The sequence below is a fragment of the Amycolatopsis sp. NPDC023774 genome (genome assembly GCF_040639695.1).
GTDB lineage: Bacteria > Actinomycetota > Actinomycetes > Mycobacteriales > Pseudonocardiaceae > Amycolatopsis.
On the sequence record NZ_JBFAAJ010000017.1, the window covers coordinates 116409 to 171451 of the forward strand.

The 55043-nt window shown below is 71.9% G+C and carries 62 protein-coding genes and 1 pseudogene (1 of these 63 only partly in view); 27 read left to right on the top strand and 36 right to left on the bottom strand.

Features of this window, described 5'->3' with window-relative positions; genetic code table 11:
* Positions 1-87 precede the first annotated feature (87 nt).
* Positions 88-1302, bottom strand: coding sequence for a crosslink repair DNA glycosylase YcaQ family protein (locus tag AB0F91_RS29490; RefSeq protein ID WP_360602612.1), 1215 nt, complete (start codon positions 1300-1302; stop codon positions 88-90).
* 64 nt (positions 1303-1366) lie between these two features.
* On the opposite strand from AB0F91_RS29490, the gene AB0F91_RS29495 reads away from it, so the two are divergent.
* On the top strand, positions 1367-1927 hold the full coding sequence (locus tag AB0F91_RS29495) for a GNAT family N-acetyltransferase (RefSeq protein ID WP_360602614.1): 561 nt from the start codon (positions 1367-1369) through the stop codon (positions 1925-1927).
* On the opposite strand, the gene AB0F91_RS29500 is transcribed toward AB0F91_RS29495, so the two are convergent.
* Positions 1917-2396 (bottom strand): GtrA family protein, encoded by a 480-nt coding sequence (locus AB0F91_RS29500; protein WP_360602616.1) that lies wholly within the window; start codon positions 2394-2396, stop codon positions 1917-1919. The two genes, AB0F91_RS29495 and AB0F91_RS29500, sit on opposite strands and share 11 nt — an antisense overlap.
* A gap of 167 nt (positions 2397-2563) precedes the next feature.
* On the opposite strand from AB0F91_RS29500, the gene AB0F91_RS29505 reads away from it, so the two are divergent.
* Positions 2564-3079 (top strand): hypothetical protein, encoded by a 516-nt coding sequence (locus tag AB0F91_RS29505; protein WP_360602618.1) that lies wholly within the window; start codon positions 2564-2566, stop codon positions 3077-3079.
* Positions 3080-3225: 146 nt separating this feature from the next.
* On the opposite strand, the gene AB0F91_RS29510 is transcribed toward AB0F91_RS29505, so the two are convergent.
* From AB0F91_RS29510 to AB0F91_RS29570, 13 genes are all read right to left on the bottom strand, one after another.
* Positions 3226-3672 (bottom strand): tetratricopeptide repeat protein, encoded by a 447-nt coding sequence (locus tag AB0F91_RS29510; RefSeq protein WP_360602620.1) that lies wholly within the window; start codon positions 3670-3672, stop codon positions 3226-3228.
* The gene (gene dapB, locus AB0F91_RS29515) at positions 3669-4418 is read right to left on the bottom strand and encodes a 4-hydroxy-tetrahydrodipicolinate reductase (protein WP_360602623.1); all 750 of its coding nucleotides are present in this window, start codon (positions 4416-4418) and stop codon (positions 3669-3671) included. The genes AB0F91_RS29510 and dapB overlap by 4 nt, the downstream gene beginning before the upstream one ends.
* The gene (locus tag AB0F91_RS29520; RefSeq protein ID WP_360602755.1) at positions 4415-5779 is read right to left on the bottom strand and encodes a pitrilysin family protein; all 1365 of its coding nucleotides are present in this window, start codon (positions 5777-5779) and stop codon (positions 4415-4417) included. Before AB0F91_RS29520 ends, dapB begins: the two co-directional genes overlap by 4 nt.
* Positions 5780-6046: 267 nt before the next feature.
* A complete protein-coding gene (locus AB0F91_RS29525) occupies positions 6047-8302 on the bottom strand; it encodes a polyribonucleotide nucleotidyltransferase (RefSeq protein ID WP_360602625.1) in 2256 nt (751 codons plus the stop codon).
* A gap of 233 nt (positions 8303-8535) precedes the next feature.
* Positions 8536-8805, bottom strand: a complete 270-nt coding sequence (rpsO, locus tag AB0F91_RS29530) for a 30S ribosomal protein S15 (protein ID WP_360602627.1) — start codon at positions 8803-8805, stop codon at positions 8536-8538.
* Positions 8806-8946: 141 nt separating this feature from the next.
* Positions 8947-9450, bottom strand: a complete 504-nt coding sequence (thpR, locus tag AB0F91_RS29535) for an RNA 2',3'-cyclic phosphodiesterase (protein WP_360602629.1) — start codon at positions 9448-9450, stop codon at positions 8947-8949.
* A gap of 4 nt (positions 9451-9454) precedes the next feature.
* Entirely contained in the window at positions 9455-10012 is a 558-nt protein-coding gene (locus tag AB0F91_RS29540) for a helix-turn-helix transcriptional regulator (RefSeq protein ID WP_360602631.1), read from the bottom strand.
* Between the two features lie 149 nt (positions 10013-10161).
* A complete protein-coding gene (locus tag AB0F91_RS29545; protein ID WP_360602757.1) occupies positions 10162-11127 on the bottom strand; it encodes a bifunctional riboflavin kinase/FAD synthetase in 966 nt (321 codons plus the stop codon).
* Between the two features lie 48 nt (positions 11128-11175).
* Positions 11176-12090, bottom strand: coding sequence for a tRNA pseudouridine(55) synthase TruB (gene truB / locus AB0F91_RS29550; protein ID WP_360602633.1), 915 nt, complete (start codon positions 12088-12090; stop codon positions 11176-11178).
* A gap of 46 nt (positions 12091-12136) precedes the next feature.
* Positions 12137-13546 (bottom strand): MFS transporter, encoded by a 1410-nt coding sequence (locus tag AB0F91_RS29555; RefSeq protein ID WP_360602635.1) that lies wholly within the window; start codon positions 13544-13546, stop codon positions 12137-12139.
* A gap of 36 nt (positions 13547-13582) precedes the next feature.
* Positions 13583-14401 carry a PhzF family phenazine biosynthesis protein gene (locus tag AB0F91_RS29560; protein ID WP_360602637.1) on the bottom strand — a complete coding sequence of 273 codons (819 nt, stop codon included), beginning with the start codon at positions 14399-14401 and terminating at the stop codon, positions 13583-13585.
* Between the two features lie 21 nt (positions 14402-14422).
* Complete coding sequence (locus AB0F91_RS29565) at positions 14423-15736, bottom strand: MATE family efflux transporter (RefSeq protein WP_360602759.1); 1314 nt, start codon at positions 15734-15736, stop codon at positions 14423-14425.
* Positions 15737-15817: 81 nt separating this feature from the next.
* A complete protein-coding gene (locus AB0F91_RS29570; RefSeq protein WP_360602639.1) occupies positions 15818-16111 on the bottom strand; it encodes a cytochrome P450 in 294 nt (97 codons plus the stop codon).
* Positions 16112-16128: 17 nt separating this feature from the next.
* Here AB0F91_RS29570 and AB0F91_RS29575 point away from each other — a divergent pair, with 17 nt between their 5' ends.
* Entirely contained in the window at positions 16129-16488 is a 360-nt protein-coding gene (locus AB0F91_RS29575) for a hypothetical protein (RefSeq protein WP_360602641.1), read from the top strand.
* A gap of 70 nt (positions 16489-16558) precedes the next feature.
* On the opposite strand, the gene AB0F91_RS29580 is transcribed toward AB0F91_RS29575, so the two are convergent.
* Together AB0F91_RS29580 and AB0F91_RS29585 are read right to left on the bottom strand one after the other, a co-directional pair.
* Positions 16559-16750 carry a hypothetical protein gene (locus AB0F91_RS29580; RefSeq protein WP_360602643.1) on the bottom strand — a complete coding sequence of 64 codons (192 nt, stop codon included), beginning with the start codon at positions 16748-16750 and terminating at the stop codon, positions 16559-16561.
* A gap of 128 nt (positions 16751-16878) precedes the next feature.
* On the bottom strand, positions 16879-17904 hold the full coding sequence (locus AB0F91_RS29585) for a bifunctional oligoribonuclease/PAP phosphatase NrnA (protein WP_360602645.1): 1026 nt from the start codon (positions 17902-17904) through the stop codon (positions 16879-16881).
* Between the two features lie 25 nt (positions 17905-17929).
* On the opposite strand from AB0F91_RS29585, the gene AB0F91_RS29590 reads away from it, so the two are divergent.
* The gene (locus AB0F91_RS29590) at positions 17930-18973 is read left to right on the top strand and encodes an SAM-dependent methyltransferase (RefSeq protein ID WP_360602647.1); all 1044 of its coding nucleotides are present in this window, start codon (positions 17930-17932) and stop codon (positions 18971-18973) included.
* Between the two features lie 13 nt (positions 18974-18986).
* Here the strand turns inward: AB0F91_RS29590 and AB0F91_RS29595 are convergent, their stop codons facing one another.
* Positions 18987-19355, bottom strand: coding sequence for an amidohydrolase family protein (locus AB0F91_RS29595; RefSeq protein ID WP_360602649.1), 369 nt, complete (start codon positions 19353-19355; stop codon positions 18987-18989).
* A gap of 166 nt (positions 19356-19521) precedes the next feature.
* Positions 19522-19959 (bottom strand): annotated as a pseudogene (locus AB0F91_RS29600) (amidohydrolase family protein); the annotation flags it as partial.
* A 74-nt stretch (positions 19960-20033) separates the two neighbouring features.
* Here AB0F91_RS29600 and AB0F91_RS29605 point away from each other — a divergent pair.
* Complete coding sequence (locus tag AB0F91_RS29605; protein WP_360602761.1) at positions 20034-20510, top strand: MarR family transcriptional regulator; 477 nt, start codon at positions 20034-20036, stop codon at positions 20508-20510.
* Between the two features lie 179 nt (positions 20511-20689).
* On the opposite strand, the gene rbfA is transcribed toward AB0F91_RS29605, so the two are convergent.
* The 6 genes from rbfA to rimP form a co-directional block, all read right to left on the bottom strand.
* The gene (gene rbfA, locus AB0F91_RS29610; RefSeq protein WP_360602651.1) at positions 20690-21166 is read right to left on the bottom strand and encodes a 30S ribosome-binding factor RbfA; all 477 of its coding nucleotides are present in this window, start codon (positions 21164-21166) and stop codon (positions 20690-20692) included.
* Between the two features lie 32 nt (positions 21167-21198).
* Entirely contained in the window at positions 21199-21492 is a 294-nt protein-coding gene (locus AB0F91_RS29615) for a DUF503 domain-containing protein (protein ID WP_220242307.1), read from the bottom strand.
* 69 nt (positions 21493-21561) lie between these two features.
* Positions 21562-24597, bottom strand: a complete 3036-nt coding sequence (gene infB / locus AB0F91_RS29620) for a translation initiation factor IF-2 (RefSeq protein ID WP_360602763.1) — start codon at positions 24595-24597, stop codon at positions 21562-21564.
* A 121-nt stretch (positions 24598-24718) separates the two neighbouring features.
* Complete coding sequence (locus tag AB0F91_RS29625) at positions 24719-25096, bottom strand: YlxR family protein (protein WP_360602653.1); 378 nt, start codon at positions 25094-25096, stop codon at positions 24719-24721.
* Positions 25093-26139, bottom strand: coding sequence for a transcription termination factor NusA (gene nusA, locus AB0F91_RS29630; RefSeq protein ID WP_360602655.1), 1047 nt, complete (start codon positions 26137-26139; stop codon positions 25093-25095). Before nusA ends, AB0F91_RS29625 begins: the two co-directional genes overlap by 4 nt.
* Positions 26136-26684, bottom strand: a complete 549-nt coding sequence (gene rimP, locus AB0F91_RS29635) for a ribosome maturation factor RimP (RefSeq protein ID WP_360602657.1) — start codon at positions 26682-26684, stop codon at positions 26136-26138. Before rimP ends, nusA begins: the two co-directional genes overlap by 4 nt.
* Positions 26685-26818: 134 nt before the next feature.
* Here rimP and AB0F91_RS29640 point away from each other — a divergent pair, with 134 nt between their 5' ends.
* The gene (locus tag AB0F91_RS29640) at positions 26819-27736 is read left to right on the top strand and encodes a ferritin-like domain-containing protein (protein ID WP_360602765.1); all 918 of its coding nucleotides are present in this window, start codon (positions 26819-26821) and stop codon (positions 27734-27736) included.
* 72 nt (positions 27737-27808) lie between these two features.
* Here the strand turns inward: AB0F91_RS29640 and AB0F91_RS29645 are convergent, their stop codons facing one another.
* The 5 genes from AB0F91_RS29645 to AB0F91_RS29665 all read right to left on the bottom strand — a co-directional run bounded on the left by AB0F91_RS29645 (position 27809) and on the right by AB0F91_RS29665 (position 32809).
* Positions 27809-28480 (bottom strand): hypothetical protein, encoded by a 672-nt coding sequence (locus AB0F91_RS29645; RefSeq protein ID WP_360602659.1) that lies wholly within the window; start codon positions 28478-28480, stop codon positions 27809-27811.
* 34 nt (positions 28481-28514) lie between these two features.
* Positions 28515-29528, bottom strand: coding sequence for an aminotransferase class V-fold PLP-dependent enzyme (locus AB0F91_RS29650; protein WP_360602661.1), 1014 nt, complete (start codon positions 29526-29528; stop codon positions 28515-28517).
* 319 nt (positions 29529-29847) lie between these two features.
* Positions 29848-30624 (bottom strand): isocitrate lyase/phosphoenolpyruvate mutase family protein, encoded by a 777-nt coding sequence (locus AB0F91_RS29655; RefSeq protein WP_360602663.1) that lies wholly within the window; start codon positions 30622-30624, stop codon positions 29848-29850.
* Between the two features lie 107 nt (positions 30625-30731).
* Entirely contained in the window at positions 30732-31346 is a 615-nt protein-coding gene (locus tag AB0F91_RS29660) for a GPP34 family phosphoprotein (RefSeq protein ID WP_360602665.1), read from the bottom strand.
* On the bottom strand, positions 31343-32809 hold the full coding sequence (locus tag AB0F91_RS29665) for a glycosyltransferase family 39 protein (RefSeq protein ID WP_360602667.1): 1467 nt from the start codon (positions 32807-32809) through the stop codon (positions 31343-31345). The genes AB0F91_RS29660 and AB0F91_RS29665 overlap by 4 nt, the downstream gene beginning before the upstream one ends.
* Positions 32810-32966: 157 nt before the next feature.
* Here AB0F91_RS29665 and AB0F91_RS29670 point away from each other — a divergent pair, with 157 nt between their 5' ends.
* Positions 32967-34178, top strand: a complete 1212-nt coding sequence (locus AB0F91_RS29670; protein ID WP_360602669.1) for a histidine kinase — start codon at positions 32967-32969, stop codon at positions 34176-34178.
* Positions 34175-34825: a response regulator transcription factor gene (locus AB0F91_RS29675; RefSeq protein WP_360602671.1), complete on the top strand. Its 651-nt coding sequence runs from the start codon at positions 34175-34177 to the stop codon at positions 34823-34825. The genes AB0F91_RS29670 and AB0F91_RS29675 overlap by 4 nt, the downstream gene beginning before the upstream one ends.
* Before the next feature lie 106 nt (positions 34826-34931).
* Here AB0F91_RS29675 and AB0F91_RS29680 read toward each other — a convergent pair whose 3' ends face one another.
* Together AB0F91_RS29680 and AB0F91_RS29685 are read right to left on the bottom strand one after the other, a co-directional pair.
* The gene (locus AB0F91_RS29680; RefSeq protein ID WP_360602673.1) at positions 34932-35303 is read right to left on the bottom strand and encodes a helix-turn-helix domain-containing protein; all 372 of its coding nucleotides are present in this window, start codon (positions 35301-35303) and stop codon (positions 34932-34934) included.
* A 129-nt stretch (positions 35304-35432) separates the two neighbouring features.
* Positions 35433-35867 carry an SRPBCC family protein gene (locus AB0F91_RS29685; protein ID WP_360602675.1) on the bottom strand — a complete coding sequence of 145 codons (435 nt, stop codon included), beginning with the start codon at positions 35865-35867 and terminating at the stop codon, positions 35433-35435.
* Between the two features lie 50 nt (positions 35868-35917).
* Between AB0F91_RS29685 and AB0F91_RS29690 the strand changes: the two genes are divergently transcribed.
* The 11 genes from AB0F91_RS29690 to AB0F91_RS29740 all read left to right on the top strand — a co-directional run bounded on the left by AB0F91_RS29690 (position 35918) and on the right by AB0F91_RS29740 (position 45732).
* Positions 35918-36475, top strand: a complete 558-nt coding sequence (locus AB0F91_RS29690) for a TetR/AcrR family transcriptional regulator (protein WP_360602677.1) — start codon at positions 35918-35920, stop codon at positions 36473-36475.
* 39 nt (positions 36476-36514) lie between these two features.
* Positions 36515-37525: an Lrp/AsnC family transcriptional regulator gene (locus AB0F91_RS29695; RefSeq protein ID WP_360602679.1), complete on the top strand. Its 1011-nt coding sequence runs from the start codon at positions 36515-36517 to the stop codon at positions 37523-37525.
* Complete coding sequence (locus AB0F91_RS29700; RefSeq protein WP_360602681.1) at positions 37522-38430, top strand: polysaccharide deacetylase; 909 nt, start codon at positions 37522-37524, stop codon at positions 38428-38430. The genes AB0F91_RS29695 and AB0F91_RS29700 overlap by 4 nt, the downstream gene beginning before the upstream one ends.
* Entirely contained in the window at positions 38427-39725 is a 1299-nt protein-coding gene (locus tag AB0F91_RS29705; protein ID WP_360602683.1) for an MFS transporter, read from the top strand. The genes AB0F91_RS29700 and AB0F91_RS29705 overlap by 4 nt, the downstream gene beginning before the upstream one ends.
* Complete coding sequence (locus tag AB0F91_RS29710) at positions 39726-40529, top strand: SDR family oxidoreductase (protein WP_360602685.1); 804 nt, start codon at positions 39726-39728, stop codon at positions 40527-40529.
* Positions 40522-41517 carry a 2-dehydropantoate 2-reductase gene (locus AB0F91_RS29715; RefSeq protein WP_360602687.1) on the top strand — a complete coding sequence of 332 codons (996 nt, stop codon included), beginning with the start codon at positions 40522-40524 and terminating at the stop codon, positions 41515-41517. The genes AB0F91_RS29710 and AB0F91_RS29715 overlap by 8 nt, the downstream gene beginning before the upstream one ends.
* On the top strand, positions 41514-42665 hold the full coding sequence (locus tag AB0F91_RS29720; RefSeq protein WP_360602689.1) for a M20 family metallopeptidase: 1152 nt from the start codon (positions 41514-41516) through the stop codon (positions 42663-42665). The genes AB0F91_RS29715 and AB0F91_RS29720 overlap by 4 nt, the downstream gene beginning before the upstream one ends.
* A gap of 115 nt (positions 42666-42780) precedes the next feature.
* Positions 42781-43233 (top strand): hypothetical protein, encoded by a 453-nt coding sequence (locus AB0F91_RS29725; protein ID WP_360602691.1) that lies wholly within the window; start codon positions 42781-42783, stop codon positions 43231-43233.
* A complete protein-coding gene (locus AB0F91_RS29730) occupies positions 43230-43418 on the top strand; it encodes a hypothetical protein (protein WP_360602693.1) in 189 nt (62 codons plus the stop codon). Before AB0F91_RS29725 ends, AB0F91_RS29730 begins: the two co-directional genes overlap by 4 nt.
* 248 nt (positions 43419-43666) lie before the next feature.
* Positions 43667-44353, top strand: a complete 687-nt coding sequence (locus tag AB0F91_RS29735) for a response regulator transcription factor (protein WP_360602696.1) — start codon at positions 43667-43669, stop codon at positions 44351-44353.
* On the top strand, positions 44350-45732 hold the full coding sequence (locus AB0F91_RS29740; RefSeq protein WP_360602698.1) for a HAMP domain-containing sensor histidine kinase: 1383 nt from the start codon (positions 44350-44352) through the stop codon (positions 45730-45732). The genes AB0F91_RS29735 and AB0F91_RS29740 overlap by 4 nt, the downstream gene beginning before the upstream one ends.
* Here the strand turns inward: AB0F91_RS29740 and AB0F91_RS29745 are convergent.
* Positions 45686-45946, bottom strand: coding sequence for an ester cyclase (locus tag AB0F91_RS29745; protein ID WP_360602700.1), 261 nt, complete (start codon positions 45944-45946; stop codon positions 45686-45688). The two genes, AB0F91_RS29740 and AB0F91_RS29745, sit on opposite strands and share 47 nt — an antisense overlap.
* Positions 45862-46086: a hypothetical protein gene (locus tag AB0F91_RS29750; RefSeq protein WP_360602702.1), complete on the bottom strand. Its 225-nt coding sequence runs from the start codon at positions 46084-46086 to the stop codon at positions 45862-45864. The genes AB0F91_RS29745 and AB0F91_RS29750 overlap by 85 nt, the downstream gene beginning before the upstream one ends.
* A 57-nt stretch (positions 46087-46143) precedes the next feature.
* Here AB0F91_RS29750 and AB0F91_RS29755 point away from each other — a divergent pair, with 57 nt between their 5' ends.
* The 7 genes from AB0F91_RS29755 to AB0F91_RS29785 all read left to right on the top strand — a co-directional run bounded on the left by AB0F91_RS29755 (position 46144) and on the right by AB0F91_RS29785 (position 52643).
* The gene (locus AB0F91_RS29755) at positions 46144-46710 is read left to right on the top strand and encodes a TetR/AcrR family transcriptional regulator (protein WP_360602704.1); all 567 of its coding nucleotides are present in this window, start codon (positions 46144-46146) and stop codon (positions 46708-46710) included.
* 9 nt (positions 46711-46719) lie between these two features.
* On the top strand, positions 46720-47628 hold the full coding sequence (locus AB0F91_RS29760; protein WP_360602706.1) for a LysR family transcriptional regulator: 909 nt from the start codon (positions 46720-46722) through the stop codon (positions 47626-47628).
* A 125-nt stretch (positions 47629-47753) separates the two neighbouring features.
* Positions 47754-48914: a CoA transferase gene (locus AB0F91_RS29765; RefSeq protein WP_360602708.1), complete on the top strand. Its 1161-nt coding sequence runs from the start codon at positions 47754-47756 to the stop codon at positions 48912-48914.
* A 22-nt stretch (positions 48915-48936) separates the two neighbouring features.
* Complete coding sequence (locus AB0F91_RS29770) at positions 48937-49701, top strand: crotonase/enoyl-CoA hydratase family protein (protein ID WP_360602710.1); 765 nt, start codon at positions 48937-48939, stop codon at positions 49699-49701.
* 5 nt (positions 49702-49706) lie between these two features.
* On the top strand, positions 49707-50453 hold the full coding sequence (locus AB0F91_RS29775; RefSeq protein WP_360602712.1) for an acetoacetate decarboxylase: 747 nt from the start codon (positions 49707-49709) through the stop codon (positions 50451-50453).
* Positions 50450-51433 (top strand): 3-hydroxyacyl-CoA dehydrogenase NAD-binding domain-containing protein, encoded by a 984-nt coding sequence (locus AB0F91_RS29780; protein ID WP_360602714.1) that lies wholly within the window; start codon positions 50450-50452, stop codon positions 51431-51433. Before AB0F91_RS29775 ends, AB0F91_RS29780 begins: the two co-directional genes overlap by 4 nt.
* Before the next feature lies 1 nt (position 51434).
* Positions 51435-52643, top strand: a complete 1209-nt coding sequence (locus tag AB0F91_RS29785; protein WP_360602716.1) for an acyl-CoA dehydrogenase family protein — start codon at positions 51435-51437, stop codon at positions 52641-52643.
* 20 nt (positions 52644-52663) lie between these two features.
* Here AB0F91_RS29785 and AB0F91_RS29790 read toward each other — a convergent pair whose 3' ends face one another.
* Both AB0F91_RS29790 and AB0F91_RS29795 read right to left on the bottom strand, forming a co-directional pair.
* Positions 52664-53902, bottom strand: a complete 1239-nt coding sequence (locus AB0F91_RS29790) for an LCP family protein (RefSeq protein WP_360602718.1) — start codon at positions 53900-53902, stop codon at positions 52664-52666.
* 193 nt (positions 53903-54095) lie between these two features.
* Positions 54096-54839 carry an SDR family NAD(P)-dependent oxidoreductase gene (locus tag AB0F91_RS29795; RefSeq protein WP_360602720.1) on the bottom strand — a complete coding sequence of 248 codons (744 nt, stop codon included), beginning with the start codon at positions 54837-54839 and terminating at the stop codon, positions 54096-54098.
* 101 nt (positions 54840-54940) lie between these two features.
* Between AB0F91_RS29795 and AB0F91_RS29800 the strand changes: the two genes are divergently transcribed.
* A protein-coding gene (locus AB0F91_RS29800; RefSeq protein ID WP_360602722.1) for a TetR family transcriptional regulator crosses the window boundary here: on the top strand, positions 54941-55043 show its beginning. 506 nt of this gene lie beyond the right edge of the window; 103 of the gene's 609 nt are visible here — the first part of the coding sequence; it begins with the start codon at positions 54941-54943; its stop codon lies off the right edge, out of view.

A 55043-nucleotide genomic window follows, 5' to 3' on the forward strand; every position in this document is an offset into this window, starting at 1 on the left:
CGCCCCAGGCAACCCCGACCCGCCGACTTCAGCCGGCCCCCGTGTTCCGCCACGAAACCCTTGCCCCGCAACGCGGTCATGCGTCAGTCACCGCACCGCGCGTGACAATGCCCCCGCGAGATCGCCGCGTGGGCCCACGGCCACGCCGTCCAGACCGAGCCACTGCGCCATGTGCTCCAGCTCCCCCGCCAGCTCGTCGGCGACCCGTGGTACGTCGGCGCCCTCCTCGGCGAACGAACCCTGCACGCGCAGCACGCCGGCGGCGCGGTCGGACTTGAGGTCCACGCGGGCGACCAGGGAGCCGTCCAGCAGGAACGGGAAAACGTAGTAGCCGTAGAGCCGTTTGGGTTCCGGCACGTAGATCTCGATGCGGTAGCGGAAGCCGAAAAGCCGCTCGGTGCGGGCGCGTTCCCAGATGAGCGGGTCGAACGGGCACAGCAGGGCCCGCCCGGTCACCGCGCGCGGGGTGCGGGCGGCCGTGTGCCGGTAGGCGATGCCGCGCCAGTCGCGGACCTGGACGGGTTCCAGAGTGCCCTCTTCGACCAGCTCGGCGACCGCCTGGCGCGCGACGTCCGGGCCCAGCCGGTAGTAGTCGCGCAGGTCGGTCTCCGTGGCGATGCCGAGAGCACGAGCGGAACGGTCGATCAAGCCGCGAGCGCCTTCCTCCGCCGACAGCTGCCGGGACAGAATCGCCTGCGGGACCACCCGCTCGGTCAGGTCGTAGAGCCGCTCGAACGACCGGCGCGTGCCCGTGGACAGGCGGCCGAGGCCGAACAGGTACTCGCACGCCTTCTTGATCACCGAGCGTTCCCACCACGCGCCGGGCCCACGCCCGGCGACCTCCGCTTCGAGCGCCTTCTCGATTGCGCCCGCGCCGATGGGGCCGTGTTCCTTGACGATGGCGAGCACGTCGTCGATCAGGCCCGGCACGGTTTCGACCACGCGGGTGTAGTTGCGCCACCAGCCGTCGCGTTTGGCGCCGGAGCGCAGGAGCGGCCAGTCTTCGACGGGCAGCAGGCTCGCTTCGTGGGCCCACGACTCGACGAGCATCCGCGGTTTGCGCGCGGTGTCGGTCCAGGCGGCGGCGTCGACGAGCGCCTGGTCGTAGGCCCCCATGCGGGAGAACACGGGCATGTAGTGCGCGCGCACAGCGACGTTCACGGAGTCCAGCTGCAGCAGCTGGACGCGCGAAAGCACCTTGGCGAGGTGCCGGCGGGTGGGCGGCGCGGCGGGGCGCGCGTCGGCGAACCCCTGGGCGGCCAGCGCGGTGCGGCGGGCCGCCTGAAGGCTGATCGTCTGCATGGTCCTGCCATCGTGCCAGCCGCCCCCGACAGTTTCCGCGAGGGCGGGCGGTAGATTCCCCCGCGTGAGTGCCGCCGAAGTCCGTCCCGCGCGCCTGTCCGACGCCGCGGAGATCGCCCGCATCCAGCGCCTCACCTGGCGGGCGGCCTACACCGACCTGCTGGGCGCCGAGGCCATCGACGCGCTCGACGCCGCCGACCTCGAAGGCACGTGGGCCGAGACCATCGAGTTCCCTGGCACGCGCGTGTACCTCGCGGTGGAAGGCGAGTTCACCGTCGGCTACTGCGTGGCCGGCCCCGCGCCAGCCGACGAGATCGCCACCGCGGACGGCACCGCCCCGCCCGACGCGGACAAAACCGCGCTCATCGCGACGCTCGTCGTCGAGCCGCGCTGGGGCCGCCGCGGGCACGCCGGCCGGCTCCTCGGCACGGCCGCCGCCGACCTTCGGTCAGACGGGCTCGACCGCGGCGTCACGTGGGTCGCGCAGTCGGACCATCCGACGCTCGGCTTCTACCGGCGCGCGGGCTGGGCGCCCGACGGAACCGTCCGCACCCTCGACACCGGCCGCGGCACGCTGCGCGAGGTGCGCCTCACCGGCACGTTGCGGCTGCAGCTCACGCACTGACTGCGGGCTCTTCGCGCTTCGTGAAGACAACCCAGCGCATCACCGAGTACATGAACACGCCCTCGCACGCCCCGGCGAGCAGCCGCGACAGGTGGTACTCCACGCCCAGCGCGGCGAGCCCGGCGCCGACGCCCAGCAGGAACGCCGCGTAGTTCACCCCGATCGCCACCACGTACAGCACCGCCTGCCGCCCGACGGGCGCGTGCGAGCGGAAGTTCAGCGCGCGGTTGAGCACGAAGCTGAGCGCGAACGCGATCACGTAGGACGCGCTGATCGCCAGCCAGACCGGCCAGCCGAGGCTGCCGTGGAACACCGTCAGCAGCCCGAGGTCGACGCCGAAGGTGCACCCGTTGATGATCACGAACCCGAGGAAGCTCGGCGCGAGGAGGCGTGAAAGCCCGAAGGGCAGGACCCGGACGACGACCGCGCAGAACCCGGCGAAGCGATCGGCGAAGGGCACGTCGGTCACGCCCGAATAGTGGCAGGCCGAGGTGTCCTGAACCGAACGTCCAGGTGATCTTCTGGGGTCAGCACCGCCGAAATAGGGGGGGTTAGCCCCCGTGACCTTTTCGTGACGACTGCTAGCCTCGAATGACGAGGATCACTTCGGGGGTTCACTTCAGGGGGGGAGGCACGATGGGCTGGTTGCTCGTGACGCTCGGCGTCGCGTTCGGCTCGGCGATCGTGCCGGTCGTGAACGCGGAACTGTTCGTGGTCGGCCTCTGTGCCAGCCAGCACGACGTGCACTGGCTGTGGCTCGGCGCGGCCGTCGCGGTCGGTCAGATCGCCGGCAAGCTGCTGTACTACCTGGCGGCGCGCGGCTCCATCCGCCTCCCGCGCTTCCTCCACGACCGCCTCCACCGCGAACGCGTGCCCAGCGCCCGCCGCGACCGCTGGCACCGGCGCACCAAGGTGCTGCGCTCCAAGATCGAAGCCCTGCGCGAACGCTGCCAGCGCCACCCGCACTGGATGGCGGGCACCTACGGAGTCAGCTCGCTCATCGGCCTCCCGCCCTTCATGGCGACGAGCGTGCTCGCCGGCATGGTGCGGATGCGGCTGGTGACGTTCCTGGCCGCGGGGCTCGCGGGCCGCTGGGTGCGGTTCAGCCTGCTCGCGGCGTCACCGGCGCTGCTCGCGGGCTGGATGCACTGAGCCGGATGCGCTGGTCTGGATGCACTGAGGCCGCAGGCGTACCCGCCGCGGGTGGGCCACCGCTGTTCCGCGGCGCCCCCTGCTTTTCAGCGGCCGGCGGCAGCCGACGCACCCGGCACAACCCCCGCCGGACACCGCGCAACCCCTCAGCGGTCGGCGGCTTCCAGTTCCACAGCCTTGCGCATCGTCGCCCGGGCGCGGCGGCGGTCGCCCGCGATGTCGTAGGCGTAGGCGAGGCGGTACCACGCGCGCCAGTCCTCGGAGTTGGCCTGGAGTTCCTCGCGGCGGGCATCGAACCAGGCGTCGGCGGCGGTGCGGTCGACACGGCCGGACGGGCGGCGCGGGAGGTCGGACACGTCGGGCAGCGCGCCCTCCGCGTCGAGGCGGCGGGAGAGGCGCTGGATCTGCAGCCCGGAACGCCAGGTGGCCACCACGATCCACACGCCCAGCACCGGCAGCACGAACACGCCCACCCCGAGCGCGATGCCCGCCGGAGAACCGGTGGCGAACAGCTCCACGGCCCGGTCCGCCAGCAGGACCAGGTACACGACCAGCGCCGCGGTCAGCAGCAGCGCGACGTTGCGGGCCCTCACAGGTCGAGCACGTTCTCCAGGCCGACCGTGAGGCCGGGGCGCGACACCACCGAACGCACGCCCAGCAGCACCCCGGGCATGAACGACGTGCGGTCCAGCGAGTCGTGCCGGATGGTCAGGGTCTCCCCCTCGCCGCCGAACAGGATCTCCTCGTGCGCCACCAATCCCGGCAACCGCACGGAGTGCACGGGGACCTCGGCGACGCGAGCGCCGCGGGCACCGTCCAGTTCGGACGTCGTGGCGTCCGGCCCCGGTTCCAGGCCGGCCGCCGCGCGCGCCTCGCCGATCATGCGCGCGGTGTGCGAAGCGGTGCCCGACGGGGCGTCGGCCTTGCGGTTGTGGTGCAGCTCGATGATCTCGGCCGACGCGTAGAACCGCGCCGCCTGAGCCGCGAAGCGCATCGCCAGCACCGCGCCCAGTGCGAAGTTCGGCGCGACCAGCACGCCCAGCGAAGGCTTCCCGGCCAGCAGCGAACGCACCTCCGCGAGCCGCTCTTCGCTGAACCCGGTCGTGCCGACCACGGCGTGCAGGTCGTGCTCGATCAAGTACCGCAGGTTTCCCATCACGGCGTCGGGGTGGGTGAAGTCCACCACCACCTGGGCCTCGCCCAGCGGCGCGAAGTCGTCTCCCGCGTCGAGCGCGGCCACCAGCTTCAGGTCGGCGGCGCCCTCGACGGCGTTCACCACCGTCGCACCCATGCGGCCGCGCGCGCCCAGCACACCGACGCGGATCGGGGAGTCGGTCATGACGCGATCACCTCGTGCAGATCGTCCGGCAAGTCGTCGGCGTGAGCGTACGGCCCCACGACCGCCGCCGCCGACACCCCACCGGGGCGGCGCAGCAGAGTGCGAGCCAGCGCACACACCTCTTCGGTCGTCACCGCGTCCACGCGGGCCACGGTCTCGTCGACACCCAGGTAACGGCCGTAGTTCAGCTCGTTCTTGCCGATGCGCGACATGCGCGACGACGTGTCCTCCAGCCCCAGCACGAGCCCACCGCGCAGCTGCCCCTTGGCGCGCGCCACCTCGGCGTCGGTCAACCCGTCGGCGGCGACGCTGTCGAGCACCTCGCGGATCACGCCGGCGACCTGCCCGAGCCGCTCGGGCTGGCAGCCGGCGTACACGGCCAGGTGCCCGGTGTCGGCGTAGCTCGCCACCGACGAGTACACCTGGTATGCGAGCCCGCGCCGCTCCCGGATCTCCTGGAACAGCCGCGAGCTCATGCCGCCGCCCAGCGCCGCGTTGAGCACCGACAGCGCGAAGCGGCGCTCGTCGTGACGCGGCAGCGACCGCATCCCGAGCATCACGTGCGCCTGCTCGGTGTCGTCGGTGTGCAGCGCCAGCTTCGGCAGGGTCTGGATGCGCGCGCGGCCGGCGCGCGGCGGCACCGGGACGCCCGCACCGTTGAGCCGATCACCCAAAGCCTTGCGCACCAGGCGAAGCACCTGGTTGTGCTCGATGTTCCCGGCGACCGCGAGCACCATCCGCGGCATCGTGTAGCGGCGCTTGTAGAAGCCGCGCAACGCCGCGGGCGACATCTCCGTGATGGACTTCTCGGTGCCCAGCACCGGCCGGCCCAGCGGGTGCTCGCCGAGGATCGCGCCCACGAACGTCTCGTGCAGCAGATCCTCGGGGTCGTCGTCGCGCATCGCGATCTCTTCGAGCACCACGCTGCGCTCGGTGTCCATGTCGCGGTCGGTGCACAGCGCCTCGAACACCACGTCGGTCACGAGGTCCATGGCCAGCGGCAGGTCGGCGTCGAGCACCTGCGCGTAGTAGCAGGTGTGTTCCTTGGCCGTGAACGCGTTGAACTCGCCACCGACGGCGTCGATCTCCTCGGCGATCTGCGTGGCGTCCCGGTTGGCGGTTCCCTTGAACAGCAGGTGTTCCAAGTAGTGCGCGGCCCCCGCGACGGCGAGCGGCTCGTCGCGCGAACCGACGCCGACCCACAGGCCGACCGTGGCCGAGCGCGACGCCGGGACGTGCTCGGTGATCACCCGCAGGCCGCCGGGGAGCACGCTCCGCCTGACGATCGCACCGTCCGGAGTGGACTCGAGCGTGCGGGTGCTGCCGACGGGCTGCTCGTGCCCGGAAACCTGCCGTGCCATGCGTTCCTTACTCACGATGCCGCGAAGGCCTCCTCGCGCGGGTTCCGCGAGGAGGCCTTCGACGGGACTGTGCTGATGGGTCCCGATCCGGCCACAGCCACGGCGGGAACGGTCACCGGACGGGGCAATGTCCGGTTGGTGCCCGCCTACTTCCGGCCGGATCGGAACTGTGCTGATGGGTCCCGATCCGGCCACAGCCACGGCGGGAACGGTCACCGGACGGGGCAATGTCCGGTTGGTGCCCGCCTGCTTCCGGCCGGATCGGTCCTAGGCTTCGGCCTTCTCGGCGTCGGCCTTGTCGGCGCCCTCGGCCGGCTTGGCGTCGGCGGCGTCGTCCTCCTTGACCACGATCAGGCTGATCTTGCCGCGGTTGTCGATGTCGGCGATCTCGACGCGGAGCTTGTCGCCCACGTTGACCACGTCCTCGACCTTGGCGATCCGCTTGCCGTTGCCCAGCTTCGAGATGTGGACGAGGCCGTCCTTGCCCGGCAGCAGCGAGACGAACGCGCCGAACGCGGCCGTCTTCACCACGGTGCCCAGGAAGCGCTCGCCGACCTTCGGCAGCTGCGGGTTGGCGATCGCGTTGATCAGGTCGATCGCCGACTCCGCCGACGGGCCGTCGGCCGCGCCCACGTAGATCGTGCCGTCGTCCTCGATGGAGATGTCGGCACCGGTCTGCTCGGTGATCGAGTTGATCATCTTGCCCTTCGGGCCGATGACCTCGCCGATCTTGTCGACCGGGATCTTCACGGAGGTGACGCGCGGGGCGTACGGGCTCATCTCGTCCGGGCCGTCGATCGCCTCGGCGATGACCTCCAGGATGGTGAGGCGAGCGTCCTTCGCCTGCTTCAGCGCGGCCGCGAGGACCTCCGACGGGATGCCGTCGAGCTTCGTGTCGAGCTGGAGCGCGGTGATGATGTCCTTGGTGCCGGCGACCTTGAAGTCCATGTCGCCCAGTGCGTCCTCGGCGCCGAGGATGTCGGTCAGCGCGACGTAGCGCGTCTCGCCGTCGACCTCGTCGGACACCAGGCCCATCGCGATGCCCGCGACCGGCGCCTTCAGCGGCACGCCGGCGTTGAACAGACCCATCGTGGACGCGCAGACCGAGCCCATCGACGTCGAGCCGTTGGAGCCCAGCGCCTCCGAGACCTGGCGGATCGCGTACGGGAACTCGTCGCGCTTCGGCAGCACCGGGACCAGGGCGCGCTCGGCGAGCATGCCGTGGCCGATCTCGCGCCGCTTCGGCGAGCCGACGCGGCCGGTCTCGCCGGTGGAGAACGGCGGGAAGTTGTAGTGATGCAGGTAGCGCTTCGTCGTCTCCGGGGAGAGCGAGTCGATCTGCTGCTCCATGCGGAGCATGTTCAGCGTGGTGACGCCCAGGATCTGGGTTTCGCCGCGCTCGAACAGGGCCGAGCCGTGCGCCCGCGGGATCACGGCGACCTCGGCCGAGAGCGACCGGATGTCGGTCAGGCCGCGGCCGTCCATGCGGATCTTCTCGGTGAGCACGCGCTTGCGCATGATCTTCTTGGTCAGCGCCTTGAACGCGCCGCCGACCTCGCCGTCGCGACCCTCGAAGGCCTCGCCCTCGCCCAGGCCGACCTTGTCCAGGACCGTCGCCTTCACGGCGTCGGTCGCGGCGTCGCGGTCCTGCTTGCCGGCGATGGTCAGCGCCTTCGCCAGGTCGTCGGTCGCGATCGCGGCGACGGCCTCGTAAAGGTCCGGCTGGTAGGCCGGGTACAGCGGGAAGTCGCCGGTCGGCTTCGCGGCGTCGGCGGCCAGGCGCTGCTGCGCCTCGCACAGCACGCGGATGAACGGCTTTGCGGCCTCGAGGCCCTGGGCCACGGCGGCCTCGTCGGGCGCCTTGCCGCCGGCGGCGATCAGGTCGAGCGTGTGCTCGGTGCCCTCGGCCTCGACCATCATGATCGCGACGTCGTCGCCGACGATGCGGCCGGCCACGACCATGTTGAAGGTCGCCTTCTCCAGCTGCGACCAGGTCGGGAACGCGACCCACTGGTCCTCGATCAGCGCGACGCGCACGCCGCCGACCGGGCCGGAGAACGGCAGGCCCGCGATCTGCGTGGACGCCGACGCGGCGTTGATCGCCAGCACGTCGTACGGGTCGTCCGGGTTCAGGCTCTGGACGGTGATGACGACCTGGATCTCGTTGCGGAGACCGTCGGTGAACGACGGGCGCAGCGGGCGGTCGATCAGGCGGGCGGTGAGGATCGCGTCGGTCGACGGGCGGCCCTCACGGCGGAAGAACGCGCCGGGGATGCGGCCCACGGCGTACATGCGCTCCTCGACGTCCACGGTCAGCGGGAAGAAGTCGAAGTGCTCCTTCGGGTGCTTCGACGCCGTGGTGGCCGAGAGCAGCATGGTCTCTTCGTCGAGGTACGCGACGACGGAGCCGGCGGCCTGCTTGGCCAGGCGGCCCGTCTCGAAACGCACGGTGCGGGTGCCGAACCGGCCGTTGTCGATCACGGCTTCGGTCTCGTGCACGGTGACTCCGGTGGAGTCGGTCATAGGGTGTATCTCCTCTTTTGTGCTTCGTCCGGCGCGAGTCTCCCACCCTGGGACCCGGTTCGCCCGCGGACGCTCGAGGAATGAGGCCGGTCTTCGATCGAAGCTCCCGGGTCTTCTCACCCGGGAACCACTACCGAGGACCGGCGGACGGATCCTCCAGCGCGCTCGCGCCGTTTCTTCTCTTCTGGCACCGAGGGGGAGCGACCGGACCGGTCACTCCCCCTCGGGTCACGCTATCGGCGCAGGCCGAGCCGCTGGATCAGCGACCGGTACCGCTCGATGTCCACCTTCATCACGTAGTTCAGCAGCCGGCGGCGACGGCCGACCAGCAGCAGGAGCCCGCGACGCGAGTGGTGGTCGTGCTTGTGAGCCTTGAGGTGCTCGGTGAGGCCGACGATGCGCTTGGTCAGCAGCGCGACCTGGGCCTCGGGAGATCCGGTGTCCGAGTCGTGCACGCCGTACTCGGCCAGGATCGACTTCTTCTCATCGGTGGACAGCGCCACTGGTGTTGCTCCTCGTGAAATCGGTGCCGTGGGGCCCGTACCGCGCTGCGCGGCCGGGTAGTCGGTCTCGGCCGCCACGGACTGCAGCCGGACCCGATTGTCGAGGTTACCAGCCGTGTGATCAGTGCCTTCAGGCGCGGTTCACCTTCCGGCGCGGCCCAGCGGGAATTTCCGCAGCTCCCGGTAGCGCGGGCCCGCCGTGCCGTCACTGCCCATGAGCACCACCTCGCCGGCGGTCCATTCACGACTGGAGAACCCGGCCAGCCGCCGCGTCCACGATTCCGCCGCGCCCCGGCGGTCACGCGCGTACCGCGCCAGCGTGAGGTGCGCCCGGTAGGGCCGCTCTTCCTGGTCCGCGCCGGCGGCTTCCGCGAGCCGCGTCAGCCCATTCCCCGTGACGCCCAACCACAGCACGCCGGGAAATGTTCCCGGGCCGGTCAACCGGACGTCGACAGCCGGGCGGCCGGCCAGCGCGGGGACGAGCTCGGCGGCCCGTTCGTCCGGGTCGGCTTCGCCGTAGTACGCGAGCGTGACGTGCCAGTCCTCCGGCGGCGACCAGCGCAGGCTGGAGCCGGGTTCGCCGAGGGACAGCGCCACCGCGGCCACGACGTCGGGCGGCGGGCGCAGGGCCGTGAACAGCCGCACGGAGCTAGTGGCTGGCCCCGGCGCGGCGCAGGAGCTCGGCGAGGATCGGGAAGTCGTCGTCGAGGCGCTTCGCGGCCTCGGTGAGGTCCTCCTCCTCGGCGACCTCGCGCAGCGCGGCGAGCACGAGCCGCTCGTCGGAGCCCACCGGGATGTTTTCGCGGCCGACGGTGGGCCGCGAGTCGCGTACGTCCTCCAGCGCGGCGAGCACGAGCCGCTCGTCGGAGCCCACCGGAATGTTGTCCCGGCCCACGGTCGGGCGCGAGTCGCGCACGTCCTCCAGCGCAGCCTGCATCGCGTCGCGGTTGCCCGCCGCGACCTCGGGCACGAGGATCTTGCGCTCGAGCATGATCATGCGGGCGAGCACCACCGGGTTGCCGATCTTGGCCCGCCGGCCGCTCATCACCTGGCTGAGCATCGGGGCGCTGATGCCGAGCACCTCCGCGAGGAACGCCTGCGAGATGTCGAAAGCCACGACCAGCCTGCGCACCCGATCACCCAGTGGTTCGCCGTACCACTCCCGCTGCAGCGCGACGTTCCGCTGCACGATCTTGTGGTCCTCCACCAGCTCCGCTCTCCTTGGTCCCCTGGTCCGGCCGGACCGGCGTGCCCGGACCGTTTCACCCGCCCGGGAGCATTTTGCCATCGGACCCGCACCCGGGCGCCGGAACCGCCCATTCCGCCCCCGGGCGAAGCCCGTCCGGGGGAACGTCGTCAGTCTTCGGCGCCCAGCGCCTCGCGGGTGCGCGCCACGTCTTCGTCGATCCGCTCCACCAGCTGCTCGGACCGGTTGAACCGCTCCTGGTCGCGCAGCCGAGTGACGAAGTCCAGCGCCACATGCTGGCCGTAGAAATCCTCGTCGACGTCGAGCACGAACGCCTCGACGGTGCGCTCACGGCCCGAGAACGTCGGGTTCGTGCCCACCGACACCGCGGCGCGCAGCCGCCGACCAGGGTCCGACAGTCGGGTGAACCACGCCGTGTAGACGCCGTCGGCGGGCACCGCGGCGAACCGCGGCGTCGACAGGTTCGCGGTCGGGTAGCCGAGGTCGTGGCCCCGGCCGTCGCCGCGCACGACGATGCCCTCGAGCCGGTGCGGGCGCCCGAGCGCGTCGGCCGCCGCCACCACGTCGCCGGCGTCGATGCACGAGCGCACGTACGTGGAGGAGAAGGTGATGTCGTTGGCGACGCGGTCGTCGGCGAGCGAACGGCCCTGCAGTTCCGCGCCGTAGGCCACGAAGCCGAAGCGGCTGCCGAGCTTGCGCAGCAGCCCGACATCGCCTGCCGCCTTGGCGCCGAAGGTGAAGTTGTCGCCCACCAGCACCGCGGCGGCGTGCAACCGGTCCACCAGCACCTCGTGCACGAACTCGTGCGGCGACAGGCGCGAGAGCTCGAGGGTGAACGGCAGCACGGCGAACACGTCGACGCCCAGTTCCTCCACGAGCTCGGCCTTGCGCCGCAGCGTGGTCAGCTGCGCCGGGTGGCTGCCGGGGCGCAGGACCTCCGACGGGTGCGGGTCGAACGTGAGCACCACGCTCGGCACGCCGCGCTCGGCCGCCGCCCGCACCGTGCGCGAGATGAGCACCTGGTGCCCGCGGTGCACGCCGTCGAACACACCGATGGTGACCACGCACCGTCCCCAGCCGCCCGGGAGGTCCCCGAGGCCACGCCACCGCTGCACTGTCGTCAACTCTCCCCGCGCCGGTCTCTCGCCCAACCGCGACCCACCCTATGCGGGCAGCAGGACCACCACCGACCGGGCCACACCCTCGGTGTCGGAGGCCAGGGCGAGCACGCGGCCGTCGGGCGCGAACAGGCCGTAGGTCCCGTCGATGCCGGCCGCCGGGATGGCCCGGCCGTGGCGCACGGCCCGCGCTTCGGCGGCGTCGACGTCGCGGCGCGGGAAAGCCGCGGCGACGGCGGCGTCGAGGTCCAGCGACAGCTCGGGTGTCTCCTCGAGCTGGTCGAGCGTGCGCGCGCGGGCGAGCGTGAAGGGCCCGACTGTGGTGCGCCGCAACGCGAGCAGGTGCCCGCCGACGCCGAGCCCGGCGCCGAGGTCGCGGGCCAGCGCGCGCACGTACGTGCCCGACGAGCACTCGACCACGGCGTCGAGCTCGATCCGGTCGTCCTCGCGGCGCGTGGCCAGCACGTCGAAGCGGTAGACGGTGACGGGCCGCGGCGGGAGCACCACGTCCTCCCCCGCGCGCACCCGCGCGTAGGCGCGCTTGCCGTCGATCTTCACGGCGCTGACGGCGCTGGGCACCTGCTGGATGTCACCGGTGAGCTCGGCGACGCCGGCGGCGAGCTGTTCGTCCGTGATCTTCGCGAGCGCGGCCGGGTCGCCCTCGGTGAGCACCTCACCCTCGGCGTCGTCGGTGGTGGTGGAGCAGCCCAGCGACAGCGTCGCGAGATAGGTCTTGCGGTCGAGCGCCAGGTGGCCCAGCAGCTTGGTGGCGCGCTCGATGCCGAGCACCAGCACGCCGGTGGCCATCGGGTCGAGCGTGCCGGCGTGGCCGACCTTGCGGGTGCCCATGATCCGGCGCGCCCTGGCGACGACGTCGTGCGACGTCATTCCGGCCGGTTTGTCGACGATGAGCAGACCGGGCGGCGGAGCGGGGCGGCGCGGTTCTTTCGGGCGAGACACGGGGCGAACCCTATCGAGACGTCCGGTTCGCACCGGCGAGCACCTGTCAGGCGGCGACGGCCGCCGCTTCGGCCGGCACCTCGCCGTCCCAGCGCCGGCGCGTGAGCCGCACCGGCACGTCCTCGCCACGTGCTTCGGCGGCGAACACGTGCGCCCTGGCGCGGCGCCACCACACGAGCATCCGCCACGTGCCGAGCGCGAGCACGACCACGATGCTCAGCAGCGACAAGCGGAAGTTCCCGCCTGTCCATTGCAGCAGCACGCCGACCACGAGCGAGGTGACCGTGGTCGCCACGAACCCGGCGACGTTCACGAGGCCGGTCGCCGTGCCGACGCGCTCGATCGGGTTGTAGTCCCGCGCCAGCGCGAAGCCGATCATCGACACCGGGCCGCCGAGCGACAGCAGCGCGAACGCGGGGCCGAGCACCCCGAGCGGGACGTGCCCGTTCCAGCCGAGCAGCACGGCCCACGTGAGGGCGGCGGCGCCGAGGTACCCGCCGACGATCGGCATCCGCAGCTCCGGGTGGCGGCTGATCACCGTGCCGAGCACCGGGCCGCCGGCCAGCGAGCCGAACACGAACACGGTCAGCATCGCGCTCGCCGTGGCGGCCGGGATTCCTTGGCCCTGCACGAGAAAGGGGACGCCCCAGAGCAGCGTGAGCACGTTGGGCGCGAACATCGTGCTGAAGTGCGTCCAGAACCCGAGCCGGGTGCCGGGCACGCGCCACGCGGCGCGGATCTGGCGCGCGAGCAGCGCCGGGTTCACCGGCTTGCGCTCGGGCTCGGGGACGCCGAGCGGGGTGTCGCGCACGCGCAGCACCACCGGCACCGAGACCAGGAGCGTGAGCGCGCCGACCGAGACGAACGTGACCGTCCACCCGGGGCCGGCGAGCAGCAGCGTGAGCGGCACGGTGGCGGCGAGGTTGCCGATGTAGCCGACGGCGGAGGTGAAGGACGTGATCAACGCGTACTGCCGCGCCGGGAAGTGGGCTGCGATCAGGCGCAGCACGCTGACGAACGTAAGCGCGTCGCCCAGGCCGAGCACGCCGCGGGCGAGCAGGCCGACGCCGTAGCTCTCGGCGAGACCGAGCAGCAGCTGCCCGGTCCCCAGGATGAGCACGGCGGCGGTGAGGACACGGCGCGGGCCGTAGCGGTCGACGAGCACGCCGGTGGGGATCTGCATGGCGGCGTAGACCCCGACCTGCAGCACGGTGAACGTGCCGAGCGCCGCGGCGCCGACGCCGAACCGGTCCGCCGCTTCCAGGCCCGCGACCCCGAACGACGTGCGGTGGAACACGGCGAGCAGGTACACGAAGACGGCGGTGAGCCAGATGAGCCAGGACCGGACAGTGGCGCGGCCGGGCGACAAGGTTTCCTCCTGCGGGTAGCGGTCGTCGGGGAAGGACGACGACGCTGCCGCCTCGATGGTTGTATCGCCCCGGCAAGCTCGAAACATAGCCGTTACCTCGGTGGGGTTCGCCACATCACCCGTTCACCGCAGCGCCACTTGACCTGCGATTCCCACCACTGTGTCGCCGCCCACCCAGACCTCGCCGTCCGCGCGCTCTACGTGCACGCGCCCGCGCCGGCCCAGCCGAGTGCCCTGTGCGGCCACGTAGGACTCCGGCGCGCGGCCCGAGCCGATGAGCCACTGACCGATCGCGGCGTTGAGGCTGCCGGTCACCGGGTCCTCGACCAGGCCCGTGAAGGCCCGGACCTCGAACGCCGTGGGCGATCCGGCCGGGTGCGGTCCGACGACCCCGACCTTGTGTTTCCCGAGCGCCACGACGTCGCGCTCGACCGCGAGGACGGCCTCGGCGTCGGTGAGGAGCACGGCGAGCCAGCCGGGGCCGTTGTCGGCCCACTGCGCGTCGACGACGCCGCTCTCGGCCAGGTGCAGGGCCTTCCGGACGGCGGCGAGGTCCTCGGGCGCGACGGGGCCGCCCCGCGTGAGCGGCGGTGCGGCGAAGGCGAGCCGGTCGCCGGTGCGCCGCACGCGGACCAGGCCGGCGCCGCACTCCTGCACGAGGTCTCCGCCCTTCGGCGTGCCGCCCGCTTCGAGCCACGCGCGGGCCGAGCCCAGCGTGGGGTGCCCGGCGAAGGGCAGCTCGCGCTCGACGGTGAAGATCCGCACGCGGTAGTCGGCCTCGGCGTGCGTCGGCGGGAGCAGGAACGTGGTCTCGCTGAGGTTGGTCCACCGCGCGAAGGCGGCCATCGTGTCGTCGGAGAGGCCTTCGGCGGCGTGCACCACGGCGAGTGCGTTGCCGCGGGTGAGCTCGTCGGTGAAGACGTCGACCTGGCTGAAGCGCATGGTTCAACCTTGGCACGGGGCTCACGCGCCGCGAACGGCCCCGACCACCGCCCAGCGGCCGGAGCGCCAGCGGATCAGCACGGCGGCCAGGCGGAACACCATGAACAGCGACAGGCCCGTCCAGATGCCCGAGAGCCCCCAGCCGAACGCGAGCGACAGCCAGATCAGCGGCAGGAACCCCAGGCCCGCGCTGACGAGCGTGGCGGTGCGCAGGAACGCGGCGTCGCCGGCGCCCAGCAGCACACCGTCGAGCGCGAACACCACGCCCGCGATCGGTTGCAGCGCCACGAAGAACCACCACGCGTGCGGGATCTGGGCGAGCACCCCCGGATCGGACGTGAACGCGTGCGGCAGCGTGCTCCACAACGCGCCGAAGAGCACGCACAGGACGCAGCCGAGCACCAGCCCGTACGCGACGATCTGGTTCGCGACGCCGCGCGCCTGCCGCTCGGCTCCCCCGCCCAGGGCCGCGCCGACGAGCGACTGCGCCGCGATCGCGACGGAGTCGAGCACGAGCGAGAGGAACGTCCACAGCTGCAGCACGACCTGGTGCGCGCCGACGGCCTCCGTCGACGTCCGCGCCGCCACGGCCGCCGCCGAGACGAAGCACGCCTGGAACGCCAGGCTGCGCAGCACGAGGTCGCGGCCCAGGCTCAGCTGCGCGCGCATCACACCGAAGTCCGGTCGCAGCGGCACGCGCTCGCGCACCAGCGCCGCGAAGAACAGCGACGCCGACACCACCTGCGCCACCACGTTGGCGATCGCCGAGCCCTCCAGGCCCAGCCCGGCGACGTAGACGAGCACCGGGCACAGGACGGCCGAGATGCCGTTGCCCGCCAGCACGTACCGCAGCGGGCGCGCCGCGTCCTGCACGCCGCGCATCCAGCCGTTGCCGGCCATGGTGACCAGGATCAGCGGCGCCCCGAACAGCGCGATCCGCAGCCACGACACGGCCGCCGCCGCGATCTCGTCACTGCCCGACAGCGCCCGGGCGATCGGCCCGGCCAGCAGCTGGCCCGCCACCAGCAGCACCAGCCCCACCAGCACCGCGAGCCACGTGGCCTGGACGCCTTCGCTCACCGCGTCCCGCCGCCGCCCGGCACCGTGCAGCCGCGCGGTGCGCGAGGTCGTGCCGTAGGAGAGGAACGTGAGCTGCGTGGAGATCTGCGACAGCACCACCCCGCCCAGCGCCAGCCCGGCCAGCGGCAGCGCGCCGAGGTGCCCCACCACCGCGGTGTCCACCAGCACGTACAACGGCTCCGCCGCCAGCACCCCGAGCGCGGGCACGGCAAGCCCGAGGACGCGGCGCGCGGGGATCCGGTCTTCGGAGCTCAGGGGCGGGGCAGGCGGGGCTTCGTCAGGCACCCGGGGAGCGTAACGACCGCCGCCGACATTCCGGACGTCCAGCGGGCAGGATCACCGGCCGGGTGGCCGGCCCGCCGCTGCGGAACGACGTGCGCCGCACCGGGACCGTCGGCGGGTAGCGGCGCAGCAGGGCGTCGAAGCCGAGCTCCAGCTCGAGGCGGGCCAGGGGTGCGCCGAGGCAGAAATGGGGCCGTGGTCGACGGTGAGGTGCGGGTTGTCCGGACGATCGGCGTCGAAGGCGTCCGGGTCTTCGAACACCGTGCGGTCGCGATGGGTGGAGGCGAGCGCGAGCACGACGGCGTCGCCGGCCGGGATGGCGGTGTCGCCGAATTCGAGGTTCCGCAAGGGAAAGCGGCGGCGGCGTGGCGCACGATCTCGTCTACAAAGGACACCACTGGCGCCGGGCGCGTGAGCAGCTCGTGCGGGCCGTTGCCCAGCACCACGTTCTCGTACCCCGCGAGCAGCGGCAGGATCGCGGTGTTGAGCAGCTCGTCGCCGGTGAGCTGCGGGGCGACGGCGCTGAGCAGGTCCTCCCCCGGCTCCGCGCGCTCGGCCGCGATGAGCTCGGTGACGAACGCGTACCGCGACCGCATGGCGTGGCGCACGACCTCGGCGCCCGTCGGCATCAGGACGGCGTCGGTCCAGGCGCGGACGACGGTGACGTCGGCGCGGCGACGCCGAGCAGCACGCAGGTCACCGCGATCGGCACCGGCACGGCGTAGCCGGCCACCAGAACGGCCTCGGGTCGGAGCGCGTCGGCGAGATCCTGCGCGATGCGCGTGACCGCCGGCCTCAGCAACTCGACTTGACGTGGCGTGGCGTGAAGGCGCGCCCCCGCAGCCGGCGCAGGCAGGCGTGCACAGGGGCGTCGGCGTTGAGCGGGCTCTTGTCGAGCGCCGGCGCCACCGCAAGGCCGCGGTAGCCGCCCGACGAGTGCGTCTCGTGCGGCGAGAACCGGGAGTCGTCGAGGCCGACCTTGACCACGGCGTAGCGCGTGACCAGTCAGATCGGTGCGCCGTCGGGCGACTTCGCGCGGTGCACGAGGCCGGCGGCGCGCAGCCGGGCGTACGCGCGCCGGGCCGGCCAGGAACTCCTCGTCGAACCTGACGGGTTCATCCGCTGCGGTCCCCGAGCAGCGGCGCCCGTCCCAGCGCGTCCCGCAGCCGCGCCAGCACGTCGTCCGACGTGCCCTCCATCGTGCAGCCCGCGGCCATCCGGTGTCCGCCACCGCCGAACTCCGAGGCCACCGCCGAGACGTCGACCCGGCCCGCGGACCGCAGTGAGACCGTCCACACGGAACCCCGGGAGGCGGGCGCGAACTCCTTCAGCACCCCCGCGACACCGGCTTCGCGCGTCGCGCGAACCACGTCGATCACCGACTCCACCTCTTCCGGCCGCACGCTCGCGGCCACGGCCGAGCGCACCACCGCGTGCACGAACCCGAAGCCCTGCGCGGCATCCGGCTCCAGCTCCGCTTCGGACAGCACCGCCGAGAGCATCGGCAGCCACGCGAACGGGTGGTCGTCCACGATCCGGCGCGCGACCTCCGTCGGGTCGACGCCGGCCTCCAGCAGGCGCGCGGCGATCCGGTGCGTTTCGGGGCGGGCACGGCGGAAACCACTGGTGTCCGTGACGATCCCCGCGTACAGGCAGCGCGCGGCCGGCTCGTCCAGCTCGACGCCCATGGCCTCGATGATCTGCGCGACGAGCACCGCCGTCGCCTCTGTGGCTTCGTCGACCACGTGGTGCGTGCCGTAGAACGCGTTGGTGGCGTGGTGGTCGACCACCAGCACGGCGCCACCGGCGGCGCGGACGACGTCGACGCGCCCGGCGAGCCGGCCCAGCCGCGCCGGCACCGGGGTGTCGAGCGCGACCAGCAACTGCTCCGACGCGGGCAGGTCGTCGGGGCGGGTCAGGAGCCCGTCGACGTCGAGCCAGGTCAGGGTCTCGGGGGCTTCGTCGGGCTCGCCGAAGGACACGCGCACGCGGGCGCCGCGCTGGTGCAGCACGTGGCCGAGGGCCAGTGCGCTGCCGAGTGCGTCGGCGTCCGGGCGCACGTGGCCCAGCAGCGTCACGTCGGTGGCCCCGGCGACCAGGGCGGCGGCGGCTTCGATGTCCTGCGCCAAAGTAGCTGTCACAGTGCGTCACGCTACGCTTTGCGGGATGCCTGAGTACGCGATCCTCGTTCACCCGTCCGCCAACCGGGTCTACGCCGCCTCGTCGCCAGCGCTTCTGCGGGCCGAGCTGGCGGTGTTCGGCGCGACCGGGCTTTCCGCCGAGCTGTCGGAGGCCGAGGAGGTGGAGCTCGGCGGCGTGGGCTACGTCAAGTTCGCGACGCCGGTGCCGCTGACCGAGCCGGACGTCGCGCTGCTGTCCAACCTGTCCTCGCTCTACGCCCTGTTCGAGCTCGGCGACGGCGTGCTGCGCCCCGTCCTGGTGCGGCCGCTGGCGAAGACGGACTCGGATCTGCTGACGATCCAGAAGTACGCGGGCAAGACCAATGAGCAGTTCACGAAGCTGCTGCTCAACGTCACCCTGCTCGCCACCGCCGACCCGACCGGGTGGCTCGAGCGCCCCCGAACGTTGCTCGACCCGCTGTGCGGGCGCGGCACCACGCTCAACCAGGCCGTGATGTACGGCTTCGACGCCACCGGCCTCGATGTGGACGGCAAGGACTTCGAGGCCTACGAGCAGTTCCTCAAGACCTGGCTGCGTACCAAGCGCGTGAAGCACACCGCCGACTCCGGCCAGCTGCGGCGCAACAAGGTCCGCCTCGGGCGCCGCCTCGACGTCGAGTACGCGTTCGACAAGGACGACTACAAGGGCGGCCAGACGCGCCGGCTCACCTACTTCAACGCCGACACCCTCACCACCGACGAGTTGCTGCGCGCCAACTCCGTGGACGTGATCGTGACCGACGCCCCGTACGGGGTGCAGCACGGCAGCCACCGCACGCAGGACGCCGGCCTCGCGCGCAGCCCGCGCGACCTGCTGGCGGCAGCCGTTCCTGTGTGGACGCGAGTGCTCCGCCCGGGCGGGGCGCTCGGGATCTCCTGGAACCTCAACGTTCTCCCGCGCGAGGAGCTCGTCGCGGTGCTCGCGCGGGCCGGCCTCGACGTGCGCGAAGGCGGGCCGTACGAGGAGTTCGCCCACCGCGTGGACCAGGCGATCGAGCGCGACCTCGTAGTGGCGGCGAAGCCCGCGTGACCGTCCTTTGCGGTCAGAGCCCGAGGAGCTTGCGCGCGTTGCCTTCCGCGATCTTCTCGTGCACCTCGCGGTCGAGGGCGAGCGCGTCGAACCATGCGGCGGCCTCGGCCATCGACTCGAACGGGTAGTCCGCGGAGAACAGCACGCGGTCGGCCCCGACCTCGTCGATCGTGAACAGCAGCTCGGGCGTGGCGAAGTTGCCGCTCGTGGTGACGTGGAAGTTCTCGCGCAGGTAGTCGCGTAAGGGTTTGCGCGCGGGGATGCCCGCGGGCTTGACTTCGAGCCGGTGGTCGGTGCGCCAGATGTTGAACGGCAGCAGTTCCCCCAGGTGCCCGAGAATCACCTGCACGCCCGGGTGCTCGTCGAACAGACCGCCGGCCATGAGCCGCAACGCGTGCGTGCCGGTTTTCGATCGAGAAACTCCACGCCGAGCAGTAGAGCCACGGGTGGCCTTCGAGCATCCGGCTGTCCCGCGGCAGCGGATCGCGCGGGTGCAGGTACACCGGCACGCCCAGATCTTCGACGGCCGCCCAGAACGGCCGGTACCGCGGCTCGTCCAGGTAGGCGATCCGGTCACCGTCCACTTCGGAGAACCCGTTCACCAGCGCGCCCTTGAACCCCAGCTCGGTCACCGCGCGGCGCAGCTCGACGACGGCTTCTTCAGGGTCCGGCAACGGAAGCGCGGCGAACGCGGCGAAGCGATCCGGCCTCAGCTTCACGTGCCGCGCGGCGACGTCGTTGGCACGACGGGCCCAGTCCACGGCCTGCGCGCGGTCGGGCAGGCCCTGGATTCCGGGTGCCAGCAGGGAAAGCACGACGATTTCGATGCCGGCCTCGTCCATCAGCCTCAGGCGCTCGTCCTGCACGTCCAGCAACTGGCGACGGTGCGGCGGCCACGTCTGTTCGGTGAAGTGCTCGCGCGACTGTTCGACGATGTCGGGGTCGGCGGTGCCGAAGTGCTCTTCGAGGGCGATCTTGCGGACCATGCTGCGTCTCCTCCCGGTTCGTGGACAAACATAGCATGCTATTGACTTCGGTGATCTAATCTTTCCGAGTGACCATGCCCTCCGGGTCTTCCGAGCCCGCCGACACCGACGTCGACCGCTTCGCCGACGCCTGCAACGCGCTCTACTCGGCCATGCGCACCAACCGCGCCCGCCTCGACGCGCAGGCCGCGGCCGCCTCCGCGCTCAGTGACTCGCAGGCCCAGCTCGTGACTCCCCTGGCCCGTCTCGGCGCCATGACCATCGGCGAGCTCGCGTGGGAGGCGAAGCTCGCCCAGCCCACCGTCACGCGGTCGGTGAAGGCGCTGGAGTCCGCCGGTCTCGTCCGCCGCACCCCGCACGCCCACGACGACCGCCGTGTCGTCGTCGACCTCACCGATCGCGGCCGCGCCCACTGGGACCGCGCCCGCACCCGCCTGCGCGACAACCAGCGCGCGGCGTGGGGCCTGCTGCCGGCCGAGCTGCGACCCCAGGCGCTGGAGCTGCTGAACGCGCTGACCGACGCCGTGACCGCCACTCGGCCGGCGGACTGACCGGACAAAAAACCGCCGGCCCCGAACGTCGTGCGTTCAGGGCCGGCGGCCTGGTGGTCGGGGCAGCCGCGGGCGGCGTAGCCAGCGGGGCGGAGCGCCCGGAGGAGGTGGCGACGAACGACGCGGCGCCACCGAACAGCGCGCCGCGTCGTGGGACGTCGGGGATCCTCCGGAGCGGTTCAGCCTCGGGTCTCCTCTTCGGCTTCGGCGAGGTCGTCCTCGTCTTCGCGCGGGGCCTTGTACGGGTCCGCGTCGCCGGCGTGCTGGGCGCCCGTGGCCCGGCGGGCCACCTCGGCGTCGGCCTCGCGGGCCTTGGCGAGCAGTTCTTCGATACGGCGCGCGTCGTCGGGGATGCTGTCGGCGACGAAAGTGAGGGTCGGGGTGTAGCGGACCCCGGTGCCCTGCCCGACCTTGGTGCGCAGGACGCCCCGGGCGGACTCCAGGGCCGCCGCGGCGCCCGCGAAGTCCGGCGCCGAGTCGAGGCTCTCGCCCAGCACCGTGTAGTACACCGTGGCGTCGTGCAGGTCCGCGGTGATCTTCGTGTCCGTGATGGTCACGGCACCGAGCCGCGGATCCTTGACGTCGTGCTCGATCGCCGACGCCACGATCTGCGAGATCCGCTTGGCGAGCTTGCGAGCCCGAGCAGGATCGGCCATGGGAGGTGTCTCCTTCTGAAATGTTCTCCGGTCTAGTCGTCCGGACCCAGCAGCCGGCGGTGTGCCGACAGCAGCACGAACTCCGGTCGCGAGGCCACGAACCGCTCGCACGAGTCGAGCACGTCCCGGACGTGTTCGCCACCCGCGGCGACCACGGCGACCCCGATGAGGGCTCGCCGATGCAGGTCGAGGTGCCCGGCTTCGGACACCGAGACGGCGAAGCGCTTGCGCACCTCCGCCACCACCGGCTTGATCACGGATCGCTTCTGCTTCAACGAGTGAATGTCGTCGAGCAGGATGTCGAGCTCGAGAGCTCCGACGTACATAGGCAGTGAAGTTGTGCCGCGAGGCACGGTCTGGGGTGCGCCGTGAGCAGCGCACCCCAGACCGGTCACTCACGCACGGGGCTTCTCCCGCTGTTCATAGGTCTCGATCACGTCGTCGACCTTGATGTCACTGTACGAACCCAGCGTCAGACCGCATTCGTACCCTTCACGGACCTCGACCACGTCCTCCTTGAACCGCCGCAGCGAGCTGACGGGCAGGTTCTCGGCCACGACGGTGCCGTCGCGGAGCAGGCGCGCCTTGGCGTTGCGCCGGATCTCGCCGGACATGACCAGGCAACCCGCGATCGTGCCGATCTTGGAGGACTTGAAGACCTCGCGAACCTCCGCGCGGCCCAGCTCGACCTCTTCGTACTCCGGCTTGAGCATGCCCTTCAGGGCCTGCTCGATCTCGTCGATCGCCTGGTAGATGACCGTGTAGTACCGGACGTCGACGCCCTCGCGGGTGGCCCGCTCGGTCGCCTTGCCCTGTGCTCGGACGTTGAACCCGAGCACGATCGCGTCGGACGCGGTCGCCAGGTCGATGTCCGACTCGGTCACGCCACCGACACCGCGGTGCACCACGTTCAGCTCGACGTCGTCGCCGACGTCCAGCTGCAGCAGTGCCGCCTCGAGCGCCTCGACGGTACCCGAGTTGTCGCCCTTGATGATCAGATTGAGGCTGCTCGTCTCCTTCAAGGCGGAGTCGAGGTCCTCGAGGCTGACCCGCTTGCGGCGCGACGCGTTGAGCGCGTTGCGGGTGCGAGCGGAGCGGCGCTCGGCGATCTGCCGGGCGACGCGGTCCTCGTCGACCACCAGGAAGGTGTCGCCCGCGCCCGGTACCGAGGTGAACCCGATGACCTGGACGGGGCGCGAGGGCAGCGCCTCGGTGACGTCCACGTTGTGCTCGTCCACCATGCGGCGGACGCGGCCGTAGGCGTCGCCCGCGACGACGGAGTCGCCGACGCGCAGCGTGCCTCGCTGCACCAGCACCGTGGCCACCGGGCCGCGGCCGCGGTCGAGGTGCGCCTCGATCGCGACACCCTGGGCCTCCATGTCCGGGTTGGCCCGGAGGTCCAGTGCGGCGTCCGCGGTCAGCAGGATCGCCTCGAGCAGCCCGTCGATGTTGATGTTCTCCCGCGCGGAGATGTCCACGAACATCGTGTCGCCGCCGTACTCCTCGGCGACCAGGTTGTACTCGGTGAGCTGCTGGCGGATCTTCTGCGGGTTGGCGCCTTCCTTGTCGATCTTGTTGACCGCGACCACGATCGGCGCCTTGGCGGCCTGCGCGTGGTTGATCGCCTCGACCGTCTGCGGCATGACCCCGTCGTCGGCGGCCACCACGATCACCGCGATGTCCGTCGAGTTCGCACCACGGGCACGCATGGCGGTGAACGCCTCGTGACCCGGGGTGTCGATGAAGGTGATCAGCCGCGGCGTGCCCTCGAGCTCGGTCTCGATCTGGTAGGCGCCGATGTGCTGGGTGATGCCACCGGCTTCACTCTCGCGCACCTTCGTCTTCCGGATCGTGTCCAGCAGGCGGGTCTTACCGTGGTCGACGTGACCCATGATGGTCACGACCGGCGGCCGGACCTGCAGGTCCTCCTCGCCACCCTCGTCCTCACCGTAGGTGATGTCGAAGGTCTCGAGGAGCTCGCGGTCCTCCTCCTCGGGGCTGACGACCTGAACGTTGTAGTTCATCTCGCCGCCGAGCAGTTCCAGGATGTCGTCGGACACCGACTGCGTCGCCGTGACCATCTCGCCGAGGTGGAAGAGCACCTGCACCAGCGAAGCCGGGTTGGCGTCGATCTTCTCGGCGAAGTCGGTCAGCGAGGCACCACGCGGCAGCCGGATCGTCTCGCCACTGCCCTTGGGCAGGCGGACGCCGCCGACGCTGGGCGCCTGCATGTTGTCCATGTACTCCTGGCGCTTCTGCCGCTTCGACTTGCGGCCCTTGCGCGAGGGACCACCGGGACGCCCGAAGGCACCCGCGGTACCGCCACGGCCACCGGGGCCGCCACGACCGCCGCCGCCACCGCGGAAGCCACCGCCACCGCCGGCAGGAGCACCGGTGCCGCCACCAGGACGGAAGCCGCCACCGCCGCCACCGCCACCGGGACCGCCGCGGAAGCCACCGCCACCGCCGCCGCCACCGGGACGGAAACCGCCGCCACCGCCGCCGCCGGGACGACCGCCGCCACCGGGGCCGCCACGAGCGCCACCGCCGGGACCGCCACGAGCGCCACCGCCCGGGCCGGCCGGCCGCGGAGTGCGGCCCGGCATCATGCCGGGGTTCGGCCGCGGGGGCATGTTGCCCGGGCTCGGCCGGTTGCCACCGGCGCCACCGCCGGGACGCGGCGCGGGCCGGTCACCGCCGCCACCGGCACCGCCGGGACGCGGCGGACGGTTGTCGCCACCCTGACCCGGACCGGGGCGCTGGGCCGGCGGACGCGGGGCCGGGGCGCCGGAACCGACGCCGAACGGGTTGTTGCCGACGCGCGGGGTGCGCGGGCCGGGCTTGGGACCGCCGGGCTTGGGGCCCTGCGGCTTCGGCGGCACGACCGAGCCGGACGAAGAGGACGCAGCGGCGTCCTGCTTCGGTGCGGGCTTCGGTGCCGCGGTGCTGCCACCGGACGGCTCGGCCTTGGCCGCGGGGGCCTGCACCTGGGGCTGCGGCTGCGCCGGAGCCGGAGTCGCCGGACGCGGGCCGGGACGCGGGCCGGGTCCCGGACGGCTGCCCGGGGTGGCCGGACGCGGGCCGGACTGCTGCGGAGCGGCGGGCGGAGCGGCCTTGGCCGCCGGCGCCTGCTGCTGGGTCGGCTGCGGAGCGGGCGTGGCCGCGGGCCGGGGGGCCTGCGGAGCGGGCGCGGCAGCGTTCGAGTTGCCCGAATTGGCGGCGGGCGGCGTGGGCCGCGGGCCGGGCGTCGGGCCGGACTTCTTCCCGCCCTTGGCGGGGTACGCGTCACGCAGGCGGCGGGCGACGGGCGCCTCGACCGTGGATGACGCGGACTTGACGAACTCGCCCTGCTCCTTGAGCTTGGCGAGAACTTCCTTGCTGGTGATGCCGAGCTCTTTCGCGAGCTCGTGTACACGGGCCTTGCCTGGCACAGCTCTCCTCATCTAGGGGAGGCCAGGCGGTGAAGAGACCCGCTGACCTCGTCCTTATTGTCGCGCGTTCATGGCGTCGGCTTCACGGCTGACTCATGACGGGTCGACCTGCTTCCTTGTTTCACTGCGGTTCCGGGTGAGTCCCGGAACCGATCTCCGTAGTGGGCGCCGCGAATGCCGCATGCTCGCGCAGCTCCGCGGCGTCGAGCGTGCCCTGGGCTCGAAGTGCCCGGGGGAATGCCCGCTTCCGCTCGGCCTTGGCCAGACAACCCGGTGTGGGGTGCAGCCACGCGCCCCGCCCCGGCAACCGCCGACGTTCGTCGACGACCAGCCGTCCGGCCACCGCGACCACTCGCAGCAGCTCACCGATCAGGACCCGCTGCCGGCAACCGACACACGTGCGAACCGGGAAGTGCCGGTGGCGCTGGAGGTCGGTCGTGTCGCCACATCCCCGCGGCGGACCCTGAACCAATGATGAGTCTAGCGCTTCGACCTTCACTCAGCCGAACCGGTTGTCGCGGCGGGCCGCGCCTGTCCGGCGTGGTCTTGATCACCCACCGGATCGGCGGGTGCGGCGTCGCTGCGGATGTCGATGCGCCAGCCCGTGAGCCGGGCCGCGAGCCGCGCGTTCTGGCCCTCCTTGCCGATGGCGAGGGAGAGCTGGAAATCGGGCACGACGACGCGGGCCGTCTTCGCCCGCTCGTCCACGACACGCACCGAAACAACCTTCGCCGGGGACAATGCATTCCCCACGAAGCGGGCCGGATCCTCCGAGTAGTCGATGATGTCGATCTTCTCGCCGGCCAGCTCGCTCATCACGTTGCGCACGCGCGCGCCCATCGGGCCGATGCAGGCGCCCTTGGCGTTCACCCCGGGCACGGTGGAGCGCACCGCGATCTTGGTGCGGTGTCCCGATTCGCGCGCCACGGCGGCGATCTCGACCGTGCCGTCGGCGATCTCGGGCACCTCGAGCGCGAAGAGCTTGCGCACCAGGTTCGGGTGCGTGCGCGAAAGCATGATCTGCGGCCCGCGGTTGCTTCGGGAGACGCCGACCACGAACGCCTTGAGGCGCGTGCCGTGCTCGTAGGACTCCCCCGCGACCTGCTCGCCCGAGGGCAGGATCCCCTCCGTGTCGCCGACCTGGACCACGACCATGCCGCGGGCGTTGGCGCGCGCGTCGCGCTGCACCACGCCGGCCACGATCTCGCCCTCCTTGGCGGAGAACTCGCCGAAGGTCTTCTCGTGCTCGGCGTCGCGCAGCCGCTGCAGGATGACCTGGCGGGCGGTCGTCGCGGCGATCCGGCCGAAGCCCTCCGGCGTGTCGTCCCACTCCTCGTCGACCTCGCCCTCGGGGGTGAGGGTGTGCGCGAGGACGCGGACGAGGCCGGTCTTCTTGTCGATGTCGATGCGCGCGTGGGGCTGGTGCCCCTCGGTGTGCTTGTAGGCGGTGAGCAGGGCCGTCTCGATGGCCTCGATCACCGTGTCGAAGGGGATGTCCTTGTCCCGTTCGATCGCCCGCAGCGCGGCGATGTCCACGTTCACTTCGGCTCCTCCTTCGCTTCGGTCTGGCCGGCAGGGGCGCTGCTCTTGCCGGACGCGTCTTCTTCCAACAGTTTGAGCTCGTCGGCGGGTGGCTGCTTGAACTCGATCTCCACCACGGCCTTCGCCACCGACTTGTAGTGCACTTCCTTCAGCCTGCCCTCGACGAGCACGGTCACGCGCTCCTCGCCGGCGTGGCCCACCCGCGCGACGAACTCCGCGCCCTCCGCGGGCGTGATGCGGACCAGGCGGAACTTCGCGCGGCGCCAGTGACGCGGCTGCGCGAGCGGCCGGTCCAGCCCCGGCGAGGTGACCTCGAGGGTGTAGGCGCTCGCGAGCACATGCTCGTTCTCGTCGAGCGCCGCCGACACCTTGCGGCTGATCTCGGCGACCTCGTCCAGCCCGACCCCGTCGTCGGAGTCGACGACGACCTTGACCAGCTGCTTGCGGCCGGCCTGCTGCACCTCGAACGAGTCGAGGTCGAAACCCGCGGCGGTGACGGCTTCGGCCACTATCGGCTGAAGCCGGCTGGCGAGTTCGTTGGGCACGTGGAGCACTCCTGTTCGGCCGAGGTGACGCGGGCGGGTCACGACAGTGGTCGGTGGTGGACCAGCTTATCCTGCGCCCCCGCGAGGACGCGCGAGCGGCGGTGCCGGTGCCGGGCCTGGCAGGATGGGCCGACGTGACCGCAAGACCGACCGACCTTTCCCGGCGCGGCGTTCTGCGCCTGGGCGCCGTCGCCACTTTGGCCCTCCCGCTGGCGGCCTGTTCCGGGGGGTACGACGAGAGCCCCGACCCGCTCGCCCCCCTGCTGTCCGCCGCCGACGCGGACGCCGCCGCGGCCAGAGCCCTCGGCGGCGCGGTCGCCGGGCAGGTCGCCGACGCGCGCGCCGCCCAGGCCGCCGCCCTGAAACCCGAGGTGGACCGGCTGAACCGGCCGAAGCCGGCCACGCCGCCCCCGGCCGCGCCCGCCGACCTGGGCGCGTTCAAGGAGCGCCTGGCGACGGCCCGCAAGCAGGCCGAGGACCTCGTGCCCACACTCCCGGCCTACCGCGCAGGCCTGGTCGCGGGCGTCGCGGCGGGCTGCGCGAGCCTGCAACGGCTCGCCTCCACCATCGGGCCCGGCGAGGACGCCCAGGCCGTGGTCGCTCCCGCCGGCACCGCCGTGTCCGACGCCGTCGACCCCCTGCAGAAGGCGCTCGCCTCGGAGCACGCCGCGCTGTGGGTGTACGGGCTGGTCACGGCCTTCCTGCCCGGCGAGTTCGGCGACGCCCTGAAGGCCGGGCGCGCCGAGCACACTGCGCGCCGCGACGTCGTCACCCAGATGATCGAGGCCGCGGGCGGCACGCCGGTGGCCCCGGAAGCGGCGTATGTGCCGCCGAAGCCGGTCGACGACACCGCTTCGGCCGCCGCGCTGGTGGCGAGCGCCGAGGAGGACTCGGCGGCCGCGTGGCTCGGCGTCGTGACCCACACCGACGACGCGGGGCTGCGGAAGATGGCTTTGCAGGCGTTGATCGCCGCGGCCCGGCGGGGCACGCCGTGGCGCCAGGAGGCGAACGAGAAGCCGACGGCGCTGGCGATGCCGGGTCAGCCGGCATGAGCGTGCTCCGGCTGTGAAAAAAGGGCCGTTCCCGGTGTCTTCCGGGAACGGCCCTTCGCTTTGCCGGAGGGGTCAGTGCAGGTCGGCGCCGAGATCCAGCGCGCTGGTGGCGATGCGCTTGAGCAGCACGTCGTCGCGGTGCTTGGCGTAGAAGTCGGCCAGGACGATGGTGACGTCGGTGCCCGTGACCTGGGACTCGTACTCCGCCTGGTCACCGCTCACCTTGGGTGCGCCCGCGGCCTTGTACGTGCCGTCGCGCACCAAGTCGCTCACGTTGCCGGTGCCGTCCCGGTCGGTCAGGGCCTTGAGCTGCGCGGCCTGCGCCGCGGTCGGCATGCTGACCTTGACGACGGAGACGAGCGCCTTCGCGTCCCCGTATTCGACCGTGTAGAGCCCGCGCGCGAGCGCCGAGCACGGGTTGACCTGGAAGAACTTCTTGGTGTCGTCGTAGGCCTTCGCCGCGCAGTCAGTGGACTTGTTCGGGCCTTCCACCAGCTGGTAGTCGAAGGAGTTTGTCTTCACCGGCTCCTGCGCCACCGGTTCGGGCGTGCTGTCGTGCCGGATGAGGAACCAGACCAGCCCAGCCACGACGGCGATCACGACGAGCCCCGCGCCGCGCAGCAGCAGCGTCTTGGTGTCCCGCGGCGGGGTTCGGCCGCCACCGGGCGGCGAACCGGGCTGCGCGGGCACCGCAGCGAGCGGTGCGGTGTCCGAGGGACCGGGGGTGTAGGGGGGACCGACCACGGGCACATACCGTAGTTCACCGCGCTGAGCGCCTTCAGCCGAATGCGGTGAGAAGGCGTTTGACGTCGTCAGGGGTGTTGTAGAGGTGGAACCCGACGCGGACGCGTCCGGCGCGTTCGCTCGCGACGAGGCCCGCCGCGGCGAGCCGTTCGGGGTCCGCGTCCAACGACACGATGGCGGTGCCGCGCGCGGGGAGCTCCAAGGCGGCGAGCAGGGAGTCTGCGAGGGCGACGTTGTGGTCGCGGACCGCGGTGAGGTCGAGGCCGGCGACGTACTCCAGCGCCTCCGCCGCGCCGGTGTGGGCGAGCCAGACCGGGGAGAGGTCGAACGCGCGGGCGTCGCGGGCCAGGCGCAGGGGTAGTCCGTAGACGGTGGTCCAGGGGTCGTCACCCGCGTACCACCCGGCGGCGACCGGCCGCGTGCGCTCGTGGGCGCGCGGGTGCACGGCCAGCCAAGCGCACCCACGCGGTGAGAACAGCCACTTGTAGCCCGCGCACACCACCCAGTCGGCCCACGCCACGTCGAGCGGCAACCAGCCGGCGGCCTGCGTCACGTCGAGCAGCACGGCCGCGCCCCCGGCTTCGGCGGCTTCGTGCAGGCTCTCGGTGTCCAGGACGGTGCCGTCGGCGGACTGCACCAGGCTGACCGCCACGAGGTCGTGGCCCCCGACGTGCTCGGCCAGCTCCGCCGGCGGCCGCTCGGTCACTTCCAGGTCGGGCCGCGCGGCGAACGGGAAGGTGACACTCGTGAAGTCTCCGGCCGCGGTGAGGACGCGCGCCCCGTCCGGCAGGCCGAGCGCGACGTTGGCGATCAGCTGGGACACGGACGCGCCGATGGCCACCCGGTCCGCCGCCACGCCGGCCAGCCGCGCGAAGGCGCGGCGCGAGCGCGCCACGGCCTCGTCGAACCCACCCGGCAGGTCCGCGCCGACCCGCCAGCGCTGCACGGCCGCCGCCACCGCGCCCGCGACCGGCTCCGGCGGGATCCCGATGCTCGGCGTGTTGAGATACCCGGCGGGAACAGCGAACTCGGCTCCGAAGGCGCGCATGCCCTCGACGCTACTGAACCGGCGGCGGCAATTCGGCGACGTCGGCACAGGAGGGCGAAGGCAGCGGCACCCGAGGCGCACCTGCCGGCAGTGCCGCTGAGCCGCTGGAGGGCCGCCCGCCACGTCGGTCCGGAAGGGGCCCGCCTGCGGGGAAACTCCCCAAGCGCTACCGAACCTGCACCACGGCGGAGCACGGCGGAGCCCGCGACAGCCGCGCCCAAGCGCGCAAACCCCCAACCCACCCGAGCAGGGCTGCCCGCCGCACCGCCGCGGTAGCGCGCAGGAGGCGCCGTCCCCAGCGAACCGCGCATCACCCGCGCTACAGGGCCGGAGGCAGCAACCCGGCCACCTCGGCGTAGGACGGCGGAGGCAGTGGCAGCGCAGTCCCTTCGCGGGCGGCGTCCACGGTCGCCAAGGCGGCGGCCAGCGCGACGCGGTAGGGCGTCGAACCCAGGCTCACCCTCGCCACCCCCAGCTCGGCGAGGCCGGCCAGTGTGACGCGACCGGGCAGGAACAGGACGTTGAGCGGCAGGTCCACCGCCGCCACCACCTCCGCGACCTCGCCCGGGTCGGCGAGGCCCGGCACGAACACCCCGTCGGCGCCGGCGTCGCGGTAGGCGCGGGCCCGTTCGGCCGCGAGCGAAACCGGGCCGGCGCCGAGCCAGTGGGTGTCGGTGCGGGCGTTCAGGAAAACGCCGGGCGACGAAGAGCGGACGGCCGCGATCACAACGCTCTGGACCTCCGCCGGCGCCAGGGTGCCGTCGGCGCGGCCGTCTTCGAGGTTCACGCCCACAGCGCCCGCGTCGGCGAGTTCCGCGACCAGGTCGGCGACCTCGGCCGGGTCCGCGCTGAAGCCGTCGGCGATGTCCACGCTCACCAGCACGTCCAGCGGCGCCAGCGCGCGGGCCAGCGCCACCGTCGCCGCGCGCGACGCGGGGGCGCCGTCGGCCAGGCCCGCGGCGGCCGACACGCCGAGGCTCGTCGTGCCGACTGCCGGGTGCCCCGCGGCGGCGAGCGCGGCCGCGAAGCCGAACTCCCACACATTGGGCAGCAGCAACGGTTTTCCGGGCACGTGCAGGGCGGCGAACGAAGTCATGCCCGCAACCTACGCGCGCGACACTTCGGTGGCAGCCGAACCAATCCACCCGCGGCACCGAGGCCACTGAACTGAGCGCTCACCCGCCGGAACCGGCCGCCGCCCACTCAGCTGCCGCCCGCCATGATCGCCGCCCGGCGAGCGCGGAGCAGTCCGCGCAGCTCGGGCACCGCCGAGCCCGCGACCTCGTCCAGCTCCGCGAGGCGTTCGGCGTGGCGACGGGACGAGCGGCGGGTGAACCCCACCTGGGCCGCCGCGGCGAGAGCGGCCAGCGCGGCGGCGCGAGTGTCCACTCCGGACAACGGCCCGCGCAGTGCACGGTCCACAGTGGCGCGTGCGTCGTCGGCAGGCGACCGATCGGCCAGGCGCAGCACCTTCCGACGCAACACCGGCATGACGTGCGAACGCAGGATTCCCGCGGCGGCGAGCTGCAGCTCCAGGGAGTGGAGGGTGTCGGCCGAGTCGCGGCGCAGCAGGCGTCGCAAGCGGGTCGGACCCTCGTCGGCGAGGCCGGTGAGCAGGTCGTCGAGCAGCAGGTCGCCGGTAGGGCCGCGGCCGGTTGCCGAGACCCGGCCGTGGCTGACCGTCAGGCGGCCGCGCAGCAGCAGGTCGGTGACGGCGGAAGCGCGCACGAGGAGCGCGACATGGCTGCGTCTGCGGATGCGGCCCTTGCCCGGGTCGCACGCGAGCAGGTAGGCCTGAGCGGCCAGCGAGGGTGTCATTGCCGTTTCACCCCCGGCCAGATCCGGTCCCACGACTGTGTCCTTCCGGTGTAGAGCCACACGAGTCCCGGTACGACCTCGGTCACCGACGCGAAGTAGGGCTTGAGCAGCGTCGGGTCGAAGCCGGTGAAAAGCACGTCCCGCGCCTGGTCCGGTGGCCGGCCGAAGTACCAGTAGCCACGGTGTCCACTGTAGACGTCGGTGATCCCGTACCGCGGGCCGTAGTACTCGACGGCCGCGGCGAACGGGTAGATCTCCGCGTACACCGCCGTCTGCGCCTTCACCCCGGGTGGCAGCGACGAGTACGTCCGCCCGACGACGTCGGCGACCTGCTCCTGCGAAGTCTCGCCGCCCGCGAACACCGTGCCGAGCGAGAACGGCCCGAACGACGTCGCCGTGACCGACGCCGGCCACACCGGCAGCGCGGCGACGGTGACGGCGGCCGACAGCCCGAACGCGATCCCCACGGGGATCCGCCACCAGCGCACCAGGTCGCGCCGGCTCAGCTCAGTGGCCGCGGCCGCGAACGGCAGCGCGTAGAGGCTCATCAGGTAGTACGAGCGGCCGTGCGTCAGCACCACCACGACGGTGACCAGCAGCAACGCCAAAGCGAGATAGCGGTACGGCCGCAGCTGCGGCGAGCGGAACAGGCGCCACACACCGTAGAGCAGGGCCAGCACGCCGACGCCCATGCCCGCGCCGAGCAGCCCGTCGCGCGCGAAGGCGAAGTAGCCGGGGAACTCGGCGGCGACGACGTCGGCCATGTGCGCGTACGGCCAGTCGTGCGTGGCCTGCCAGACGATCGCGGGGATCGTGGCGACCACCGCGATCAGCGCGCCCAGCCACAGTTTCGGGCGGCTCAGCAAGCGCCGGGGGCCGAGGATCGCCGCCGACACGAGTACGGCCGCCCACAGCGCGGGGATCAGGAACTTGACCTCCAGCGACACCGCCGTGATCACACCGGCCCCCATGAGCAGGCCGTCGCGGCGCGTGCGCGTCCAGCGGACCAGCAGGAAGACGACAACCGTCCACAGGAGCGGGTCCAGCGCGTAGGTGGCGACCCAGTGGCTGAGGACCACCAGGTTGGACGTGGCGTACAGCCCGGCCGCCATCAGCTGCGCCGGCCGACGGCCGCTCAGTTCACGGGCGATCAACGCGGTGACCGCCACGCCGGCGCCGACCGCGAGCGCCATCGGCAGCCGGAACGCGAGCAGCGAACCGGGGAACAGGTGGTCGATCGTGCCCGCCAGCAGCGGGACGAGCGGTGGCTGGTCGAAATACCCCCAGGCCGGATGATCTCGACCAGCCACCAGGAAGTAGAGCTCGTCGAACCCGTGGGCGTAGCGCACGCTCGTGAGCACGAGCAGCGCCGCCGCCGCCACCGCCACGGCGAGCACCGGCGGCCGGGCAAACGGGGCGATCTCCCCCTTACCGGTCTCGCGGTTCGTCCTGAGCCTCGTCATGGTCCGAGTCCACCGCGCCGGCCCGGGCCGGCGTAACGGTGATCGGTAGCCGGCGCGGGCGACGAACGTTGCCCCGCGCGCAACTTTGGTTGCGGGTCCTTCCCCGTCCGGTGCGAATCCGCCGCGCCGGTCCGGACCAGCCGTTACCGTGACGGGCGTGAGCGAAGTGCGGCGTGGATCCTGGCCCCGGCGAGCCGAGATGGGCTGGTTGCTGGCCGCGGCGCTCGTGTTCGCCGGGCTCGACTTCGCCTTGCACTGGGCGGGGCCGACGAACGGTGCCTTCGGGCCGTACGCCGGGCTGGTGCTTCGGCTCGTGTGCGATTTTTCGCTGCTGGCGGTGTTCCGCTTCCCCGACGCGGTGGCCGGGGTGCTCGTGGTGGCGTCGCTGGCGATGCTGGCATCGGACCTGTTCTGGCCCGGGCTGCTGGTCCCCGTGCACCAGCCGAGCCTGATGACCGTGCCCACCATCACGCCGGTGGTGCTGAGCCAGCTCCCGCGCGTGATGGACCGGCGGCGGCTGCTGTGGATCGGGGGTGTGCTGGCGGTGCTGGCGACGCGGCCGTGGGATCCCGCCTGGAACACGACGCCGTTCGGGCTGCTGAGCACCGCGTTGCCCGTGGCGGTGGCGCTGTACTTCGAGGCGCGCCGGCAGCTGCTGCGTTCGCTGCGGGACCGGGCCGAGCGCGCCGAACGCGAGCAGCACCTGCTCGCGGAGCGGGCCCGCGCCGAGGAACGGCGGCGGCTCGCGGGCGAGATGCACGACGTGGTGACCCACCGGTTGAGCCTGATGGTGCTGCACGCGGGCGCGCTCGGCGTGGTGTCGACGGACCCGTCCGTGCGCTCGGCGGCCGAGGACATCCGCCGAGAGGGCGCGCACGCGCTCGACGAGCTGCGCGATCTGGTGGGCGTGCTGCGCGACGGTTCGAGCATCGAGCCCCCGGCCGCTTCGCCGGCCCCGGTCGCTTCGCCGGCGGACCTCGTGGCCGAGTCGGTGGCCGTCGGCCTGGCCACGGAGCTTTCGGTGAGCGGGGACCCGGACCAGGTGTCGCCGACGGTGGCGCGCACGGCGTACCGCGTGGTGCAAGAGGCGCTGACGAACGTCCGCAAGCACGCGCCGGGTTCGTCGGCTGCCGTATCGCTGCGGTACCACTCGGGTGGTCTCGACGTGTGCGTCACCAACACCCGCGGGTGCCTGCCGCCCGACCCGACGCTCGCCGGCAGCGGCTCGGGCGCCGGGCTGAGCGGGCTCCGGCAGCGCGTCGAGCTCGTCGGCGGACAGCTCGAGTCCGGCCCCGAGCGCGGCGGCGGGTTCCGCGTCGGTGCGATACTTCCCCCCTACGTCCCGACGACGGAAGGTGCTCCCCGGTGATCACGGTGGTCGTTGCCGACGACGAGCCGATGGTCTGCGCGCACCTGCGCACGATCCTGGGTTCGGCCGACGACCTTTCGGTGGTCGCTTCGGCTCGCGACGGTGCCGAAGCGGTCGAGGCCGTCGTCCGGTACCGCCCCGACGTGGTGCTCATGGACCTGCGTATGCCGGGCGTCGACGGTCTCACGGCGATCGCCCGCATCGTCGCGCTGCCGGACCCACCCGCGGTCGTCGCACTGACCACCTTCGACGCCGACACGTACGTCATCCGGGCACTGCGGGCGGGCGCAGCGGGTTTCCTCGTGAAGTCCACGCCGCCCGAAGACCTCATCGGCCTCGTCCGCGTCGCCGCCGACGGCCACACCGTCTTGTCCCCCTCCGCGGCCCGCCGCCTCGTCGCGCTGTCGGCCGACGGCCACGCCCGCACCGACGCGGCTCGGCGCCGCGTCGGCGCCCTCACCGATCGCGAACGCGACGTCCTCACGGCCCTCGGCGAGGGACTGTCCAATGCGGACATCGCCGCCCGCCTGCACCTCGCGGAGGCGACGGTGAAGAGCTATGTGTCGCGGATGCTGGTGAAGCTGGAGTGCGCGAACCGGACGCAGGCGGGGTTGCTGGCGCATGAGGCCGGGTTGGTGAGCCGCTGACCGGCAAGGTCGGCGCGCTCCAGAACCCCGCGACCCGTTCCACATCGACGCAGTCGACGGTCACTCCGGCCCATCGGTTTGGCATGCCGTCGGCACCCTGTGGTGCTCAAGCCGAAGCCGGCGCGTGCTCCGCGTCGAACGCCGCTCGGGCGGCGGTCACCTGGGTCATGTGGTGGCGGGCCCAGCGGTCGAGCATGTCGAGGGGTTCGGCCAGGTCACGGCCCAGCGGCGTGAGCTCGTATTCCACCCGGGGCGGGATGACGGGGTAGGCGGTGCGCGTGAGGATGCCGTCGCGGACGAGGCTGCGGAGGGTTTGCGTCAGGACCTTCTGAGAGATTCCTTCGACGCGTTTGCCGATCTGGGTGAAGCGCAGCGGTCCGTCGCGGAGGGAACCGACGATGAGGACGGTCCACTGGTCGCCGATGCGGTCGAGGAGCTGACGGGTCGGGCAGTCGCGGTCATAAGGGTTTCCCAGCACCACAGGCCTCCTTGAAGTCACTCTCCCCGAGAGAGTAACACCCCTGGACGCCACCGCAGCCCGACCTGGACGACCCCAGGACACCGCCGCACCCCCAGCGCGGCGCTGCCCGACCCCGAGCGGCGGAACCTACCGGGCGACCCGCGACGTCTCCGCCGCCAAACCCGCCACCACCCGGCCGATGAACCGCCTCAGCACCAGCCGGTAGAACCACCCCGTCCCCGGCACCTTGCCCGTGAACGACGAGTGCCAGTGGATCTCCGTGCCACCGTCGACCGGAGTCAGGTCGACGTACGCGCGGTAGTCGCCAAGGGGCAGGCCACTGCGCAGGGCGTAGCCGAACCGGCGGTCGGGAACCAGTTCGATCACCTCCTCGCACGAGCGCGTGCGCCCGGTGCGGAACACGCGCAGCGCGCCCAGCCCCTCGCGTTCCGAAGCGCCCGCGCGGGCCAGCTCGAACGAGCCCAGCGGCGACCAAACGGGCCAGCTTTCGCCGTCGCGCAGCAACGCGTAGACCGTCGCCGGGTCGGCCGACGTGCGGGCCCGGACCGAAATTCGTTGCATCAGGCCTCCTCGGACTACCTGTACCAGGTGGTACATGTACCATCTGGTACATGACGGAGGCAAGGGTCAGGCTCCTCGACGCGGCCGTCGAGCACATCGCGCGAAACGGGGCGGAGCACAGCCTCCGCACACTCGCGACGGCGCTCGGCACGAGCCACCGGATGCTCATCTACCACTTCGGCTCCAAGGAAGGCCTGCTCACGGAGGTCGCGCGCGAGGTGGAACGCCGGCAGCGCACCGTGCTCACCGATCTCGACCCGACCCTGCCGCCGGACAAGCTGGCGCGTGTGTTCTGGCGCCGGCTCACCGACGAAGCGCTGCGCCACAACGAAAAGCTCTTCTTCCAGCTCTACGGCCAAGCCCTCGGCGGCGCGCCCGGCACGGCGGAGTTCCTCGACGGCGTGATCGACGACTGGCTCGCCCCCGTCGAGGCGCTGCTCGAACGGCTCGGCGTGCCCGAGCGGCACCGCGCGGCGCAGGCCCGGCTTGGTCTCGCGGTGGCGCGCGGACTGCTGCTCGATCTCGTCACCACGGGTGACCGGGAAGCCGTCGACGCTGCGATGGAACGCTTCCTGACCCTGCAGAACGCCGGTTTCTTGCAGACTTGACCCTTGACTTGACGTTTTCCTGCATCCACGATGCAGAGCGTGCCCGACGAAGTCAAAGTCAGCGATCTGGATCGGCGCATCGTGGCCGCGTTGCAGCTCAACGGGCGGGCGTCGTGGGGAGCGATCGCCCGGCACGTGGGCACGAGCGAGTCCACGGTGCTGCGCCGCGCCGGCCAGCTGACGGAATCCGGCCAGCTGCGCGTGATCGGCGTGGTCGACGTGCTGCGCTGCGGTCTCGGCGTGCCGGTGCTGGCACGACTGCGGTGCCGGCCCGGCACGGCGGCCGCCGTCGCCGAAGCGCTGGCCGCGCGGCCCGAGGTCCGCTACGCCACCGTGCTCGCCGGCAGCGCCGACTGCTCCGCCGAGTTCGTGCTCCCGACCTACCGCGACGTCGCCCGCCTGCAAGGTGACTTCCCCGCCGCCGACAACGTTCGCGACGCGGAGACCTTCGCCGTGATGCGCACGTTCACCTCCAACCACGACTGGAACTCCGGCGAGCTCAGTGCGGAGGCGGCGGCCGACCTGCGCGGCGGCGAGGTGCGGCCGTTCGAGGAACAGCACTGGGAACGCCCGCCCGAGCAGCTCGACGAGCTGGACCTCGCGATCAGCGCCGCGCTCGGCGAAGACGGCCGGCTGTCGTTCAAAGAGGTCTCGCGTCAGGTCGGCACGAGCGAGTCCACCGTCGCGCGCCGCGTCGACTCCCTGGTACGCCGCGGTTGCCTGCGGTTCCGCACGCTCGCCGAGCCCGCGATGTTCGGCTACGCACTGGAGTTCATGCTCTGGCTCTCGGTCGTCCCGGCCGAGCTCGACCGCGCCGGGCAGCAGCTCGCCGCGCACCCGGGCACCAAGTACCTCAGCGCGACCACCGGCCGGTTCAACCTCGTCGGCCAGATAGTGCTGCGCCACTACGGCGAGCTCTACCGCCACACCACCGACGTCGTCGGCGCCCTCCCCGGCCTGCGGGAAGCCGACGTCACCCTGCAGGTCTCGACCCTCAAACGCGCCTGGTCGCCCACACCCGCGGCCGCAGCAACCTGGGAGGAAGCATGACCGAACAACCCTGGCTCTGGGACGAGAAGACGTGGCGGGGACACGTCGAGCACGTCCGCGCCGGCCGTTCGCTGCGCCCGGCGTCGTGGCCCGGCGGAGCGAAGGTGGCCGTGGCGCTGTCCTTCGACTCCGACCACGAGACGCCCGCCCTGCGCGACGGCGAAGTGCTGCCCGGCAAGCTCGCGCAAGGCGAGTACGGCGCCCGCGTCGGCGTCCCCAGGCTCCTCAAGCTGCTGGACCGCTTCGACGCGCCCGCGTCCTTCTTCGTCCCCGCCGTGTCGGCCCTGCTGCACGACGGCGAGGTCAAGTCCTATGTGGACGCCGGGCACGAGGTGGCTCTGCACGGGTGGATCCACGAGCGCAACACCGCGCTGACCGAGGCCGAGGAGCGCGACCTCGCCTTCCGCGCCGCCGATGTGCTGGCATGCCTCACCGGCACCCCTCCGGTCGGCATCCGCACGCCGTCGTGGGACTTCTCGGCGCACACCCTCACCATCACGCGCGAGCTCGGCCTGAAGTACGACTCCTCGCTGATGGCCGACGACGACTGCTACGAGCTGCTCGAGAACGGCGAGCCCACCGGCGTCGTCGAGCTGCCCGTGGAGTGGATCCGCGACGACGCGCCGTACTTCATGATGGACCGCTTCGCCTCGCTGCGCCCGTACACGCCGCCGCGCGGGGTGCTCTCGATCTGGCGCGACGAGTTCGACGCCGCGTACACCGAAGGCGGGCTCTTCCAGCTCACCATGCACCCGCACATCATCGGGCACCGCTCGCGCATCGCGATCCTCACCGAGCTGCTCGACCACATCAGCGGCCACGACGGCGTGTGGTTCGCCACCCACGCCCAGGTCGTCGACCACGTCCTCGCCCACGCGGAGAACACAGCGGAGGCCCACCCGTGACCACAGTTCCCTCCACTTCGGACACCGCCCTCGCCACCCACCGGCTGAACCCGCAGCAGCGCAAGGCGATCATCGCCGGCGCCATCGGCAACACCGTCGAGTGGGTCGACTGGGCGGTCTACGCCACCTTCTCCCCCATCTTCGCCGGCCAGTTCTTCGCGGGCGGCAATGAAACCACAGCTCTGCTGTCCACGTTGGCCGTGTTCGCCGTCGGCTTCGTGATGCGCCCGATCGGCGGCGCGGTGCTCGGCGCGTACGCCGACCGGCGCGGCCGCAAGAAGGGCCTCACGCTCACCATCTCGCTGATGGCGGGGGCGTCGATCGTGATCGCCGTCTGCCCCACCTACACCCAGATCGGCGTCGGTGCCCCGATCGTGCTGCTGCTCGCGCGGCTCGTGCAGGGCTTCTCCGCGGGCGGCGAGTTCGGTTCGTCGTCGGCGTTCCTCATCGAGTCGGCCGCCACCGGGCGCCGGGCATTCGCCGGGTCCTGGCAGCAGGTCTCCGTCGGCGCCGGCTCGCTCATCGCGGCCCTGCTCGGCACCATCCTCAACTCGACGCTGTCCGACTCCGACCTGCACGGCTGGGGCTGGCGGCTCGCGTTCGGCGTCGCCGGGCTGCTGGGCCTGGTCGGCCTGTGGCTGCGCCGCTCGGTGCACGAGACCGAGGCGTTCGGCAAGATCACCGCGCAGCCGCGCCGGAACCCGGTCGTCGCCATGGTGCGCGACCACCCGGGCGCGGCGCTGCGAGTGGCCGGCGTGACGATCGCGGGCACGCTCATCTACTACGTGTGGGTCAGCTACATGCCGGCCTACGCGCACCTCGCCACCGGCATCCCGCTCAAGACCGCGCTGCTGGCCAACACGCTGGCGATGCTCGTGTTCATCTGCCTGCTGCCCTTCGGCGGCCTGCTGTCCGACCGGATCGGCCGCAAACCCACGATGACGGCGTTCGCGGCCGGCTTCGTGGTCTTCGCGTGGCCCGCGTTCCACTTCCTGGCCAACGGGTTCTGGAGCGTGTTCGTGATCGAGCTCATCGGGCTCGTGCTGATCGTCGGCTACTCCGCCAACTGCGCCGTGATCATGGCCGAGCAGTTCCCGCCCGAGGTGCGCACCACCGGTATCGGGCTGCCCTACGCGCTGGCCGTCGCCGTGTTCGGCGGTACCGCGCCGTACGTCACCACCTGGCTCAACGCCAACCACCACGGTGACCTCGTGTGGGTCTACGTCGCCGTCGCCGCGTTGATCGGCGTCGCGGTGTACCTCACGATGCCCGAGACGAAGGGAAAGCAGCTCTAGATGCGCACCGTCCTCGTCACCGGTGCCGCGGGCGGGATCGGGGCCGCGATCGCGGCCCGATTCGCCGCCGCGGGCGACCGGCTGGCCGTGTCGGACCTGCGTCCGGCCGAATTGTCCGCGGTGGCCGAAAAGCTGCGCGCCGAGCACGGCGTGCCCGTGACCGAGCTGCCCGGCGACCTCGCCGACTCCGCCTACGCCGAAGGGCTGGTGGACGCGGCCGGCACGGTCGACGTCTTGGTCAACGCCGCCGGCATCTACCCCGCCACACGGCTGCTGGACATGACTGCCGAGCGCTGGGACCGCGTGCAGGACGTGAACGTGCGGGCCGCGGTGCTCACCACCGTCGCCTTCGGACGCAAGCACGTGGCCGCGGGCACCACCGGCACGGTCGTGAACATCTCCTCCGGTGCCGCCACCCGCGCGCGGCCCGGTGCCGCGCACTACGCGACGTCGAAGGCCGCGCTGGAGATGGCGACCAAGGCCTGTGCCGTGGAGCTCGGCCCGCACGGCATCCGCGTCAACGCCGTCAGCCCCGGGTTCGTCACGGTCGACAGCGAAGCCAATCCCGTGACCGAGGCCTACGCCGCGGCCGTGTCCGTGAACCCGCTCGGCCGGCGCGGCGCGCCCGGCGAGATCGCCGACGCCGTGTTCTGGCTCGCCGGTCCGGAGGCCGGATGGATCACCGGCACCGTGCTGCGCGTCGACGGCGGCTCGACCGCCGGCGCCGCGGGCCTGCCGCTGCACTGGTCCGGCGAGACCGCGGTCCAACAAGGCGCGCCACAGAAGGGAACCACGCATGTCTGAACGCTCGTACACGGTGGTCGGCGGCGGCGCGATCGGCGGCACGCTGGCGTTCCACCTCGTCAAAGCCGGGCACCCGGTCGTGATCGTCGATGCCGACGCGGCGCACGTGGCCGCGATCAACTCGCGGGGACTGACGTTGGTGCGCCCCGAAGGTGAGGAGCGTGTCGACCTTCCCGCGTTCGTTCCCGACGAGGCGCCGCCGGAGCTGAGCCGCGTGCTGCTCGCCGTGAAGGCCCAGGCCACGGAGCACGCCATGCAGTGGCTCGAACCGCGCTTGGCCTCCGGCGGGTTCGTGGTGTCCCTGCAGAACGGGCTCAACGAGCAGCTCATCGCCTCGTTCGTCGGCCCCGATCGCACGGTCGGCGCGTTCGTCAACTTGTTCGCCGACGTCGCGGAGCCCGGCGTGGTGCGCGACGGCGGGGCCGGCGCCCTGGTCGTCGGCGAGCCCGACGGCCGGATCACCGGCCGGGTCGAGGAGCTCGTGGCCGACCTGCAGGCCTGGGGCCCGGCGAAGGCGACCGCCAACGTCGAGGGCTACCTGTGGGCCAAGCTCGGGTTTGGCGCGATGCTGACCACGACCGCGCTGGCCGACGCGCCGATGGCCGACCTCATCGACCGGCACCGGCCGCTGATGCACGCGCTCGCGGCCGAGGTGTTCGCCGCGGCCGGTTCGCGCGTGCTGGAGCCGTTCGACCAGTTCGACCCCGCCGCGTACCTGCCGGGCGCCCACGGGCGCGAAGCGGCGACGGACCGGCTCGTGGCCTGGCTGCGGACGCAGCCGAAGGACCGCAGCGGGATCTGGCGCGACATCGCCGTACGCCACCGTCCGGTGGAGGTCTTCCACCACTACGCGCCGGTGCTCGACGAAGCGGCCGCGCTGGGGATCGGCCTGCCGCTGCTCAAAGCCGTGCTGAAACGCCTGGGCGACGTCGAGGCCGGCGCCGCGATGTCCGAGGACCACCTCACCGAACTGGAGGCACACCTGTGACCGGGATCCGCGAGCTGCACGAGTGGGTGCGCGCACACCGCGACGACCTGCTCGCCGATCTCGCCGAGTACGTCGGCATCGAGACTCCCAGTGACGACAAGGAAAGCCTCACCCGCGGACTGTCCTGGGTGGACGGCTGGCTGCGCTCCCGGCTGGGCGAGCCGGCGGCCGTTCGCGACGTCGACGGCGGCCGCCACGGCGACATCAAGGTCTACGACTACCCCGGTGCCGGCGAGCGGCCCGTCCTGCTGCTCTGCCACTACGACACCGTGTGGCCGCTGGGCACGCTCGCCGAGTGGCCGTTCACCGTCGACGGCGACCGCGCGACCGGGCCGGGCGTCTTCGACATGAAGTCGGGCCTGGTCCACGCCGTGTGGGCGCTGCGGGCGCTCGACGCCGCCGGTCTGCCGCGCCCGGCGATCCGGCTGGTCCTCAACGGCGACGAGGAGCTCGGCAGCCCCGCCTCGCGCCCGACGATCGAGGAAGCGGCCGAGGGCACTCGCGCGACCCTGGTGTTCGAGGCGAGCGCCGACGGTGCCGTGAAGACCTCCCGCAAGGGTGTGGGCCTGTTCCAGGTGCACGCGAAGGGCGTGGAGTCCCACGCGGGCCTCGACCCGACGAAGGGCGCGAGCGCGATCGACGAGCTGGCCCGCGCGATCCTGGCGCTGCACGCGCTGACCGACCTCGACGCCGGGACCACCGTGAACGTCGGCGTGATCTCGGGCGGCAGCAGGCAGAACGTGATCGCCGGGTCGGCGCGCGGCGAGATCGACGTGCGGGTGTCCAGCGCCGCCGAAGCCGCACGCATCGACGCGGGCGTCGCGGCCATCACGGCCCACGACCCGCGTGCCACCGTCACCGTGGAGGGCGGCTGGAACCGGCCCGTGATGGAGCGATCCGAGGGCATCGCGCGGCTCTACAGGCTCGCGCGCGACCTCGCGGCCGAGCTCGGCGTGACTCTGCGCGAATGCTCCGTCGGCGGCGCCAGCGACGGCAATTTCGTCGCCGCCCTGGGCCATCCGGTCCTCGACGGCTTCGGCGCCGTCGGCGACGGCGCGCACGCGCGCCACGAGCACATCAGCGTCGAGGGCATGCTCGAGCGCACCGCGCTGGCGGCCGCGGTCCTGCACCGCCTCGGCACCGACTAGGCCGGGCAGCCGGGCCTTACGAAACCCGAACATTCGCCCCACACCCCTCGTACACCGGGACGAGAAGGTACTGCCCGTACCCGGAACTCACCGGTCACGAGAGGGAGTACGAACGATGCGAGCAACCACCTGGACCCGGCGGCTGGCGTTGGCGGGCGGCGGTGTCGCGGCCGGGCTGCTGGTCGTGACGCCGCTGGCCGTGGCGGACACCACGGCTCCCCCGGCCCCGCCGTCGAGCACAGCCCCGCCGTCGAGCGCGGTGCCGGTGGCTCCGATCACGCTCAGCCCCGAGGAGTCTCAGCAGGTGTGCGGCGACTGGGTGCCCAAGCTGCAGAAGCGGGCGAAGAACCTCACCGACCGCATCAACGGCGGCGCCGAGGTCGCCGGCTCCGTCGCGAACCTCAAGGCGCGCTCGGCCGACCAGAAGGCCAAGGGCCACACGGCCGCGGCCGACCGATTGCAGAAGCGCGCGGACAAGCGTCAGAGCCGGATCAGCCAGCTCAGCGACGCGACGAGCAAGCTCGACGCGTTCGCCTCGGCGCACTGCAAGCCCGCGGGCACGAAGTGAGTGCGGCCCGGCTCGCTGCCGCGGTCGGCGCGGCCACGCTCCTGGTGCTCGGGTGCGCCGCGTGCGACGGCGGTGACTCGGCGGCGCCGAGCGACGGGGGCTCCCAGGCGACGAGCGAGCTCAACGGCATCCAGTCGACGCTCGACAGCATCGAGTCGGACATGGCGGGCGACGGCTCACCCTGAGCCGGACAGGTGACAACTCGTGGTGAGCCGGCCGTCGCCGGCAACAGCCCGCCGCAAGGAAGCCACCACGGGCGATCGCCTGCCGGCCCGGATACCGCCGGCGACGGCTCACCCCGTCCGATCTCGCGGGCGCAAGACGGCCACCGAGGGTGGCAGCCCACCGCAAGCCGGACAGGGCGGGCGACGGCTCGCCCTGAGCCGCGTAGCCTCTCGATCGACGTTGGCGGAGAGGGAGAACGGGAGCCCGCATGGGGTCAGCCGGGCGCGGCCTCGTCCTCGTCGTCGAGGATGAGGCCGCGATCGCCGAGCTCGCCGCGATGTACCTGCGGCGCGACGGGTTCGGCGTGCACGTGGAGTCCGACGGCTCCGCCACGCTGGGCGCCGTCCGCCGGCTCAAACCGGTGGCCGTGGTGCTCGACATCGGACTGTCCGGAATGGACGGTATCGAGATCTGCAAGGCGATGCGCGCGGCGGGCGACTGGACGCCGGTCCTGTTCGTCACCGCGCGAGATGACGAGCTCGATCGCCTGCTCGGTCTCGAGATCGGCGCCGACGACTACCTCACCAAACCGTTCAGCCCACGCGAGCTGGCGGCGCGCGTGCGCACGGTGCTGCGCCGCGCGTCCGGGGGCACACCGGCGGCGGAGACGTTCGAATGCGGCGGCGCGCGCGTCGACGTGACAAGCCGTCGCGCCTGGGCGGGCGAGCAGGAAATCACGCTGACGTCCACGGAGTTCGACCTGCTCACGCACCTCGTCCGCCACCCCGGCCACGTGCTCTCGCGCGACCAGCTGCTGAGCGCCGTGTGGGGCTACTCCGCCGCAGCCGGCACCCGCACGGTCGACGTGCACGTGGCTCAGCTGCGGGCGAAGCTCGGTGCGCACAGTCCGATCAGGACAGTGCGCGGCATCGGCTACGCGGCGGACGCCGGATGAGGGGCACCCTCGCACTGCGCATCACGGTCGTGTGCCTGGCGGTGGCGGGCATCGCCGTGATCGTCTCGGGCCTGGTGGCGACTCGGCTCGTGCGCGCGACCGCCGACACCGTGCTGCAGCAGTCGCTGAAAGCCCAGGCCGACGTGGTCGCGACCCAGCTCGACGACACCGGCATCGGCAACCGCCTCGGCGTCGGCAAGGTCGCCGACGTGGTGCGCGGCCAGGGCATCGCCGTGGTCGTGCGGCGGCCCGGCGGCCAGGACGTGGGCGACGCGACGTCGGCCCGCGTGGCCGAACGGGCCGGGCTCGCGTCGGGCACGAACCGGTCGGACCGGGTGACGGTGGACGGGCAGCAGTACCTCGTGGAGGTCCGTGCCGTCGGGCCGCGCGCGGCGGCATTCGCGCTGGTCCAGCCGGCACGCAGCGGAGAGGAGACGCAACGCGCACTGGTTCGCAACATCGCGCTCGCGCTGGGCATCGGGCTGCTGGTCGCCGCCGTCGCCGGGTACGCGTCCGGACGGCTGCTCGGCCGGCCCCTGCGGAAGGCGGCCGCCGCGGCGGTCAGCCTGCGCACCGGCCGGCGAGACGTGCGCGTGCCTGTGGAAGGACCCGTCGAGGTCGCCGAGGTCGCGGGCTCGCTCAACGAACTGGCCGACGCACTGGCCCACAGCGAGGCGCGCCAGCGGGAGTTCCTGCTGTCGGTGTCCCACGAGCTGCGCACCCCCCTCACCGCGGTGACCGGCTTCGCCGAGGCCATCGCCGACGGCGTCGCAGAGGGTCCCGACGCGCGCCGCGCCGGCGAGACCATCCACCGTGAGGCGCAGCGCCTCGAACGCCTGGTGAGCGACCTGCTCGAACTCGCCCGCCTCGGCGCCGACGAGTTCCGCCTCGACCTCACGACGCTCGACCTGGCCGCGCTCGTCGGCGACCGTGCGCAGGTCTGGCAGCTGCGCTGCGAACGCGAAAACGTGCCCCTCTACGTCGAGGCGCCCCCGGCACCGGTGCTCGTCGCCGCCGACGCGCGCCGGCTGCAGCAGGTGGTCGACGGCCTCGCGGAGAACGCCCTGCGCGTGACCCCGGCCGGGGCGCCGATGGTGTTCTCCCTGGTCGTGGCCCAGGGGCACGCACACCTCGCCGTGCGTGACGGCGGGCCCGGCCTCGCGCCGGAGGACTACGCCGTGGCCTTCGAACGCGGCGTGCTGAACAAGCGCTACCGCGACCGCCGGCCCGTCGGCTCCGGCATCGGCCTGGCCCTGGTCCACGGCCTGGTCGAGCGCATGGGCGGCGCGCTCCGGGCCGGGCCGGCCCCCGAGGGCGGGGCCGCGTTCACGATCACGCTCCCGCTCGCAGCTGCGCCGCCCGGTCCGGCACGTCCGTGAGCGCCCAGTGCTCGACGACCCGCCCGTCGCGCACCCGGACCATGTCCATGCTGGTCACGGCGTACGAACGGCCGGTGGAGACCTGCGTGCCGGTGCTCGTGTAGCGGTTCACGGAGAACTCGCCGTCGCTCACGTTCTGCTCGACGCGCACCGCCAGGTCGCGGAAGTCCGCGAGGACTCGCCGCGGCTGATCGCGGCCCACTTCTCGCGCCACGCGGCGATGCCGACGTGGTCGCCCCCGGCGCCGCCGCGGTGATCGATGACGTCCGGGTCCACGTACTTCAGGCCCTCCTCGGTGAACGCCGTCTCGACGATCCGGCGGTGTACCTCGGCCGGGGTGAGTTCGCTGGTCATGGCCGCGTACTCTAAGTGGGGAACTCCCCATTTAGCAATTCCCGAGGAGGCCAAGCCGTGACGCCACGGGCCGACGCACGCGACAACCGGGCGCAGCTCGTGCGCGCGGCCCGTGAGGTGTTCGCCGCCGAGGGCGGCGACGCGCCACTGGACCGCGTGGCCAAGCACGCCGGCATCGGCAACGCCACGCTCTACCGCCACTTTCCGCGGCGGCGTGACCTGCTCGCGGCGGTCTACGCCGGAGAGGTCGAGACACTCAGGGCCGAGGGCGAGGCCCTGCTGGCGCACGAAGACCCCGAGGCCGCGCTGTTCACGTGGCTCGGGCACTTCCTCGACCATGTCCGGGACAAACGCGACCTCGCACTGTCCATAACGGACGATCCGGGCGGCGAACGCGAGGAGCTTTTCGCCCACTGGCACGGGGTGATGACCGAAACAGCTACCGTCCTGGCGTCCCGGGCCGGTCTCACCGAGCAGGTCGAACCCCTCGACCTGCTGGTGCTCGTGACGGGCATCGCCTTGTCCGGCGCGGGAAAACCCCGTACGGAACGGCTGCTGAGCATGATCCGCCGAGGCAGCGCCGGCACCGGTCAGGAGGGCGCCGGTCCAGCTCGCACGGGTTAAGCTCACCTCGTGGAAATGCTGCACCTGCGCTATTTCGTGGCTGTCGCCGAAGAGCTGAACTTCTCGGCGGCCGCGCGACGGCTCCACATGGCCGCGTCGCCGTTGAGCCAGCGGATCAAGGACCTCGAGCACGAGCTCGGCCAGAAGCTGTTCGACCGCAGCACGCACCACGTCACCCTCACCGCCGCGGGCACGGCACTGCTGCCGATCGCGCGCGACGTGCTGGAGCAGGTGAACTCGATCCCGTGGCGCCTGCGCGAGGCCACGAAACCCCAGCGCAGCACCGTGTTCCTCGGCATGCCCGCGGGCGTGCACCCGGACCTGCGCGACCGCGTCACGGCGCTGGCCGAGCGCGTGCGCGAGCGGTTCGAACTCAAGCGCTGGCCCGGCGCGAGTCCCGATCTCGTCGACGCCGTGCTCGAGGGGCGGCTCGCGCTGACGCTGGCACGCATGCCCGTGACCGATCCGGCGCTCGAAGCGCTGCCGGCGATGTCCGAGCGGCTCGGCGCCGTGGTGCCCGCCGACCAGTTCACCGGCCGTGGCTCGGTGAGCCTGGCCGAGCTGTCCGGGTTCGCCTACGTCGCCTCGCCCGAGGATTCCATTCCGGCGTATTTCGAGCAGCTCGACCACCAATTGATGTCACTCGGCATCAAGAAACGGCTCAAACTCGCGCACACCGGATATTCAGGCATCTCGGAAATCATTTCCTCCGGGCTGGCGTTTTCCATTTCCATGCTCGACGAGGCCAGCCCCATGAACCTCTACCGGCTCGAGAACGTGGCCGTACTGCCGTTCACGGATTTCCAGCCCGAGCTGGAGACCAACCTGCTCTGGCGACGTGACCGGGGCGACAGCGGCGACCTGGCCGAACTCGTCGCCGCCGCGCGCGAGATCTTCGCCGAACCCCTGACCAGCTGAAACAGGGAAATAATGGTGTGATCACTACGGTCATACCATTCTTCGCGACATGATCATTCCCTTTCTTCACCTGCGCTACTAATTTCGGTGGCAGAGCAAGAACAGCAGGTGCGAAAGGATCGAAGATGGACGAGCAGAACACCGCCACCGGACCGCTGTACGGGGTGCGCGTGATCGACCTCTCGACCGTGGTGATGGGCCCGTACGCGGCACAGATCCTCGGTGACCTGGGCGCCGACGTGATCAAGATCGAGTCCCCCGCCGACACCGTCCGGGTGGGCCAGTACCGCACCACACCGGGGATGACCCCGCTCAACCTCAACGTGAACCGCAACAAGCGCAGCGTCGCCCTGAACCTCAAGGACGCCGGCGAGCGCGAGCAGGCGCTGGCGCTGATCGACACCGCCGACGTGCTGATCACCAACATGCGCCCCGGCGCGCTGGCGCGGCTCGGCATGGACTACGCCGAGGTTGCGCAGCGCAACCCGGGCCTGATCTACGCCCACGCGCACGGCTTCCGCAGCGACTCCGACCGCGCCGGAAACGCCGCGTACGACGAGACTGTGCAGGCCGCTTCGGGCCTGGTCGACATCGCGAACCGCGCGATCGGCAAGCCGGTCTACCTCCCGACCATCCTGGGCGACAAGGTTTCCTCGCTGACGATCGTCTACACCGTGCTCGCCGCGCTGCACCACCGCGAACGCACCGGCGTCGGCCAGCAGATCGAGATCCCGATGACCGACACGCTCATCGCGTTCAACCTGGTGGAGCACCTCGCCGGGCACGCGTTCGAGCCGGCGCAGGGCCCGACGGGCTTCCCGCTGTCGATGTCGCAGGGCCACCGCGCGGCGCCGACCAAGGACGGCCTCGCCTGCGTGATCCCCTACAACCCGCAGAACTTCCGCGATTTCTTCGCCGCCGCCGGGCGCGCCGACCTGGTCGCGGACCCGCGCGTGAACGGCGAGGCGATCGACAACGCCGACATCGACGCCCTCGCGGAGCTCATCGACGAGTGCGCCCCCGCGCTCACCACCGCCGAATGGGCCGAGGTCTGCGTCAAGCACAGCATCCCGTTCGCGCCCGTTCTCGAGCTGGACCGCGCCCACGAAGACGAGTACGTCCGCGAAGGCCACCTGCTCGACACCGTCGAGCACCCGACGGAGGGCACCATCCGCACGGTCGGCATCCCGGTGCGCTTCTCCGCCACTCCCGGCTCGATCCGCCGCCCGGCCCCGGTCGCCGGCCAGGACACCGCTGAAGTCCTCGCGGAACTCGCGAACCGCTGAACCACAGAAGAGAAGTGACGTCATGAGCACCGAAGTGCGCACCGAGCGGATCGCCACCACGCTGCTGATCACGATCGACCGCCCGCAGGCCCGCAACGCCGTGAACGCGGCCGTCGCGGCCGGGCTGGCGCAAGCGCTGGAGACCCTGGAGAGCGACCCGACGCTGCGAGCGGGTGTCCTCACCGGCGCCGAAGGCACCTTCAGCGCCGGAATGGACCTCAAGGCCGCCCTGGCCGGTGAGAGCCCGGAGATCCCGGGCCGCGGGTTCGGCGGGCTGACCGAGGCCGAGCTGACCAAGCCGCTGATCGCCGCGGTCGAGGGCTGGGCCATGGGCGGCGGGTTCGAGCTCGCCCTGGGCTGCTACCTGGTTGTCGCCAGTGAAGCCGCGAAGTTCGGGCTGCCCGAGGTGAAGCGCGGCCTGGTCGCCGCCGGCGGCGGCGTGATCCGCCTGCCCCAGCGCCTCCCCCACCACCTCGCGATGGAGCTGCTGCTGACCGGCGAACCGATCACCGGGACGAAAGCCGGCGAGCTCGGCCTGGCCAACCGCGTGGTCCCGACCGGTGAAGCCACCGCCGTCGCCCTGCAGCTGGCCGAGCTGGTCACGCGGAACGCGCCGCTCGCGCTGGCCGCCGTGAAGAAGATCGTGCGCGCCGCCGACGGAGCCCCCGAGCCCGAGGCGTTCGCCGCGCAGCGCAAAGAGCTCAAGACCCTGATGACCTCCGCCGACGTTCGCGAAGGCATGACCGCCTTCGCCGAGCGCCGCGCCCCACAGTGGACCGGACGGTGACGACCATGAAACAAGAAGACGTCCTGCGGCACGTGACCACGCCGCTCGTGAGCCCCGCGTTCGCGCCGGTGGTGCCGCGATTCACCGACCGCGAGTACCTCAACATCGTCTACCGCACCGACCCCGAGGCCCTGCGCGCCGTCGTGCCGGAGCCCCTGCGGATCGAAGAACCGCTGGTGCGCTTCGAGGTCATGAAGATGGGTGACGTGAGCGGCTACGGCCCCTACACCGAATCGGGCCAGGCCGTCCCGGTCACCTTCGACGGCGAGCGCGGCGAGTACCTGCACGCGATGTACCTCGACAACTTCCCGGCCACCGCGTCGGGCCGGGAGGTCAGCGCCTACCCGAAGACCGTCGGGGCGCCGAAGCTCTATGTCGACAACGGCGCGCTGATCGGCACCCTGGACTACGGCACGCTGCGCGTGGCCACCGCGACCATGGGCTACAAGCACTTCGCGCTGGACCTGGCCGAGGCGAAGGCCCAGATCACCGTGCCGACGTTCATGCTGAAGATCATCCCCGGGTACGACGGCGCGCCCCGTGTGATGGAGCTCGTCCGCACCGAGATCACCGACGTCGTCGTGAAGGAGGCCTGGACCGGCCCCGCGCGGCTGCAGCTGTTCGAGCACGTGCTCGCCCCGCTGGCCGACCTGCCGGTGCGCGAGATCGTCTCCGCGAGCCACATCGTCACCGACCTGACCCTCGCCCCCGTCACGCCGGTCCACGACTACCTGAAGGGAGCGCAGCGATGAGCACCGAATTCCACAGTGTTGCCGAGTTCCACCGGGCCGCGGTGATCGGAGCGGGCACCATCGGCCTGTCCTGGACCGCGCTGTTCGCCGGCCACGGTCTCACCGTGAAGGTCACCGACCCGCGCCCCGACCTCGCCGAGGCCGTCGCGAACGCCCTGGCCGAGTTCACCCCACACCTGGCCGCGCAGGGGCTCGATGTCACCGGCATCGCCGACCGCGTGCAGATCGCCGACAGTGTGGCCGACGCCGTACGGGACGCCGACGTGGTGCAGGAGAACGGCCCTGAGAACGTCGAGTTCAAAAAGGACCTGTTCGCCACGCTCGTGGCAGCCGCACCGAAGCGCGCGCTGCTGCTGAGCTCGTCGTCGGCGATCCCCTCGACCGCCTTCACCGGCGAGCTGGCCGACGCGAGCCGGGTCCTCATCGGACACCCGTTCAACCCGCCGCACCTCATCCCGCTCGTCGAGGTCGTGCCCGGCGAGCGCACCGGTGAGGACGCCACGCGGGCGGCCGTCGACTTCTACACGTTCCTCGGCCGCGTGCCGGTGGTGGAGCGCAAGGAAATCCCCGGTTTCGTCGGCAACCGCCTGCAGAACGCGCTGAGCCGCGAGGCGATCTACCTCGTCGAGCAAGGCGTGGTGACACCCGAGGACCTCGACAAGGTGATGACCAACTCGCTCGGCATCCGCTGGGCCACGGTCGGGCCGTTCCTCGGCTCGCATCTCGGCGGTGGCCCCGGCGGCTACCGGCACATGGCCGAGCACATCGGCCCGTCGATGAAGAAGATGTGGGCGACCCTCGGGCAGCCCTCGCAGACCCCGGAAGAGACCGAACGGCTCGTCGAAGCCGTCGAAAGGGCTTACGGCTCCTCCACGTACTCGGAACTCGCCGAGGCGCGTGACCGCAAGCAGCTCGCCGTTCTGTCCGCTTTGGACAGCGCGGACAGCGCGGACAGCGCGGACAGCAAGGAGGAGAACTGACATGACCACCACCCTGGAAGACCAGCTCGTCGCCGACTTCTACGACTACGAAACCCTGCTGAGCGAGGAGGAGCGCAAGCTGCTGCTCAAGGCCCGCGGGTTCATGCGCGACGAGGTCAAGCCCCTGGTGAATGAGAACTGGGCGGCCGGCACGTTCCCGAAGGAGCTCATCGCGAAGTTCCGCGAGAGCGGTCTCGCGGGCCTGCCCTACGAGGGCTACGGCGAGCACCGCGCCGCCACCAGCCACCTGCTCACCGGCATGATGGCCATGGAGATGAGCCGCACCGACGCGTCGGTCGCCACGTTCTTCGGTGTCCACAACGGACTCGCGATGTACTCGATCTACTTCGGCGGCAGCCGGGAACAGCGTGACCGCTGGCTCCCCGAGATGGCCGCGATGGACAAGATCGGCGCGTTCGCGATGACCGAGCCGCTCGGCGGGTCCGATGTGGCCGGTGGCATGAGCACCACGGCGCGGCGTGTATCAAAAGAGGGTTCCGGTGACTCCTGGATGCTCAACGGTGCCAAGCGCTGGATCGGCAACGCGACCTTCGCCGACTACGTGGTCGTCTGGGCGCGCGACGTGGACGACAACAACGTGAAGGGCTTCGTTGTAGAGAAGGGCACGCCGGGCTTCTCGCCGGTGAAGATCGAGAACAAGCTCGCGTTCCGCATCGTCGAGAACGCCGAGATCACCCTCACCGACGTGCGCGTGCCGGAGGCGAACCGCTTGCAGGGCATCGACTCCTTCCGCGACGTCGCGGAGATCCTGCGCGCCACCCGCGGCGGCGTCGCGTGGCAGGCCCTGGGCGTGATGATCGGCGCCTACGAACTAGCTCTCGACTACGCGAAGGAGCGCAAGCAGTTCGGCCGTCCGATCGCGCGGTTCCAGCTCGTGCAGGACCTCCTGGTGAAGAGCCTCGGCAACATCACCGCGTCGTGGGGCATGCTCGTGCAGCTGGCCCGCCTGCAGGACGCCGGGATCTTCAAGGACGAGCACTCCTCGCTCGCGAAGGCGTTCGTCACCTCGCGGATGCGCGAGGTCGTGGCGTGGGGCCGCGAGATCTTCGGCGGCAACGGCATCGTGCTCGACCACGACATCGCGCGGTTCTTCGCCGACGCGGAAGCCATCTACTCCTTCGAGGGCACCCGCGAGATGAACACACTCATCGTGGGCAAGGCGATCACGGGGCAGAGCGCCTTCGTCTGATGACGCGGTGTGATCTCCGGTCAGTTCACGCAGCCGGTGGCGTTCGTCGCCACCGGCTGCTGTGGCGTTCCCCCGGCAGGCGTGTCCGAAGGCGGGTTCACGGACTTCGTGACGGCGATCGGCTTCACCCGGCCGGCGTTGGTGCCGGGCGGTGAGCTGGTCTCGCCGGATCCGCCGGAGGCCGACACCGACGACGAGCCCAGCTGGTTCTGCACGAACGTCTTGACCTGCTGCGGGCTGACCTTCACCGCGTCGCCGTCGGCCGGCGTGGCCAGCGACAGGCTCTGCACCGGGATCGTGACGAACGCGATGGCGCCGGAGCTGATGCCGTGCAGCTGCTGCGCGAAGCTCAGCACGTCCCAGCCCTTGTCGAGCACGACCGAGCCCTGCAGCGCGTCGACGAGGGCAGACAGCTTGTCCGGGCTGGTCAGCGTGCCCGCCCCGAGCACGTTCTTCGCCATGCCGGCGAGGAACGCCTGCTGGCGAGCGATGCGGTCGAGGTCACCATTGGGCAGGCCGTGGCGCTGGCGCACGAACGCGAGCGCCTGAGCACCGGACAGCGTCTGCGGGCCGGCAGGGAAGTTCGCCCCGGAGTAGGAGTCGTGCACCGGGTTGTCGAGACACACCTGCACGCCACCGACGGCCTGGCTCAGCGCCGCGAACCCGGCGAGGTTCACCGCCGCGTAGTGGTTGATCGTGAGCCCGGTGAGCTCCTCGACCGTGGCGATCGCGGACTTCGCGCCCTCGGCGTCGGCGGCCACCTCGAGCTGTGGACCGCTGAGGCCCTGCGCCGACAGGTGCGAACGCGCGGACGCCCGCGCGCGGCTGTAAGCCGAGTTGATCTTGTGCTTGCCGTAGCCCGGGACGTCCACATAGGAGTCACGCGGGATGGAGATCGCCGTGGCGGCCGCGCCGCCCGCCGGAACGTGGACCACGATCATCGTGTCGGTGGTGCTGCCGCCGTCTTCGCTGCTGCCGGCGTGCAACGAGTCGAGCACGTTCTGTGGCAACGGGTTCCCGTTGGCGTCGGTGCGCGAGTCGAGCCCGACCAGGAGGATGTTCTGCGCCACCTGCAGCGGCTGGCCGGTCGGCGCCTCGGGGATCTGGGCGGCGGGCGGGATGACGTCGGCCGTGACGATCCCGGTGTCGAGCCGGTGCAGCTGCGACCACGCGTACCCGGTGGCACCCAGCACCAGCGTCGACACCACCCCCAGCACGACACGGCCGCCGATCCGGCGGCCCCGGGACGTGAGCAGCACGACAAATCCCCTTGCTTCCCCGAAAGAGCCCGAGCAGGGCCCGCCTTCGAGGATCACCGCGTTAGCTGGGAATAGCCTGAGAATCCTGTCGCAAAGAGATGATGATGCCCGTTCGGCCGACCTGCACTGGGCCGAAAGTGAGCTGTGCCACGGGTTCCGCGACACCGCGTGGCAATCCGAGCACGCGGAGCGCTCAGCGCGGCATGCGCCGCCACAGGGCGCGCGGCAGCACGCGCATCACCGCGAAGACCGGACGGAGCACTCCCGGCACCCAGACGACTGCGCGCTGTCGCCGCAGCCCCGCCACCGTCGCGTCGGCCACCTGGTCGGGCGTGCTGGAGAACGGCGCCGGCGACATGCCCTCGGTCATCCGGCCGATCACGAAGCCGGGCCGCACGAGCAGCAGGTGCACGCCGGTGCCGTGCAGCGCGTCGGCCAGCCCGCAGGCGAAGCCGTCGAGCCCGGCCTTGGCCGAGCCGTACACGTAGTTGGCGCGCCGCACGCGGACGCCGGCGACCGAGGAGAACACCACGAGACTGCCCGAGCCCTGCGCGCGCAGGAGTTCGGCCGCGTGGGTGAGCACGGCGACCTGGGCGACGTAGTCGGTGTGCACGATCGCCGTCGCGTGCTCGGCGTCGGTCTCCGCCCGGGCCTGGTCGCCGAGAATGCCGAAGGCGAGCACGACGACCTCCAGCGGACCGTGCTCGGCGACGACGCGGTCGAGGAACGGCCGGTGCCCGGCCAGGTCGTCGGCGTCGAACCCGGCGGTCTCGACCACCTCGGCGCCGGCGGCTCGCAACGTTGTGACCTGCTCGCTGAGGTCGGTGCCCGGCCGCGCGGCCAGCACGAACCGCTTCGCCCCGCCCGCCGCGAGCCGCTGCGCGACCGCCGTCCCGATCTCGCTGCGTCCGCCCAGCACCAGCACCGTTCCGCTCACGCGCGGCAGTCTGCCAGCCCCGCGAACGACCCGCCCGAGGTGGGCTGTTTCACAAACTGCAACTTTGCAGATTGTGAAAGTTTCGCGCTACGCTCGTCGGCGTGTCCTCCCCCGGCCTGCGCGAGCGCAAGAAGCTCGAAACCCACCGCATACTCACGGCCGCCGCGGTGCGGCTCGTCGGCGAACGCGGTCTGGACCAAGTGA

What these genes read in the sequence shown, in the direction of transcription:
- AB0F91_RS29490 (WP_360602612.1), bottom strand. Translation starts at nt 1,302, where the DNA reads ATGCAGACGATCAGCCTTCAGGCGGCCCGCCGCACCGCGCTGGCCGCC.
- AB0F91_RS29505 (WP_360602618.1), top strand. Translation starts at nt 2,564, where the DNA reads ATGGGCTGGTTGCTCGTGACGCTCGGCGTCGCGTTCGGCTCGGCGATC.
- dapB (WP_360602623.1), bottom strand. Translation starts at nt 4,418, where the DNA reads ATGACCGACTCCCCGATCCGCGTCGGTGTGCTGGGCGCGCGCGGCCGC.
- AB0F91_RS29520 (WP_360602755.1), bottom strand. Translation starts at nt 5,779, where the DNA reads ATGGCACGGCAGGTTTCCGGGCACGAGCAGCCCGTCGGCAGCACCCGC.
- AB0F91_RS29525 (WP_360602625.1), bottom strand. Translation starts at nt 8,302, where the DNA reads ATGACCGACTCCACCGGAGTCACCGTGCACGAGACCGAAGCCGTGATC.
- AB0F91_RS29555 (WP_360602635.1), bottom strand. Translation starts at nt 13,546, where the DNA reads ATGTTTCGAGCTTGCCGGGGCGATACAACCATCGAGGCGGCAGCGTCG.
- AB0F91_RS29560 (WP_360602637.1), bottom strand. Translation starts at nt 14,401, where the DNA reads ATGCGCTTCAGCCAGGTCGACGTCTTCACCGACGAGCTCACCCGCGGC.
- AB0F91_RS29590 (WP_360602647.1), top strand. Translation starts at nt 17,930, where the DNA reads ATGCCTGAGTACGCGATCCTCGTTCACCCGTCCGCCAACCGGGTCTAC.
- AB0F91_RS29595 (WP_360602649.1), bottom strand. Translation starts at nt 19,355, where the DNA reads ATGGCCGGCGGTCTGTTCGACGAGCACCCGGGCGTGCAGGTGATTCTC.
- AB0F91_RS29605 (WP_360602761.1), top strand. Translation starts at nt 20,034, where the DNA reads ATGCCCTCCGGGTCTTCCGAGCCCGCCGACACCGACGTCGACCGCTTC.
- rbfA (WP_360602651.1), bottom strand. Translation starts at nt 21,166, where the DNA reads ATGGCCGATCCTGCTCGGGCTCGCAAGCTCGCCAAGCGGATCTCGCAG.
- AB0F91_RS29615 (WP_220242307.1), bottom strand. Translation starts at nt 21,492, where the DNA reads ATGTACGTCGGAGCTCTCGAGCTCGACATCCTGCTCGACGACATTCAC.
- AB0F91_RS29650 (WP_360602661.1), bottom strand. Translation starts at nt 29,528, where the DNA reads ATGCGCGCCTTCGGAGCCGAGTTCGCTGTTCCCGCCGGGTATCTCAAC.
- AB0F91_RS29655 (WP_360602663.1), bottom strand. Translation starts at nt 30,624, where the DNA reads ATGACTTCGTTCGCCGCCCTGCACGTGCCCGGAAAACCGTTGCTGCTG.
- AB0F91_RS29660 (WP_360602665.1), bottom strand. Translation starts at nt 31,346, where the DNA reads ATGACACCCTCGCTGGCCGCTCAGGCCTACCTGCTCGCGTGCGACCCG.
- AB0F91_RS29665 (WP_360602667.1), bottom strand. Translation starts at nt 32,809, where the DNA reads ATGACGAGGCTCAGGACGAACCGCGAGACCGGTAAGGGGGAGATCGCC.
- AB0F91_RS29685 (WP_360602675.1), bottom strand. Translation starts at nt 35,867, where the DNA reads ATGCAACGAATTTCGGTCCGGGCCCGCACGTCGGCCGACCCGGCGACG.
- AB0F91_RS29690 (WP_360602677.1), top strand. Translation starts at nt 35,918, where the DNA reads ATGACGGAGGCAAGGGTCAGGCTCCTCGACGCGGCCGTCGAGCACATC.
- AB0F91_RS29700 (WP_360602681.1), top strand. Translation starts at nt 37,522, where the DNA reads ATGACCGAACAACCCTGGCTCTGGGACGAGAAGACGTGGCGGGGACAC.
- AB0F91_RS29710 (WP_360602685.1), top strand. Translation starts at nt 39,726, where the DNA reads ATGCGCACCGTCCTCGTCACCGGTGCCGCGGGCGGGATCGGGGCCGCG.
- AB0F91_RS29715 (WP_360602687.1), top strand. Translation starts at nt 40,522, where the DNA reads ATGTCTGAACGCTCGTACACGGTGGTCGGCGGCGGCGCGATCGGCGGC.
- AB0F91_RS29725 (WP_360602691.1), top strand. Translation starts at nt 42,781, where the DNA reads ATGCGAGCAACCACCTGGACCCGGCGGCTGGCGTTGGCGGGCGGCGGT.
- AB0F91_RS29735 (WP_360602696.1), top strand. Translation starts at nt 43,667, where the DNA reads ATGGGGTCAGCCGGGCGCGGCCTCGTCCTCGTCGTCGAGGATGAGGCC.
- AB0F91_RS29740 (WP_360602698.1), top strand. Translation starts at nt 44,350, where the DNA reads ATGAGGGGCACCCTCGCACTGCGCATCACGGTCGTGTGCCTGGCGGTG.
- AB0F91_RS29750 (WP_360602702.1), bottom strand. Translation starts at nt 46,086, where the DNA reads ATGACCAGCGAACTCACCCCGGCCGAGGTACACCGCCGGATCGTCGAG.
- AB0F91_RS29765 (WP_360602708.1), top strand. Translation starts at nt 47,754, where the DNA reads ATGGACGAGCAGAACACCGCCACCGGACCGCTGTACGGGGTGCGCGTG.
- AB0F91_RS29770 (WP_360602710.1), top strand. Translation starts at nt 48,937, where the DNA reads ATGAGCACCGAAGTGCGCACCGAGCGGATCGCCACCACGCTGCTGATC.
- AB0F91_RS29775 (WP_360602712.1), top strand. Translation starts at nt 49,707, where the DNA reads ATGAAACAAGAAGACGTCCTGCGGCACGTGACCACGCCGCTCGTGAGC.
- AB0F91_RS29780 (WP_360602714.1), top strand. Translation starts at nt 50,450, where the DNA reads ATGAGCACCGAATTCCACAGTGTTGCCGAGTTCCACCGGGCCGCGGTG.
- AB0F91_RS29785 (WP_360602716.1), top strand. Translation starts at nt 51,435, where the DNA reads ATGACCACCACCCTGGAAGACCAGCTCGTCGCCGACTTCTACGACTAC.